Here is a 57,493-nt window from a genome sequence, read left to right on the forward strand (position 1 = left end):
GCGCCGGGGGGTCCCGCCGTTCGCCGGGAACGTGTCGCGCAGCTTGCGCACGACGGGGGGTTCGATCGTCGAGGACGCCGAACGGACGAACTCACCCATCTCGGTGAGGGTCGTCATGATCTTCTTGCTGTCGACCCCGAGCTCCTTCGCGAGCTCGTAGACGCGGACCTTGGCCACATCACTCCTGTCTCGGCCCGCCCGGACAGGGTCGGACCGTCGTCAAATGCTGAGGGCACTCATCGCTGGGTGCTCATCGGTGCGTGCTCATCGGGTAGCCATCGGCTTCCAACCCGCTTCCCATTCAGACGGTCGACGCCGGGTCTGCCGGCGCCGTTCGGTGCTCCTGGTCGATCGCCGCGAGATGCTCCGCGACCACCGCCGCGTCGAGCGGTCCCGCATGACGCAGGGCCCGCCCGAACGCGCGACGACGGGTCGCGAGCTCGAGGCATCCAGGATCGGGGTGCAGCCACGCTCCCCTGCCCGGCATCGAGCGGGCGACGTCCACGACCAGAAGGTCACGGACCACGACCACCCTCAGCAGGGACGATCGGGCGTCGGTGCTCCGACAACCCACGCACGTGCGGACCGGGCCGCGGGCATCCGCGAGCGGCCGCTGAGCGGCCGGTTCCACGGGCGAGGGATGCCGGGCTCGGCGCCCAGCCGCGACGAGTCTACCGCGCTCGGTCGACGAGCGTGCCATGGCACGCGTCACTCGGCCGGTCCGGAGGCCCCTTGCGGCGCCGGCTCGGTCTCGGCGTCGGAGCGGATGTCGATGCGCCAGCCGGTGAGCTTCGCGGCGAGGCGGGCGTTCTGCCCCTCCTTGCCGATCGCGAGCGAGAGCTGGTAGTCCGGCACGACGACGCGCGCGGCGCGCGCCTGCTCGTCGACGACCGTCACCGAGACGACGCGGGACGGGGACAGCGCGTGCGCGATCATCTCCGCCGGGTCGTCGGAGTGGTCGACGATGTCGATCTTCTCGCCGCGCAGCTCCGCCATGACCGCACGCACGCGTCCGCCCATGGGCCCGATGCACGCGCCCTTGGCGTTCACGCCGGGGACCGTCGCGCGCACGGCCATCTTCGTGCGGTGCCCCGCCTCGCGCGCCATCGCCGTGATCTCGACCGTGCCGTCGGCGATCTCGGGGACCTCGAGGGCGAACAGCTTGCGCACCAGACCGGGGTGCGAGCGCGAGAGCGTCACCTGCGGACCGCGCGGGCCGCGGGCCACCTCGAGCACGTACCCGCGGATCCGCTCCCCGTGCACGTACTCCTCACCCGGCACCTGCTCGTGCTGCGGCAGGACCGCCTCGGTGCCGCCGACGTCGACGAGAACCGTGCGCGGGTCGCGTCCCTGCTGGATCACCCCGCCGAGGACCTCGCCCTCCTTGCCGCGGAACGTGCCCAGCACCTGGTCGTCCTCGGCGTCGCGCAGCCGCTGCACGATGACCTGGCGCGCCGTCGCGGTCGCGATGCGGCCGAACCCGTCGGGCGTGTCGTCGTACTCGGGCGTGTCGACGTCGAGCGCGTGGCCCTCGTCGTCGACGGGGGGCGCCTCACGCGCCCACACCGTCACGTGCCCGGACCGCCGGTCGACCTCGACGCGGGCGCGCGGCTGCGCGTCGGGCGTGCGGTGATAGGCGGACAGCAGCGCCTGCTCGATCGCGGAGACCAGCACGTCCAGGCTGATCTCCCGCTCCCGCTCGAGCGAGCGCAGCGCCTGCATGTCGATGTCCATGTGTCAGCTCTCCCGTCCGGCGCGGTGGCCGGCCTCGTCGTCACCGGCGTCCGCGCCGGCCTCGTCGTCCACGGGGCCGAGCCCCGACAGGTCCACCTCGACGCGCGCGTCGCGCACGTCGCCCAGGGGCACCGTCCGCGGGTCGCCGACCTTCGGACGCCGCCCCTTGAGGCCGGGCGTCACGGGCACGACGACGATCGCGTCGGCCTCACGGTCCACGCCGTCCAGCCGCCCGGACAGCGTCGTGCCGTCCGCGAGCCGAACGGTGACCGAACGACCCACGGCGTGCACGAAGTGCCGGCGCTCCGTGAGCGGGCGCGACACGCCGCGGCTCGACACCTCGAGGTCGTACTCCCCCTGCACGGGGTCGGCGTCGTCGAGCGCGTCCGAGACGGCCTGCGTCGCGGCGGCCACGCGGTCGAGGTCGAGGTCGCGCTCGTCGTCCTCGGTGAGGTCGAGCACGACCTCCACGGTCGAGCGTCCTCCGCGGCGGTGGACGACGACGTCCTCGAGCAGGAGCCCCTGCGCGTGCACGACGGGCTCGAGCACCTCGCGGACCCGCTGGGCGGCGACTGCGACCACGTCCGGCCTCCTGTCGTTCGCGCGGGTCGCGTTGCCGACCCTGTGATGTTGTGGGTCCAGGGTAACGAGTCGGCGCGTGTCCGACCGCGCCGGGGCGGCCCCGGCGGTCCCCCGTGGCAGGATCGCCCGCGATGACGACGCAGCCCACGACCAGCACGCCGCACGACGACGGCTCCCGCGGGCGTGCGCGGGACACGGCCGGCGTGGCGAGGATCACGCCCGCCGGGCGCGGGCGCGGTGCCGTCCGCGCCCTCGTCGTCGCGCTCGCGACGGCTCTCGTCGCGTCCTGCGCCGCGTGCTCGGTGCGCCTCGAGTCGGCGCCCTACCCCGAGCCGTCGCCGGGGCCGGTCGAGCAGGTCCGCGCACGCACGCTCGGCGACGCCCTCGCGCTCGAGGCCGACGCGCGCGCAGCGCTCGCGACCCGTCCCGGTGCCGCGGTGGCCGACGTGCTCGACGACGTCGTCGCGTTCAGCGCGGACCACGCGAGCCAGCTCGGTCCTGCCTACGACTCGGGGCTCACGCCCTCCGCGACCGCGACGTCCTCCGCACCGACCCGGACGACGCCGTCGGACGTCCTCACCGAGCTCGCGGCCACGACGCGCGACGCCCTCGCCGACGCGGACGGGGTCGCGGACGCCGACCTCGCCAGGCTCGTGGCGTCGATCGCCGCGGCGCGCGACCAGCTCACGCGGCGCCTCGCGACGGCGACGGAGGCGAAGGTCCCCGATCTCGACGTCGTCGTCACCCCGAGCCCGGCACCGAGCGTCACGGGCAGCCCGGCACCCGAGCCCACGCCGTCGCCGGAGCAGACGGACGCCGCGCAGGCCACCTCGGCCGACGACCTCGCGCCGCTCGTCGTCGCGCACGACCAGGCCGGCTTCGCCTACGAGGTGATCGCGGCGCAGCAGTCCGGTTCGCTGCGCACCGCCGCGCGGGCCGCGGCCGCCCAGCACCGCGACGAGGCGCAGCGCTGGGCCGTCGCGGCGGGCGTCGCCGAGACCGCGCAGGACCCGCGCCGCGCGTCGTACACGCTGCCCGACGGGCTCGACAAGGGCTCCACCGCGAGGCGGCTCGCACGTGCGCTCGAGGGGGCCGTCGCGGACGCCGCCGCGACGCTCGTCGCCCGGACGCCTGCGGGCCAGCGCTCGCCCTTCGTCGACGCACTGCGCACCGCGAACGCTGCCGCGCGCACGTGGGGCGCGGCACCCGTGCCGTTCCCGGGCATGCCAGAGCGCGCCGACGGCTGAGCCGCGGCCCGCCCGTGGCAGCCACCGCGCGCCGCAGGATCACGGCAGCGCGCGCCGCGGGTCAGCGCAGCGCGTCGACCAGCTCGGCCACGCGATCGGCGACCTCGGCGACCGGCACCTGCTCGGCCGTGCCTCCGACGCGCGGACGTACCTCGACCAGCCCGTCCACGAGCCCACGCCCGACGACCACCACGAGCGGCACCCCGAGCAGCTCGGCGTCCGCGAACTTCACGCCGGGCGACACCTTGGGACGGTCGTCGTACAGCACCTCGATGCCGCGTGCGACGAGCTGCGTGGCGAGCGAGTCCGCGGCGTCGAACACCGCGTCGTCCTTGCCGGTGGCGACGAGGTGGACCTGCGCCGGCGCGACGTGCGCGGGCCAGGCCAGCCCACGCTCGTCGTGGTTGGCCTCGGCGAGCGCGGCGAGCACCCGGGTCACCCCGATGCCGTACGAGCCCATCGTGACGACCTGAGCCTTGCCGTTCTGGTCGAGCACCGTCAGGCCGAGCGCCTGCGCGTACTTGCGCCCGAGAGCGAAGATGTGGCCGATCTCGATGCCGCGTGCCAGCTCGAGCGGGCCCGAGCCGTCGGGGGCCGCGTCGCCGGCGCGCACCTCGGCGGCCTCGACCGTGCCGTCGGAAGTGAAGTCCCGGCCCGCGACGAGGTCGAACACGTGCTTGCCGGCCTCGTTCGCGCCCGTGATCCACCGCGTCCCGTCGACCACACGCGGGTCGAGCAGGTAGCGGACCGACCCCTCGGGACCGTTGGGTCCGAGCACCGACGGGCCGATGTACCCGCGGACCAGCTCGGGGTGCGCCGCGAAGTCGGCGTCCCCGGCCGGCTCCACCTCGGCGGGCGCGACCGCAGCCTCGAGGCGCTTGAGGTCCACCTCGCGGTCGCCGGGCAGGCCGACGACCAGCAGCTCGCGCTCCCCCGACGGCTGCACGAGCGCCACGACGACGTTCTTGAGCGTGTCCCCCGCGGTGTACCCACGCTCGGGGAACCGCTCGTCCGCGAGCGCGACGAGCGAGTCGATCGTCGGCGTCCCGGGTGTGTCCTCGACGTGCGCGGCGGGCGCGTCGTCGTACGGCTGCGCCGCGGGCGGGACGGTCGTCACCGCCTCCACGTTGGCCGCGTAGCCCCCAGGGCTGCGCACGAACGTGTCCTCGCCGATCGCCGTCGGGGTGAGGAACTCCTCCGAGCGGGAACCGCCCATCGCGCCGCTCGTCGCCGCGACGATGACGTACTCGAGCCCGAGCCGGTCGAAGATGCGGCGGTACGCGTCGCGCTGCGCCTGGTAAGAGGCCTCGAGGCCGGCGTCGTCGACGTCGAACGAGTACGCGTCCTTCATGACGAACTCGCGGCCACGGATGAGCCCCGCGCGTGGGCGGGCCTCGTCGCGGTACTTCGTCTGGATCTGGAACAGCGTCAGCGGCAGGTCCTTGTACGACGAGTACAGGTCCTTGACCAGGAGCGTGAACATCTCCTCGTGCGTCGGTGCGAGCAGGTAGTCGCCGCCCTTGCGGTCCTTGAGCCGGAAGATGTTGGGGCCGTACTCCGTCCAGCGACCCGTCGCCTCGTAGGGCTCCTTGGGCAGCAGCGCCGAGAAGTGGACCTCCTGGGCGCCCGCGGCGGCCATCTCCTCGCGCACGACGGCCTCGACCTTCGCGAGGACGCGCAGGCCGAGCGGGAGCCAGGTGTAGATGCCGGGCGCAGCGCGGCGGATGTACCCGGCACGCACGAGCAGCTTGTGGCTCGCGACCTCGGCGTCGGCGGGGTCCTCACGCAGCGTGCGGACGAAGAGCGTGGACATGCGCAGGAGCATGCGGGCCAGCCTAGTTGGGCCGCGAGGCTCTCCGTGCCGCGGCGGCGCCGGACGGTGCGCGCGGCGACCCGGCGCGGAATGCTCCCGGTGCGGGATGTCGGTGCCGTGCGCCACGATGGGCGCGTGCCCGAGCTGCCCGAGGTCGAGGCGCTGGCGCAGTTCCTGCGCTCGCGCACGGTCGACCACGTCGTGACCTCCGTCGCCGTCGGCGCGATCAGCGCGCTCAAGACTTTCTCCCCACCACCTGACGCGCTCGTGGGGGGCACCGTCGTCGACGTGCAGCGGCACGGCAAGTGGCTCGACCTCATGGTGGCGACGAGCACGGGCGAACCCCTGCACCTGGTGTGGCACCTGTCGCGTGCCGGCTGGGTGCGGTGGTCCGAGAAGCTGCCTGCGACCCCGGTGCGTCCGGGGCGCTCCCCCATCGCGCTGCGGGTCGGGCTCGACGACGAGGCGGGCTTCGACCTCACGGAGGCGGGGACGCGCAAGCGGCTCGCGGTGCACGTCGTCGCCGACCCCGCCGACGTGCCGCAGATCGCGTCCCTCGGCGTCGAGCCGCTGTCCGACGATTTCACCACCGAACGGCTCGCAGAGCTGCTCGCAGCACGCAACCAGCAGGTCAAGGGCCTGCTGCGCGACCAGGGCACCATCGCGGGCATCGGCAACGCGTACTCGGACGAGATCCTGCACGCCGCCCGCATGTCTCCGTTCGCGCCCACCCGCTCGTTCGACGCCGAGCGGACCGCGACGCTGCACCGCGCCGTGCGGGACGTGCTCACGGGCGCCGTCGAGGCTGCGTCGGGGCGGCCGGCGGCGGAGCTCAAGGACGCCAAGCGCCGCGGCATGCGCGTGCACGGACGCACGGGGCAGCCGTGCCCCGGGTGGGACGGGGTGCCGTGCGGCGACGTCGTGCACGAGGTGTCGTTCGCGGACTCGTCGCTCCAGTACTGCCCGACGTGCCAGACGGGCGGCAAGCCGCTCGCGGACCGCCGCATGTCGCGACTGCTGCGGTAGCGGCGGCCGAGGTCCGGTCGGGCTAGAAGAGCACGGTGGCGTACGACCCGACCTGCCGGAACCCCACCCGCCGGTACGCCGCGAGCGCGCGAGCGTTGTAGGCGTTCACGTACAGCGACACGACCGGCGCGACGTGCGCGCGGGTCTGCTCGACGACCGCGGCCATGCCCGCCTCGGAGAGTCGCTGGCCCCGCCAGGCGGGCGCGACCCACACGCCCTGCACCTGCGCGACGCCGCCCGCGACCGCGCCCAGCTCCGCCTTGAACATCACCTCGCCGGAGGTGTCGGTGCGGACGAACGACCGGCCCTGCGTGACGAGCGTGCGCACGCGCGTCTCGTAGGGACCGCCCGGGCCGCTAGCGGGCGAGTACCCGACCTCCTCGGTGAACATCCGCACGCACGCGGGGAGCACGTGGTCGAGCTCGTCGAGACCCGAGCGCCGCACGAGCGGGTCGACACCCACCGCGGGTGCGTGGTCGATCACCATCGACGGCTGGTCGTCGCGCACCTCGCGCACGCCCGGCCATGCGGCGCGCAGCCGGCGCCACACGCCGAGCACGGCGTCGGCCGGTCCGACGAGGGACGAGCAACGCCTGCCCTGCCGACGACCCAGCTCCGCGAACGCGTCGCACGCGAGGTCGAGGTCGACCCCCGGCGGGACCACGGGCACGAGGTTCGCGCCCGACCAGGCGACCGCGAGCAGCTGCCCCTCGGACGAGTAGCCCCAGACCTCGCCGCCCGCACGTCGCAGGCCGCCGGAGATCGCCTGCTCGATGCGCGTCGAGGCCAGCACGGACCCGACGGGGTCCTGCGCGCACACGTCGAGCGCGGAGCGCAGGTCGCGCTCGTCGAGAACCCGGCCCCCGGTCCGCTCGTCGAGCAGCGACGCACGACGAAGCACCATGCGCTGATTGTGCATCACGTCACACGGCGGCGCGGCCCGGGCTCGCGTGGCGGACGCGGGTCCGGCACGGCAGGACGGCGGGACAGACGAGCGGTCGCCGTCAGCCGACGCTGACGACCGGGCTGCCCTGACCGGCCTCGACGGGGTCCATCGTCTCCGCGATGCGCATGGCCTCGTCGATGAGCGTCTCCACGATCATCGACTCCGGGACGGTCTTGACGACCTCGCCCTTGACGAAGATCTGCCCCTTGCCGTTCCCGGACGCCACGCCGAGATCAGCCTCGCGCGCCTCACCGGGCCCGTTGACGACGCACCCCATGACCGCGACGCGCAGCGGCACCTCGAGCCCCTCGAGGCCCGCCGTGACCCGCTCCGCGAGCGTGTACACGTCCACCTGCGCACGGCCGCACGACGGGCACGACACGATCTCGAGCTTGCGCGGGCGCAGGTTCAACGACTGCAGGATCTGGATGCCGACCTTGACCTCCTCGACCGGAGGCGCGGACAGCGAGACGCGGATCGTGTCGCCGATGCCCTTGCTCAGCAGGGCGCCGAACGCGGTCGCCGACTTGATGGTGCCCTGGAACGCCGGGCCTGCCTCGGTGACGCCGAGGTGCAGCGGCCAGTCGCCGCGCTCCGAGAGCAGCTCGTAGGCGCGGACCATGACGACCGGGTCGTTGTGCTTGACCGAGATCTTGAAGTCGTGGAAGTCGTGCTCCTCGAACAGCGACGCCTCCCACACCGCGGACTCGACGAGCGCCTCCGGCGTGGCCTTGCCGTACTTCTCGAGGAGCCGCGGGTCGAGCGAGCCGGCGTTGACGCCGATCCGCAGGCTCACGCCCGCATCCTGAGCCGCGCGCGCGATCGCGCCCACCTGGTCGTCGAACTTGCGGATGTTGCCCGGGTTCACGCGCACCGCGGCGCAGCCGGCGTCGATCGCCGCGAAGACGTACTTGGGCTGGAAGTGGATGTCCGCGATCACGGGGATCTGCGACTTGCGCGCGATCGCCGGCAGGGCCTCGGCGTCGTCCTGGCTGGGGACCGCGACGCGCACGATGTCGCAGCCCGCGGCGGTCAGGGCCGCGATCTGCTGGAGCGTGGCGTTGATGTCGGTCGTGGGCGTCGTCGTCATCGACTGGACGCTCACCGGGGCGTCGCCGCCGACCTCGACCTTGCCGACGCGGATCTTGCGCGTCGGACGCCGCGGTGCCAGGACGGGTGCGGGTGCCTGCGGCATCCCGAGGCTGATCGGAACCGGGGTCGAGGGCACGCCGTTCGGAGCGATGGTCACCCGTCCATCATCGCACCGCGGCCACGCCCGACTGCTCCCGGACGTCCCGTGCGCACGAGATCACCACGCGATCCGACGAGCCGACGAGCCGATCGCGGCGACGTCTCAGCCGTCGATCTCGTCGCGGCGCGCGAGCACGAGGCGGTCGACGAGGTCGTCCGGCAGCGGCGAGCTCTCGTCGAACCTGATCGTGCCCTTCGACGTCGACCAGCCCGCGAGCTCGTCGCGCACGGTGTCGAGCGCTCCCGGGCTGAACGGGTAGACGCCGACGTGGGTCTTGGCGGACATCACCGACAGCAGCGGCTTGCCGTGCAGCACGAGCGCGGGCATGCCGTACCCGATGCCGTCCGTGGCGTCGGGAACGAGCGCACGTGCACGCGCGTACACGCCCTCGACGAGGCCGCGTCGCGGCTCCGGCAGGGACTCGAGGTACTCCGAGAGCTCCGACATGCGTCGAGCATCTCAGGACGCGACGTGCCCGGCGAGGGTCGTTCGGCTCAGACCTGGCCGGCTCAGATCTGGATCGGGTCCACGAGGTCGGCGTAGACCAGGAGCACGCCCACCGCACCGAGCAGCACGAAGACCGCGTAGGCGAGCGGCACGAGCTTCGCGGTGTCGAACGGCCCGGGACGCGGCAACCCGCGCAGGCGCGCCACCTGGCGACGCCCGCCCTCCCACAGCGCCGCCGCCACGTGGCCGCCGTCGAGCGGCGGCAGCGGGATGAGGTTGAAGACGAACAGCGCGATGTTCAGGGCCGCGAGCAGCTCGAGCCACGACGCGATGCGGATGCCGTCGCTCACGCCGGGTGCGGACCCGATCTCGCCGGCGAAGCGCCCGATCCCGACCACGCCCACGATGCTGTTGGCGTCGCGCGCCTCGTGCCCGAAGGTCGTACGGACCAGGCCGACGACCTTCCCGGGCAGGTTCCCGACGACCGCCGCCGTCTGCCACGTCCGCTCGGCGACGATGCCCGGGACCGCGAGCGGCGACTGGCGGACCAGCTCGCTGTCCGGCGTGACGCCCAGGAAGCCGACCGCGCTCGTCACGGGCTTGCCGTCCGCGCCGACCTTCGCGACCCCGTTCTCGTCGTACTGGGGCCGCTGCGCGACGACCGGCGTGACCGTGAGGGAGACACGCTCGCCGTCGCGGTCGACGACGACGGCGGTCTCCTGGCCGCCGCTCGCCCGGATGAGCCTCTGCAGCTGGTCCCACGACGTGATCGTCGTCCCGCCATAGCTCACCACGGTGTCTCCCGGCTCGAGACCGGCCGCCGCGCCCGGCGCGGGCTGGTCCGAGGGCTGGCACGTGCGGTCGGCGTCCGCATCCGCCGGGATGACGCACTGCGAGACCCCGGCGAGGGTCGTGCTGGTCTGCGGGGTGCCCCACACGACCGCGACGACGCCGAGCAGCACGAACGCGATCACCAGGTTCATCACCGGGCCGCCCAGCATGACGGTGAGCTTCTTCGGGGTCGAGAGGCGGTAGAACGCGCGGTGGTCCTCGCCCGGGCGGATCTCCTCGGCGCTCGCCGCACGCGCGTCGCGCGCGAGCCGGCCCATCCACGTGCGCGCAGGCGGCGTGCCGACGGCCTCGTCGGGCGCGTACATGCCGATCAGCCGCACGTAGCCGCCGAGCGGGATCGCCTTGAGGCCGTACTCGGTCTCGCCCTTGGTCCGCGACCACAGCGTGGGCCCGAAGCCGACCATGTACTGGCTCACTCGCACGCCGAAACGCTTCGCGGGCACCATGTGCCCGATCTCGTGCAGGCCGATCGACACCAGCACACCCACGACGACGATCAGCACACCGACCAGGTACGCCATCCGGTCCCTCCACCTGTCCACGAGCACGGCCGCACGGGCGGTCCGCCCACGACGTGCACATCCTGCCTCCATTGTCTGGGAGCGCGCTGACAGCGAGCCGTGCGCGACACGAGGCCGACGTGCGGCCCCGTCGCGGCGGTACGAGCCCCACGCCGCTAGCGTCGTCGCATGACGTCCCCGCGCACCCCCGGGCACGAGCCGCTCGACGGCGACACGGTCGCCGACGTGGTCGTCGTCGGTGCCGGGCTGACCGGCCTGTGGACCGCCTACTACCTGCTCGACGCGGACGCCGCGCTCGACGTCCTCCTCGTCGACCAGGACCCCCTCGCGGCGGACGACGACCGGTCCGCCGCGGCCGGCGTCGACGCCGGGGTCTGCACCACCGAGCTCGACGCCGACGGCGCGCGTGTCGCTGAGCTGTTCGGGCCGCAGGTCGCCGCCGCCGCGCGGGCCGCCGCGCGGGACGCCGTCGTCGAGATCGGAGGCGTGCTGGCGCTCGAGGAGATCGAGTGCGGGTTCACGTTCGGCGGCGCGGTCCGCATCGCGCTCGGTGCGGCGCAGGCGGCCCGGCTCGAGGCTCACGCACGCACCGCGCGCACGTGGGGCGACGAGTGGGACGTCCTGGGCCCTGACGAGCTCGCCGATCACGTCGACGTGCCCGGCGCCGCGCTCGGGGCGTGGACGCCCGACGTCGCGGTCCTCGACCCCGTGTCCCTCGCGGCCGGGCTGCGGGACGTCCTGCGCCAGCGTGGCGCTCGCATCGCTGCGTCGACCTCCGCGGTCCGCGTGTCCCCGCGAGCGGTCGTCACCGACCGAGGGACCGTGCGGGCACGCCAGGTGGTCGTCGCGACCGGTGCGGGCCGTGGGTTCGCGGTACCAGGCGTACGCGCGGAGAAGGTCTCGACGCTCGTCACGGCGCCCCTCGACGCAGCCGCGTGGGCACACGCGGGGCTCGACCGTCGCACGGCCGTCGTCGGGAGCGGGCGCCGGGGCGTGCTCGCGCGGCGCGCGGGCGACCGGCTGGTCGTCACCGCCGACACGGACCCGCGCGTCGCGGCGACGCGCCTGTTCCCGGCGCTCGTGGCTCCTGCGGCGTCGTCCCGCGACGGGTCGCCGGCCGACACCGTCCGCAGCGGGACGCTCGGACGCACAGCGGACGGCCTGCCGGTCGTGTGGCTGGACGACGACGGGATCGCGCACGCCGGCGGCTACGGCTGGGCCGGCCACGTCATGTCCAACGTCGCGGGCCGCACGCTCGCCGACCTGCTCACGCAGACCGAATCGGCGCTCACGCGCCTGCCGTGGGTGCGTCCCGCGGCCCCGGCGCGCGACCGCCTCGCGGCCGTGCGGGCCGCGGTCCTGCGGGCCGCGAGCGACCGCGCCGACGCGGAGGAGGTCGTCGGCGGCTCGCCCGGTCCGGCGGCCGCGCTCCTCGACCGGCTGCGCTGAGGCCACCGCACCGCTCGGCCACGGCTCAGCGCCGGTCGAGCACCTCGTGCGCGCGCGACCGGGCCCAGGCCTCGGCACGCAGCACGGCGTCGAGGTCGAGCTCGTCCGCGCGGGTGCCCGGGTGCTCGTCGAGCACCCTCTCGACCGTCGTCACGATGTCGAGGAAGCCGATCCGGCCCGCGAGGAATGCCGCGACGCACTCCTCGTTCGCCGCGTTGTACACCGCCGGGTGCGTCGCCGAGGCATCGACGGCCAGCCGCGCGAGACGCACCGCACCGAAAACCTCCTCGTCGAGCGGCTCGAACGTCCAGGTCGCCGCGGTGGTCCAGTCGCACGCCGGCGCGACGTCGGTGACCCGGTCGGGCCATGACAGGCCGAGCGCGATCGGCAGCCGCATGTCGGGCGGGGACGCCTGCGCGATCGTCGAGCCGTCGTGGAACTCGACCATCGAGTGGACCACCGACTGCGGGTGCACGACCACGACGATGTCGTCGGTCGGCACGTCGAACAGCAGGTGCGCCTCGATCAGCTCGAGGCCCTTGTTCATGAGGGTCGCCGAGTTGATCGTCACGACCGGCCCCATCGACCACGTCGGGTGTGCGAGCGCCTGCTCCGGGGTCGCGGCCTTGACCTCGTCGAGCGTCCGGCCGCGGAACGGTCCGCCCGACGCAGTCAGCACCAGCCGTCGCACCTCACCGCGCGAGCCTCCGCGCAGGCTCTGCGCGATCGCCGAGTGCTCGGAGTCGACCGGGACGATCTGGTCGGGCCGCCGACGTGCCGCCTGCACGAGCGCGCCGCCGACGACGAGCGACTCCTTGTTGGCGAGCGCGAGCGTGCTGCCCGCCTCGAGCGCGGCGAGCGTCGGCCCCAGCCCCACCGAGCCCGTCACACCGTTGAGCACGACGTCCGCGCCGCGGGCCGCGAGCTGCGTGGACGCATCCGGCCCAGCGAGCACCTCGACGCCGTCGAGCAGACCGCGCAGCTCGTCGGCCGCCGCCCGGTCCGCGACCGCGACGACCTCGACGTCGAGCTCACGCGCCTGCCGCGCGAGCAGCGCGACGTCACCACCGCCGGCGCCGAGACCCACGACCTCGAACCGGTCGGGGTTGCGCCGCACGACGTCGATCGCCTGGGTCCCGATCGAGCCGGTCGACCCCAGGAGCGCGACGGTGCGGATGCTGCCCTGCGCGGTCACGCGTGCCTCACTCGACGCCGAGGAGCACCTCGACCGCACGCGCGAAGAATGCGTCGACGGGCGCCTCCGCGTACGCGTGGTGGCCCTTGCGCGCGCGGAACGTCGCGCCGCGGATCTCCGACGCCGACAGCGGCGCACCCTTGTCGAAGTAGGCGACGAGACGGTGGCACAGCTCGTCGACGTCGGCGGGCTCGTAGCCCTGGTCGCGACCCTCCGGGGGTGCGAACCGGTCGCCGTCGGGGCGACCGAGCCGGCCGTACAGCGTGCGCGCCTGCTCACCCAGCTGCGTGAGCCACGCGGGCTGGCCGTGCTCCGCGACGAACTCGGCACGCGCGCGGGCGACGAACGCCTGCTCGAGGCGGTCCAGTGCGGCGTCGACCGCGGCGGTGACGTAGCCGCCGCGCACCATGTCGAACGCGACCGAGCGCACGTCCTTGGCGGCGAGCGCCGCGGCCGGGCCCTGCTCGTACACGGACCGCGCGTGGGCGAAGAACTCGTCGACCTCGTCCGGGTCGTAGCCGCTGCGCAGCCCCGTCACCGTACGGAACATGCCGTCGCTCACTCGTCCTCCTCCGCGGCCAGCTGGCCGCACGCACCGTCGATCTCGCTGCCACGGGTGTCCCGCACCGTGGTGGGGATGCCGTGCGCCCGCAAGCGTGCCACGAACTCCGCCTCGACCGCGGGATCGCTCGCTGTCCACCGCGAGTTGGGCACGGGGTTGAGCGGGATGGGGTTGCAGTGCACCCAGCCGCGCCCGCGTGCGTTGAGCTTCTCCCCCAGCAGGTCGGCGCGCCACGCGTGGTCGTTCACGTCGCGGATGAGCGCGTACTCGATCGACACCCGTCGGCCGGTGACCTCGAAGTAGTGGTAGGCGGCGTCGAGCGCCTCGTCGACGTCCCAGCGCGTGTTGACCGGCACCAGCTCGCTGCGCAGCTCGTCGTCCGGCGCGTGCAGCGACAGCGCGAGCGTCACCGGGATGCCCTCGTCGGCCAGCTTGCGCATGGCGGGCACCATGCCCACGGTCGAGACCGTCACGTTGCGCGCGGACATGCCCAGGCCGTCAGGGGCTGGCGCGACGAGCGTGCGGACGGTGCCCATGATCGCCTTGTAGTTGGCGAGCGGCTCACCCATGCCCATGAACACGACGTTCGTCAGTCGCGCCGGGCCCCCGGGGACCTCACCGGCGGCGAGCGAGCGCGCCGCCTCCCGGACCTGCTCGACGATCTCGGCGGTCGACAGGTTGCGCGTCAGGCCCATCTGACCGGTCGCGCAGAACGCGCACGCGAGCCCGCAGCCGGCCTGGCTCGAGATGCACAGCGTGGTGCGGTTCGCGTACCGCATGAGCACCGACTCGACCTTCGCGCCGTCGAAGAGGTGCCACAGCGTCTTGACGGTCGTGCCGCCGTCCGCGGTCATCGTCCGCGCACGCTCGAGCAGCGGCGGGAACAGGTTCGCCGTCAGGACGTCGCGCGACGCCTTGGGCAGGTCCGTCATGGTCGACGGGTCCGACGACAGGTGCGTGAAGTAGTGCGTCGCGAGCTGCTTGGCGCGGAAGGGCTTCTCCCCCAGCTCCGTCACCGCGGCCACGCGCTCGGCGGGCGTGAGGTCGACGAAGTGCTTCGGCGGCTTGCCTCGCGGCCCGCGCGTCGGGGACGACAGGTCGAGGCGGACGGGCGTCCCGGTCACGGGGCACCTCCTTGCATGGGGGTCGGCTTCGACGCTACGCCGGGGGCTGCAGCAGCGTCAGGATGAGGTAGACGGCGGGTGCCGTGAGCAGCAGCGAGTCGAGGCGGTCGAGGATCCCGCCGTGGCCGGGCACCAGCGTGCCCATGTCCTTGAGCTCGAGGTCGCGCTTGAGCATCGACTCGCACAGGTCGCCGAGCGTCGCGGTCACCACGGTCGCCAGGCCGAGGAACACGCCCGTGAGCGGCTCGCCGTGGAACGCGACCTGCATCCCGACGACGCCCACGACGCAGGCGAGGACCACGGAGCCGACGAGCCCTTCCCAGGACTTCTTCGGGCTCACCGACGGCGCGAGCGGGTGGCGTCCGACGAGCACGCCGACGGCATAGCCGCCGGTGTCGGACGCGACGACGAGCAGGATGAACAGCAGCACCCTCGCGGGGCCGTCGTCGGCGGCGAGCATGAGCATCACGAAGCCCGCGAGGAACGGCAGGTACGCCGCGGCGAACGCGCCCGCGGTGGCGTCGCGCAGCGCACGTGGGCCGCTGCCGTCCAGGACGCGCCAGATGACGACGCCCCCGACGGTCAGCATGAACGCGACGAACAGGGCCTCGGGACCGGACGTGAACGCCGAGACCAGGATGCCGACGGCACCGACGAGCAGCGGGAGCAGCGGGAGGTGGATGGCGCGGCGCGTGAACGCCTGGGCCAGCTCCCACAGCGCTGCGCACACCACGAGCACGGCGAGGCCCGCGAAGACCTCCTTGACGATGAACAGCGAGAGCACGACGACGACGAGCAGGCCGACGCCGACGGCGGTCGCGACCGGCAGGTCGCGACCCGTCCGGGACGTGCGGGGTGCGGCGAGCTCCGTCATCAGACCTCGAGCAGCTCGCTCTCCTTGGACGCGAGGAGGCTGTCGACCAGGTCGACGTGCTTCTTCGTCAGCGCCTCGAGCTCCTTCTCGGCACGCGTCACCTCGTCCTCGCCCGCCTCGCCGTCCTTGACGATGCGGTCGAGCTCCTCCTTGGCGCGGCGGCGCACGCTGCGCACCGAGATGCGGGCGTCCTCGGCCTTCGCCTTGGCGAGCTTCACGAAGTCGCGGCGGCGCTCCTCGGTCAGCGTGGGCAGCACGACGCGGATGACGTTGCCGTCGTTCGTCGGGTTCACGCCGAGGTCGGAGTCGCGCAGGGACTTCTCGATCGCCGCGGTCGCCGACTTGTCGAACGGCGAGACGAGGATGGTGCGCGCCTCGGTCACGTTGAACGACGCGAGCTGCTGCAGCGGCGTCGGGCTGCCGTAGTAGTCGACGAACACCTTCGCGAACATCGCCGCGTTGGCGCGCCCGGTGCGGATCGCCGCGAAGTCGTCCTTGGCGACCTCGACAGCCTTGTCCATCTTCTCCTCGGCCTCGAGGAGGGTCTCGTCGATCACGGCTTGCTCCGTCCCGTTCGTCGTGCCGCGCCCGGTCGGGCGCTCATGGTCGTGGTGGTGCGAAGGTCGTGGGGCTCGTCAGCTCGCGGTGACCAGCGTGCCGATCTTCTCACCTCGAAGGACGCGCGTGACGTTGCCCTCCTCCTCGAGGCCGAACACGCGCATCACCACGTCGTTGTCCCGGCACAGCGACATCGCGGTCGCGTCCATCACGGCCAGGCCCTCGACGAGCGCCTCCGTGTAGGTGAGGTGCTCGAGACGCTTCGCGTCGGGGTCCTTGCGGGGGTCCGCGGTGTAGACCGCGTCGACCCCGTTCTTGCCCATGAGCACCTCCTGGCAGTGCGTCTCCAGGGCACGCTGCACGCTCACGGTGTCGGTCGAGAAGTACGGCATGCCCGCACCGGCGCCGAAGATCACGACGCGCCCCTTCTCGAGGTGACGGATCGCGCGCAGCGGGATGTACGGCTCGGCGACCTGACCCATCGTGATGGCGGTCTGCACACGCGTGTCCACGCCGGCCTGCTCGAGGAAGTCCTGCAGCGCGAGGCAGTTCATGACCGTGCCGAGCATGCCCATGTAGTCCGCACGGGCCCGGTCGAGACCCGACTGGGAGAGCTGCGCACCGCGGAAGAAGTTGCCGCCGCCGACGACGATCGCGACCTGCACGCCCTCCCTGACGGCGAGCGCGATCTCCCCGGCCACGCGACGCACGACGTCGACCGCGAGACCCACGTCGCCGCCGCCGAACGTCTCGCCCGAGAGCTTGAGCAGGACGCGTCGCGCCGGGGCGCCCGTCCCGTCGACAACGGGATTCTGGCTCACGCGATCCTCCAGGGAGCTCGTACGGTCGGTGCGTCGTGCTGGTGGTGCGCCGGTGGCCCCGGCCCTCACGGACCGGGGCCACCGGGACGGTGCTGGGGTCAGGCTCCCACGCGGAAGCGCACGAAGCCCGTCAGCGTGCCGCCGGCCTCGGTGAGCACCTGGCCGACCGACTTCTTCGGGTCCTTCGCGAACGCCTGGTCGAGCAGCACGTTCTCCTTGAAGAAGCCGTTGAGGCGGCCCTCGACGATCTTCGGGAGCGCGGCCTCGGGCTTGCCCTCGTTGCGCGCGGTCTCCTCGGCGATCTTGCGCTCGTTCTCGACCGTCTCGGCCGAGACCTCGTCACGCGTGAGGAACAGCGGCGAGTAGGCCGCGATGTGCGTCGCGATGTCGCGCGCCACGCCGGCACCCGCCGCGTCGGTCGCCACGAGGACGCCGACCTGCGGGGGCAGGTCCTTGTTGACCTTGTGCAGGTAGACCTCGACGTGCTCGCCGGCCACGCGGGCCAGGCGGCGCACGACGACGCGCTCGCCGAGCGTGGCGGCCGTCTCGTCGACGATGTTCTGCACCGTGGTGCCCTCGTACTCCGCCGACGTCAGCGCGTCCGCGTCGCGGGCGCCGGTCTCGACGGCGGCCGCGAGCACGCGGTCCGCGAGCGAGATGAAGTTCTGGCTCTTCGCGACGAAGTCGGTCTCCGAGTTGACCTCGACGAGCACGCCCGTCTGCCCCTCGCCGTCGGCCGTCGGGCCGACGTGCGCCGCGACGAGGCCGTCGGAGGCCGCGCGGCCCTCACGCTTGCCGACGCCCTTGAGGCCCTTGACGCGGATGATCTCGAGCGCCTTGTCGGCGTCGCCCTCCGCCTCCTCGAGCGCCTTCTTGACGTCGAGCATGCCCGCGCCGGTCTTCTCGCGCAGGTCCTTGATGTCCTGGAGCGAGTAGTTCGCCATGTCGTGTGTCCCGTTCTCCGTCACGGCGGGCTCGCGCCCGCACGCCGGTGGTCGTTGCGGAAGTCGTGCTGGCGGCGGGCCTGTCGGGCCCACCGGTGCGCTGCGGGTGGGGCCGCGTGCGGCCCCACCCTGTGAGCGTCAGGCCTGGGCGTCGCCCTCGGCAGCCTCGGCGGGCGCCTCGGTCTCGGCGACCTCGGTCTGCGCGGCCTCGGGGGCAGCCTGCTCGGCGACCTCCTGCGCGATCTCGGTCTCGGCGACGGCGACCTCGGCGGCGGCCTCCGGTGCGACCTTCGCGTCGGCCAGGTCTGCCTCGGCGCCGGCGAGGAGCTCACGCTCCCACTCGGCGAGCGGCTCGGCGTCGGCCTCGGCGCCCTCGGCGGCCGCGGTGCGACCCGAGTGGCGCTTGAGCAGGCCGTCGGCGGCGGCGTCCGCGATCACGCGGGTGAGCAGCTGGACCGCGCGGATCGCGTCGTCGTTGCCCGGGATCGGGTAGTCGACGACGTCCGGGTCGCAGTTGGTGTCGAGGATCGCGACGACGGGGATGCCGAGCTTGCGCGCCTCGTCGACCGCCAGGTGCTCCTTGTTCGTGTCGACGATCCACACGGCCGAGGGGATCTTGGCCATGTCGCGGATGCCGCCGAGCGTCTTGCTCAGCTTGTCCTTCTCGCGACGCAGGACCAGGAGCTCCTTCTTCGTCAGGCCGGAGCCGGCGACGTCGTCGAAGTCGATCTGCTCGAGCTCCTTGAGGCGCTGCAGGCGCTTGTGGACCGTCGAGAAGTTGGTCAGCATGCCGCCGAGCCAGCGCTGGTTGACGTAGGGCATGCCCACGCGCGCGGCCTGCTCGGCCACGGGCTCCTGCGCCTGCTTCTTGGTGCCGACGAAGAGGATCGAGCCACCGTGCGCGACGGTCTGGCTGACGAAGTCGTAGGCGCGGTCGATGTAGGACAGCGACTGCTGCAGGTCGACGATGTAGATGCCGTTGCGCTCGGTGAAGATGAAGCGCTTCATCTTGGGGTTCCAGCGGCGGGTCTGGTGCCCGAAGTGGACACCGCTCTCGAGCAGCTGGCGCATGGTCACGACGGCCATGGCACATCCTTCCGGCGCGCACCGCGAGGCGCGCACGTCTGTGCGGGCCCGGCGAGCGGGACCGCGGTTCGGTTGTCGGCCCCGACGGGAGTCGGCGCCCCTGGCGCCATGTCGTCGGACGCGCCGGGCGAGGCCCGGACCGTTGCGATGACGACCCCGGTCCGGAGCCTGGACGCTGGGGACCAGCGGCAGGACGGGCGGGTGATGACGCGCGAAGTCGACCGGCACGGACCGGTCGCAGCGAGGAGTCTACCCCGGCGCGCGGGGCTGCGGGACACGCCGCTCGCGCGAGCACCCGCACCGTCGGCATGCCTGCCGCGGTGCGCGCGGCGCGACGCCGACACCTCGCCCCAGGGCGCTCCGCCGCACTGCGCCGCGAACCGTCCACAGGCACGCACCGGACGGGACGCGTCCACAGCCGTCCACCGGTCGCCCGCCGGCTGCGCATGCACCACGAGAGCCTGCCGCCATGGCACACCACACCCCGCGCCGCACGCCGCGGCGACCTCTCGCGCCCCGTCGCCCGATGCGCCGCCGCACGCGCGCCGCGCACCTCGCCCTCGTCGTGCTGATCGCCGCGGGTCTCGCGGGGCCCGCGCTCGCGGTCGCGGACGACGAACCCTCGTCGCCCGGCACGACGAGCCGCTACCGGCTGCCCGTCGAGGGGCCGGGTCGCGTGCTCGACGACTTCGACCCTCCCCGCACGCCGTGGGCCGCAGGGCACCGCGGGGTCGATCTCGCCGCGGCGCCCGGCTCGGACGTCCGTGCCCCGGGGGCGGGGACCGTCACGTTCGTCGGCAGCGTCGCCGGACGGCCCGTCCTGACCGTCGCGCACGCCGACGGCCTGCGCTCGAGCCTCGAGCCGGTCGTCGCAGACGTCGCGCGAGGCGACCGCGTCGCGGCGGGGGACGTCGTCGGCGTCGTCGCGCCGACGGGCGGGCACTGCGGTGGTTCCTGCGTGCACTGGGGCGTGCGCGAGGGGCCGTTCGACCCGCCGCACTACGTGGACCCGCTCGTCCTGGTCGGGCGCGCGGCGCCGATCGTGCTCCTGCCCGACGCGACGATCGACTGGCCGTGACCGGTCGACGTCGACCGAGCTCCGCGTCCCGAGCAGCGGGCCCGCGCCGCACCGTCAGGATCGCGCCGTGGAGCTCGCGGCGTCAGGCGCGCTCGGCCTCGACCATCCGCGCACGCAGACGCTGCATCGCGGCCGTGTGCATCTGGGAGATCCGCGACTCGGTCACGCCGAGCACCCGTCCGATCTCCGCGAGCGTCATGTTCTCGTAGTAGTAGAGGACGACGACGGTGCGCTCACGCTCACCGAGTTGCTCGATCGCTCGCGAGAGCAGGAACGTCGTCTCTGCGGCGTCGACCGCACCGGCGGGGTCGACCGCGCGCTCGTCACCGAGCGTGTCCCCCAGGCTGACGCCACCGACACGCTCCTCGCCGCCCAGCAGCTCGTCGAGCGCGACGACGTTCGACGACGACACGTGCGTGTGCACGGCCCGCAGCTCGGCGAGCGAGATCTGCAGGTGGCGTGCCATCTCCGCCTCGGTGGGCGCGCGGTGGAGGCGGGCCTCGAGCTCGGCGTGCGCGCGCTCGACGGTCCGCGCCTTGGTCCGCACCGAGCGCGGGACCCAGTCCATGGCTCGCAGCTCGTCGATGATCGCGCCGCGGATGCGCGCGCTCGCGTACGACTCGAAGCGCACCGAGCGGTCGGTCTCGTACTTCTCGATCGCGTCGATGAGCCCGAACATCCCGTACGAGACGAGGTCCGCGTGCTCGACGGTGCTCGGCAGCCGCATGCCCACCCGGCCGGCGACCGCGGCGACCAGGGGCGCGTAGTGCAGGATGAGCCGCTCGCGCGCCTGGGCGCACGACTTCTCCTTGAGGTCGGACCACAGCAGCGCGACCATCGCCGAGAGCTCGTCGGCCATCGGCGCCCGCTGCGTCGGGACCTCGTCGAGCAGCGCGGTCGCCTGCGCCCGGTCCTCGCGGGCCGCGACGAGCGAACCGTTCTCGAGCGCCTCGTCGACCGCCTCCGCGAGCGCGCCGTCGACCGTGACGACGTCGTCGACGGGCGCGGCGGGGACGGTGCGCGGCTGCGGGACGACACCGGCGGGCGCCGCGTGCCCGGCGACGTGCTCGAGCCAGCTCGCGACGACGTCGACGTGTGTGGTGGTCATGGTGCTCTCCGGGGGGACGGATCTGGCGAGGGGCTGTGCAGCAGGGGACAGTGCGGGGGTCACGCGCGTGGATGGGCGAGCGAGTACGCCGAGCGGAGCCGCTCGGCGGTGACGTGCGTGTAGCGCTGGGTCGTCGACAGGCTCGAGTGGCCGAGGAGCTCCTGCACGCTGCGCAGGTCGGAGCCGCCCTCGAGGAGGTGCGTCGCCGCGCTGTGGCGCAGGCCGTGGGGCGCGAGGTCGTCGACGCCCGCCGCGGCTGCGGCCGTGTGCACGACCTCGCGCACGAGGCGCTGGTCGAGACGACCACCGCGAGCGCCGAGGAACAGCGCGTCGGGCGACGTCGGGCGCGCCAGCGCGGGACGAGCGGTGGTGATCCACGCGTCGAGCGCGTCCGCCGCAGGCCGGCCGAAGGGCACCGTGCGCTGCTTGTCGCCCTTGCCGACGACGCGGACGGTGTGCTCGGCGAGGTCGACGTCGCGCAGGTCGCACGCGCACAGCTCGCCGACGCGCACGCCGGTCGCGTACAGGAGCTCGAGCACCGCCCAGTCGCGCACGCGGACCGCGTCGCCGTCGGTCGCGTTCTCGCGAGCGGTGTCGACGAGGTCGTTCGCGGCCGTCGCCCGCAGCACCGTGGGCAGCGTTCGGCCGACCTTGGCCGCGGTGAGACGGGCCGACGGGTCGCTCGCGACGCGCCCGGTGCGGGCGGCCCACGCGAAGAACGTGTGCGCGGCGGCGGCGCGGCGCGCGAGCGTCGCGCGGCTGCGGTGCGCCGACGCCTGCGACGCGAGCCAGGCCCGCAGCGTGCGCAGGTCGACGGCGTCGAGCGTGCGAGCGCCGTGCCGGGCCGCGAAGGACAGCAGCGCCTCGACGTCACCCAGATAGGCGCGGTCCGTGTGCGCCGACAGGCCGCGCTGCAGGCGCAGGAATGCGGAGAAGTCGTGGAGAAGCTGCGCCCGGTCGGGCGCCTTCTCGGTGATCTCCGTCGCACTCATGGGGCATACGGTGACGCGAAACACAGCCTCAGGACAAGCACAGGATTCACCTGCCCGGCCTAATGCCCGGGGAATCCCCCCGGAATGTCCGATTGGCCCACCAGAAACCTGTAGCCCGTGCCACTTTTTCACCCGGTCGGGCGTACAGATCCGCGACCTTAGCCCGTTCGTGACGATCGTCACGAGCCCGCTCGGCGGCCTCACGGGGTCCACACTGCGGGCTCTCAGGTGCCGAGGCGCCGTGCGCTGCCTCCCGAGCGCCCCGGGAGCGGGGACCTGGACCGCTCGGCGCCCCCGGACCGCTCAGCGCACCCCGAGCCGCCAGCCGTCCTGCGACCTCTGCGCGTGCCCGGAGAGCTCGAGCAGGCCGAGCGCACCGTGCGCAGCGCGCAGGTCCACCCCCGCGAGCGCCGCGACGCGTTCGACCGTCGCCGGACGGTGGCGCGCGAGCGCGTCGAGCACACGGCGCGCACCCGGGTCGAGCTCGTCCTGCGCGTGGACGTCGCCGGTCTCCACGACCGCGCTCGCGCCGACGGGCCCGACGAGCTCGACGACCTCGTCCGCGTCGGTCACGCACACCGCCACCCCTTCGCGCAGGAGCCGGTGGCAACCTGCCGACGCCACGGACGTGACCGGGCCGGGCACGGCACCGACGGGCCGCAGCAGACGCGCGGCGTGGTTGGCGGTGCTGATCGCGCCGGACCGCCACGCCGCCTCCACGACGACGGTCGCCCGCGAGGACGCTGCGATGAGCCGGTTGCGCTGGAGGAACCGGCTCTTCGTCGGCAGGCTGCCCGGCGGTACCTCGGACACGATCGCGCCGCCGCCGGCGACGACCGCCTCGAAGAGTCGCGCGTTGCCGGCGGGGTACGCCCGGTCCACTCCCCCAGCGAGCAGCACGAGCGTCGGGCAGGCCGTTCCGCCGGGCGTCGCGCCCGACAGCGCCCCACGATGCGCCGCCGCGTCGATCCCGTACGCGCCGCCGGACACCGTGATCACGCCCGCCTGCGCGAGCCCGACCGCGAGGTCGTGCGCGACGCGCTCGCCGTACGTGGTGCTGGCGCGGGCGCCCACGACCGCTACCGAGCGCGCGGCGAGCCCGCGCACCGGCCCACCGCGGACCCACAGCGCGAACGGTGCCGCGTCGCCCAGCTCGTCGAGCTGCTCCGGCCACTCGTCGTCACCCGGGACGACGAGCCGGATGCCCTCGCGCACGTGTTCCCCGACGCGCCGGGAGCGGGCGTCGGCGAGCCTCAGACGCCAACGCTCGACCGCCCGCGAGAGCCGCGCGAGCGACGCCCCCGACGGTCCGACGACGGCATCCGTCGTCGCCCGCCATGCCGCCGCCACGCCGCGATCCGCAGCGATCGAGACGAGCTCCAGCGCGTCGTGCGCACCGAGCGCGCCGACGAGTGCGCCCGCGACGGGGTCTCCCGGCTCCGCGAGCGCGCTCCAGGCCGCACGCGCCGAGCGCTCGGTCGGCGACACCCGCGGGGCCACCTCGTCGGTCGCCCTCCCGGCTGCCCGGTCCCCTGACCCGTCGACCATCCGGTCCACCGTCTCGTCGGCGACCGGCCCGCTCCGCGACGCGCTCATGCGCCCTGCCCCCGGGTGCGCAGCAGCAGCGCGCGTCCCACGTCGGACCTGTCGGGCGCCGCGCGGCCCGACAGGTCGGCCAACGTCCACGCCACGCGTAGGACGCGGTCGACGCCCCGAAGGCTCAACGTGCCGCGGTCGACGGCTCGATCCAGGTCGGCGACGAGCGCGCGCCCGGGCCCGAGCCGCTCGCGCAGCCACGTGCCCGGCACCTGGGCACCGGACGTCCAGGGCGTTCCCGCGAGTCGCTCGGCGGCGGCCGAGCGAGCCTGCGCGACACGCGCGGCGACGAGCGAGGTCGGCTCGCCGGCGGGCTCCCCCGCGCGCGCCGGGTGCAGCTCCACCTGGAGGTCGACCCGGTCGAGGAGCGGACCCTCGAGCTTGCCGAAGTAGCGTCGCCGCTGCTCGCTGCGGCACGTGCAGCCCAGACCCTTGCCGACGGCCCGCCCGCACGGGCACGGGTTGGCGGCCAGCACGAGCTGGAAGCGTGCCGGGTACCTCGCGGTGCCCTGCGCGCGATGCAGCACGAGCTCGCCGTGCTCGAGCGGCTGGCGCAGCGTCTGCAGCACCGCGGTCGAGAACTCCGGGGCCTCGTCCAGGAACAGGACGCCCCGGTGCGCGCGGGACGCGGCGCCGGGCCGCGGCGTTCCGGAGCCGCCTCCGACGACGCTCGCGGGGGTCGCGGTGTGGTGCGGGTCCTCGAAGGGCGGCCTGCGGACCAGGCCGTCACCGGGGTCGAACGTGCCCGCGACCGAGTGCACCGCGGTCACCTCGACCGCGGCCGCCTCGTCGAGGTCCGGCAGCAACCCGGGCAGCCGCGCCGCGAGCATCGTCTTGCCCGTCCCCGGTGGCCCCACCATCAGGAGGTGGTGCCCGCCCGCCGCGGCGACCTCGAGGCACTCACGCGCCTCGTGCTGCCCCACCACGTCGACGAGGTCGAGGCCCGCGGCGGCCGAGCGCACGGGCGGCTCCTCCGCCGGGACCGGCTCCACGGGCACCACGTCGATCTCGGCCCCGTACGACGCGGCCACCTCGGCGAGCGACCCCGCGCCACGGACACGGGCACCCGGCACGAGGCTCGCCTCCGGGACGTTCGCCGCCGGCACGACGATCCGCGGGTGCCCTGCGGCCACCGCGGCGGCCACCGCGGGCAGGACGCCACGGACCGGCCGCAGGCGCCCGTCGAGCCCGAGCTCACCGAGATGGACCACGCCGTCCGCCACGCCTGCCGGTATCACCTCGGCGCCTGCCAGGACCGCGACGGCGATCGCCAGGTCGAACCCCGGCCCCGACTTCGGCAACGATGCCGGCGACAGGTTCACGGTGATCCGGCGGTTCGGCCAGGTCAGCCGGGACGACGCGACCGCCGCACGGACACGGTCGCGCGCCTCGGCGAGCGAGGCGTCGGGCAGCCCGACCAGCGTGAACGCCGGCAGCGACGGCGCGAGGTGCGCCTCGACCTCGACGACGTGCCCCCTCAGCCCGACGAGCGCGACGCCGAGCGTGCGCCCGAGCGTCACTCAGACCACCCCCACGAGATGCTCGACGACCGCGGCACCGGACCGTGGCAGCAGCACCGCGACGACGTCCACCCTGACCGACGCAGCACGCACGTCGTGCGCGGCGAGCCACAGCGCCGCCAGGCGACGCACGCGGGCGAGCTTGGTGCGCGTCACGGCCTCCGCGGGGTACCCGTACGACGTCGAGCGACGCGTCTTGACCTCGACCACGACCAGCTCGTCGCCGTCCAGCGCGACGAGGTCCACCTCGCCCTCGCGGCATCGCCAGTTGCGGTCCAGCACCCGCCACCCGCGCGCCTCGACGTGCGCCGCGGCGACGTCCTCCCCGTGCCGTCCGACGGCGTCCTTCGCTCTCATGCCCCGACGGTCGCGCGGACGACGCGGCCCGCGTCGGCGAGCGACGACCCATCGGTGGACGACGGGCGAGCGCGCGTGCCTGTGGTCGGTTCGGCAGAACGGCCGGAGATCGCCCCGTGCGCGCAGCTCAGTCCAGCTCAACCCAGGTCAGCGCAGATCAACCCAGGTCAGCGCGGGAAACCCGCCCCGCCGCCGAGGTCCAGCTCCGCCTTGGCGAGCTCCTCGACGTTGACGTCCTTGAACGTCACGACCCGCACCGACTTCACGAAGCGCGCCGAGCGGTAGACGTCCCAGACCCACGCATCGGCGAGCGCGAGCTCGAAGTACACCTCGCCCGCCGCCGAACGCACCTGCAGGTCCACCTGGTTCGCCAGGTAGAACCTCCGCTCGGTCTCGACGACGTACGAGAAGAGCCCGACCACGTCGCGGTACTCGCGGTACAGCGCGAGCTCCATGTCGGTCTCGTAGTTCTCCAGGTCCTCCGCGCTCACGCGCCCATCATCTCCTACGCCTCGCCAGGAACGCGCACGTCGACGTCGCCCACGCCGGTGACACCCGGCAGGCGCCACGAGCGGCGGTGCAGCACGCACGGGCCGTGCTCGGCCAGCGCGGCCAGGTGGTCGGGCGACGAGTAGCCCTTGTTCTCGTCCCAGCGGTACAGGGGGTGCTCGGTAGCGAGCTGCGCCATGAGCGCGTCGCGCTCGCACTTGGCCAGCACGCTCGCCGCTGCGACGGTCGCGCACGTGCGGTCCGCCTTGACGCGCACGTGCACGCGCGGGGTCCCGAACGCCGGCACGGGAGGCTCGTCGTCGAACAGGTCTCCCTGCGCGGGCGGGGTCAGCCAGTCGTGCGACCCGTCGAGCAGCACCGTGTCGACCGGCCCGACGACCTGCGCGACCACGGTGAGCGCACGCGTGCCGGCGAGCCGCAGCGCCGCGATGATGCCGATCGCGTCGATCTCGGCCGCGCTCGCGTGCCCGACCGCTCGCGCGACGCCCCACCTGCCGAGCGCAGGAAGCAGCGCGGTGCGGGCGAGCGGCGTGAGGAGCTTGGAGTCCGCGACCCCCTTGGGCGCGGACCGCGTGGACGCGTCGACGACGACGACTCCGACGCTCACGGGCCCCGCGAGGGACCCGCGCCCGACCTCGTCCATGCCGGCGACGAGCACGGCACCCTCGCGCAGGAGCCCGCGCTCGTGCCGCAGGTGCGGCCCGGGCCTCGTCGGACGCCGCACGCCGCGGGCGTCACCGACGCGAGCGGGGACGGACGGGGCCTCGAGCGTGCTCACGACGCGTCGGGGACCTGCGCGAACGTCGCGCCCGGGTTGCGCAGCACGGTCCAGTGGTCGGCGGGCCACACGATGACGAACGCGACGCCGACCACGTTCTTGACCGGCACGGAGCCGCCGCCGGGCTCGCCCTGGTGCCAGCGTGAGTCGGCGGAGTGCTGCCGGTTGTCCCCCATGACCCACAGGCTGTCCGCGGGCACCGTGATGTCGAACGCCGACTCGCTCGGCTCGGAGCCCGGCTTGAGGTACGGCTCGTCGAGCGCGACGCCGTTCACGGTCACGGGCTTGCCCGGGCCGGCGCACGCCACGTGGTCGCCGGGGAGGCCGATGACGCGCTTGACGAGGTGCTCGCCCGCGTCGTTCGGGTAGAGACCGACCCACGTCAGGAGGTCGTGCAGCACGGTCCCCGCCGCGGACGTCGGCTCCTCCGGCTCGTCGCTGAGCCAGTGGTTCGGGTCCTTGAACACCACGATGTCGCCGCGGTGCAGGTCGAACGGACCGGGAGCCAGCTTGTTGACCAGGATGCGGTCGTTCTTGATGAGCGTGTCGTTCATCGAGCCGCTCGGGATGAAGAACGCCTGCACCAGGAAGGTCTTCACGACGAGCGACAGCACGAGCGCGCTGACGAGGATGATCACCGTCTCGCGCAGGAACGACAGAGCGCCGCTGCGCGCGGGGCGGCCGCGCTGCGGGTCGGCGGCGTGGCGAGGTGCGTGCCCGGCGCCTCGGTCGCCCGTCACGTCCTTGGCCACCAGGTCGTGCTGGTCGAGCTCGTCGGCATCCGTCACCCGGACACTCTCGCACGAGCCGGGCGCGGACGTGCGCACGGCCGTCGTGCGAGACACGGGTTCACAGGTTCGGTCCTCGACACCGCCGGGGACGCCGAGAGGGGCGGCCACCGCACGGGTGACCGCCCCTCTCGTCGTGCCGAGTGCCTCAGGCCTGCTTGGCCGGCACCGCGTCGCGCTTCTCCTTGATCTTCGCCTTCTTGCCGCGAAGACCGCGCAGGTAGTAGAGCTTGGCGCGGCGCACGTCACCGCGGGTCACGACCTCGATCGACTCCAGCGACGGGGAGTGCACGGGGAACGTGCGCTCGACACCCACCTGGAAGCTGATCTTGCGGACGGTGAACGTCTCGCGGACGCCGCTGCCCTGGCGGGCGATGACGACGCCCTGGAACGCCTGGACGCGCGAGCGGTTGCCCTCGACGACCTTGACGTTGACCTTCAGGGTGTCGCCCGGGCGGAAGTCCGGGACGTCGCTGCGCAGCGACGCTGCGTCGATGTGGTCCAGCGTGTGCATGTTGGTTCGCTTCCCCGCCCTGCCACAGGTCAGTGACGCGCTCGAGGGCGTGCTGCGCACGTGCGCCGCCGTCCCGATGGTCTGGTTGCTGAGGTGCGTCCGGGCGGACCCGGTCGGTCGTGATCCGTCTCCCCTGTGGCAGAGACGCGACCTGCGCGCACCAGCGGACAAGTCTGCCACAGCGGCGTGGCGAGCCGGTAATCGCGCGTGCGTCACCGGGCGACGAGCGCACCGTCCACGACGACCCAGCCGAGCTCTTCGAGCACCGCGAGGTCGGTGCGGTCGAGAGCGTCCGGGTCGAGTGCCGCGATCATGTCCGGGCGGCGCAGCACGGTCCGGCGCAAGGCCTCGTCGCGCCGCCAGCGCTCGACGCGCCCGTGGTGGCCGGACAGCAGCACGTCGGGGACGTCGTGCCCGCGCCACGACGGCGGCTTGGTGTAGACGGGGTACTCGAGCAGCCCCGCCTCGCCGTGCGACTCCTCGACGAGTGAGTGCGGGTTCCCGACGACACCGGGCAGCAGCCGCGCGACCGCCTCGACGAGCACGAGCGCTGCGACCTCGCCCCCGTTGAGCACGTAGTCGCCGAGCGAGAACTCGCTCACGCGCACGCGCTCGTCGGCGCCGTAGTGCTCGGCGACACGCGCGTCGATGCCCTCGTACCGGCCGCACGCGACGACGAGGTGCTGCTCCGCAGCGAGCGCCTCCGCGGTGCGCTGGGTCAACGGTTCGCCTGACGGCGTGGGGACGAGCAGCCGGGCCGGGCGCTCGCGCTCGTCGGCGCCGAGCACGTCGTCGATCGCGGCACCCCACACGTCGGGACGCATGACCATGCCGGCACCGCCGCCGAACGGGGTGTCGTCGACCGTGCGGTGGCGGTCCGTGGTCCAGTCGCGCAGGTCGTGCACGCGCAGGTCGAGGATGCCCGCCGTGCGGGCCTTGCCGACGAGCGAGAGGTCCAGCGGCGCGAGGTACGCCGGGAAGATCGACAGGACGTCGATGCGCATCGTCACGCCTCGTCGTCGCCGTCGTGATCGCCGTCGTGGTCGCCGTCGTGGTCCTCGGCACGGTCCGACGAGCCGCCCGTCTCGGGCGAGACCACGAGGTTCGCCGCGTCGGACGCGAGCAGGCCGCCCGGCGGGTCCAGCACCACGCGGCCGCCCGCGACGTCCACGACCGGCACGATCGCTCTCACGAAGGGCACGAGCGAGCGCTGCCCGCCCGGCTCACGCACCACCAGCACGTCGTGCGCCGGCAGGTGCTGCAGCCCGACGACCTCGCCGAGCAGACGGCCGTCGACGTGCTCCGCCCGCAGGCCCGTGAGCTCGTGCGGGTACCACGCGTCCTCGTCGTCGCCCCCGGGGTCCGCGGCGGCGTCGACGAGGATCGACGTCCCGCGCAGCTCCTCGGCGCGCGTGCGGTCGTGCACCTCGCGGAACTGCACGTACCAGCGGCCCTGCGCCACGCGCGTCGCCGCGACCGTGAGCGGTCCGGCGGAGGCGGGCTCGGTCGTGAGGACCGTGCCGACGGCGAGCCGGTCGTCGGGCGCATCCGTGCGCAGGTCGAGCGCGACCTCCCCGCGCAGGCCGTGGGCACGGCCGACGACGGCGACGGTGAGCAGCATGCGTCCTCCCGGACGAGTGGGTGTCGGTTCGATGTCGGATCGGGACCAGGGCGGGTGCTCCGGCACGGCAGCACGAAGGCCCGACCCCAGGGTAGGGGCCGGGCCTCCGGACCGTTGTTGCTGCCTGCCGACGGCCGGGCCGGCGTCAGCGGCGGTCGACGTCCACGACGTCCACGCGCACCGAGCCGTCGACCGAGAGCGCACCGACGACGGTGCGCAGGGCCTTGGCGGTGCGACCGCTGCGGCCGATGACGCGACCGAGGTCGTCCGGGTGGACCCGGACCTCGAGCAGCTCGCCGCGACGCAGCGAGGAGGAGCTCACGCGCACGTCGTCCGGGTGGTCGACGATGCCGCGCACCAGGTGCTCGAGCGCGTCGGCGAGCATCAGGCCTGCTCGTCCTCGGCGGGGGCCTCGACCTCGGCCTCGGCGGCCTCGGCTGCGGGCTCCTCGGCGGCGGCCTTCTTCTCCGACGCCTTCGCCTTGACCTTCTCGGCGTCCGCGTGCGCGGCGTCGATCGCGGCCTTCGGGTCGACCTTCTCGCCCTTGACGCGCAGCGTTCCCTCGGCGCCCGGGAGGCCCTTGAACTTCTGCCAGTCGCCGGTGACCTTGAGGATGGCGAGCACCTGCTCGGTCGGCTGCGCGCCGACGCCGAGCCAGTACTGCGCACGGTCCGACTTGACCTCGATGAACGAGGGCTCCTCGGTGGGGTGGTACTTGCCGATCTCCTCGATCACGCGACCGTCGCGCTTGGTGCGCGAGTCGGCGACGACGATGCGGTAGTACGGAGCGCGGATCTTGCCCAGGCGCTTGAGGCGGATCTTGGTGGCCACGGTGTGGTCTTCTCCTGATGTCTGCTGGGGTGCCGTGCCGGTCCCGCCCGTGGGGTTGGGGGGCGCCGGTGAGGCGAAGGACGCGACCGAAGCAGGTAGAGGGGCTGCTGGGGTCGAGTACAGCGGACCATCATGCCAGACGACGAGCGTCGCTCCCAACCTGGTCGGGCGCCGTCGGGCGCCGGTCGGGCGCAGGTCGGGCGCAGGTCCGGTGCTGCTCCGCGCACCGCTGCAGCGGGCTCAGGCCACCCGCGCGCCCCGGAGCACCACGGCGCGGGGCGCGCGCAGGGTCTCGATGTCGGTGCGCGGGTCGTCGTCGTAGACGACCACGTCCGCGCTGGCGCCCTCCTCGATCGACGGCTCGCCGAGCCATGCGCGCGTGCGCCAGCTCGCGGCCGCCACGACGTCGCGCGCCGGGATGCCGGCGCGCACCATCTCGGCCGCCTCGTCGGCGATTCGCCCGTGCCCGATGGTGCCGCCCGCGTCGGTCCCCACGAGCACCCGGACGCCCGCGTCGTGCAGGTCCCGCACGTGCTCGTACCGGCGCTCCCCCATCGCCCGCATGCGCGACGCGAACCGCGCGAACCGCGAGCCCTGCTCGGCGATCGCCGCGAACTGGGCGACCTGCAGCAGCGTCGCCGTGACCGGGATGCCCGCAATCGCGATGCGCTCGACCTGCGCGGGCGTCGCGCCCGTGGCGTGCTCGAGGCAGTCGATCCCCGCGTCGAGCAGGTCGTCGACCGACTCGGTCGCGAACGTGTGGGCGGTGACGCGGGCGCCCTCGTCGTGCGCCGCCGTGACCGCCGCGCGCAGCACGTCCCGCGGCCACAGGGGCGTCAGGTCCGCGTCCGCACCGAGGTCGCGGTCGATCCAGTCCGCGACGAGCTTGACCCAGCCGTCGCCGCGCAGCGCCTCCTCGCGCACCGCGCGCGGCAGGTCCTGCGGCGACGCGAGCTCGCGGCCGTAGTGGCGCAGGTACCGCTTGGGCAGCGCGAGGTGATGGCCGGAACGGATCAGCCGCGGCAGGTCGGCGCGGCTGTGCACCCACGACGTGTCGGCGGGCGACCCGGCGTCGCGAACGAGGAGCACACCGGAGCCACGGTCGGCGAGCGCCTGCTGCTCGGCCGTCGCGCGGTCCACGGCACCGTCGGAGGCGAGCCCGATGTGGCAGTGCACGTCCACGAGCCCCGGCAGGACGACCCCGTCGATCGTCGTCGTCGGGACTGACGGCCGCGTGAACGTGAGCCGTCCGCCGACGACCCACACCTCGCCGACCTCGTGCCCGTCGCCCAGGACGACGGTTCCGCGCAGGTGCAGGTCCATGGTGCGCGCCGGTCAGCGGCCGCCGAGGAGCTTGTCGAAGTTCGGCGGGAGCTCGATCTGCGAGGGGTCGACCTCGGCGCGCTGGGCGTTGCCGAGGCCGAAGGCGGAGCCGGTGGGTGCGCTCGCGGCCGGGGCCGACGCCGCACGCTCCTGCTGAGCACGCAGCGCGGGGTTCCCCGAGCGGCCCTTGGCCTTGCGCGCGGGTGCCTGCGTGCGGCCGCGCGACTTCTTGCCGCCCATGCCCGGCAGGTTCCCCATGCCCGGCATCCCGCCGGGCATGCCGCCACCCTTGGCCATCTGCTTCATCATCTTCTGCGCGCCGTCGAACCGGTCGAGCAGCTGGTTGACGTCCGTCGGGGTCGTCCCCGAACCGGCGGCGATGCGGGCGCGGCGCGACCCGTTGATGATCTTGGGGTTGTTCCGCTCGGCGGGCGTCATCGAGCGGATGATCGCCTCGACGCGGTCCACCTCGCGCTCGTCGAAGTTGTCGAGCGCCTCGCGCATCTGCGCCATGCCGGGCAGCATGCCGAACATCTTCTTCAGCGAGCCCATCTTGCGCAGCTGCTGCATCTGCACCAGGAAGTCGTCGAGCGTGAACCCCTCGCCGCTGACGAGCTTGCCCGCCATCTTCTCGGCCTGCTCGGCGTCCCACGCCTTCTCGGCCTGCTCGATGAGAGAGAGGACGTCGCCCATGTCGAGGATGCGCGACGCCATGCGGTCCGGGTGGAAGACCTCGAAGTCCGTGAGCTTCTCGCCCGTGCTCGCGAACATGATCGGACGGCCGGTGACGGACGCGACCGACAGCGCGGCACCACCGCGCGCGTCGCCGTCGAGCTTCGACAGCACCACGCCCGTGAAACCGACCCCGTCGGCGAACGCCTGCGCGGTCGCGACCGCGTCCTGGCCGATCATCGCGTCGATGACGAACAGGATCTCGTCGGGCTGCACGGCGTCGCGGATGTCGGCGGCCTGCGCCATGAGCTCGGCGTCGACGCCGAGGCGACCGGCGGTGTCGACGATGAGCACGTCGTGCTGCTTGGCGATCGCGGTCTCGCGCCCCGCACGCGCCACCGCCACGGGGTCGGCTCCGGCGGGGAGCACGTCGTCGTGGCCCTGGTTGCCCGGGTGCGGCGCGAACACCGGCACGCCCGCGCGCTGGCCCACCACCTCGAGCTGAGTGACCGCGTTGGGGCGCTGCAGGTCCGCGGCGACGAGCAGCGGCGTGTGCCCCTCGGCCTTGAGGTGCAGCGCGAGCTTGCCCGCAAGCGTCGTCTTGCCCGCACCCTGCAGACCAGCGAGCAGGATCACCGTGGGCGGGTTCTTGGCGAACGTCAGCTGACGCGTCTGCCCGCCGAGGATGGAGACGAGCTCCTCGTTGACGATCTTGACGACCTGCTGCGCCGGGTTGAGCGCCTGCGACACCTCGGCCGAGAGCGCGCGCTCGCGCACCGCTCCCGTGAACGAACGGACCACGGGGACGGCGACGTCGGCGTCGAGCAGGGCGCGGCGGATCTCGCGCACGGTGGCGTCGATGTCCGTCTCGGACAGCCGCCCCTTGGTGCGCAGGTTCTTGAACGTCGCTGTGAGGCGGTCGGACAGGCTGGCGAACACGTCGTCCTCGCGGTTCGAGGGGTCAGGGACGGTCCAGGGTACCCGCCAGGACCTGCCGGGCCCGCCCGACGAGGTCGTCGACGAGCGCGCCGCGCCACGCGCTCCACGCGGCCGGACCGGCGGCGACCGCGTCGGCCTCGGTGAGCACGCGCAGCGCGAGCAGCAGGTCCTCGCGGTGGTCGACGGCGTCGAGCAGCCGCGCGACCGTCGACGGGTCGTCGGGATCGGCCGTCGTCGCCAGGTCCGCGAGCGTGAGGTGCTCGCGCACGAGGCGGCTGACGTCGCGAACGACGTCGTCCCCGAAACCCATCCGGGCGACGATGGGCCCCGCGAGGCGTGCGCCCTCCACGCTGTGGTCCCCCGCGCCCGCGCGCTTGCCGATGTCGTGCAGGATCGCCGCGAGCAGCAGCGTGTCGCCGCCGTCGCCCAGCTTGTGCTGCGACGCGTTGGCGGCCGTCTCGACGAGGTGCCGGTCGACCGTGTGCCGGTGCACGGGCGAACGCTGTGGCCTGTTCCGCACGGCGGCCCACTCGGGGATCCAGGTGGTCACGACGCCCGCGAGGTCGAGCGCCTCCCAGATGGGTGTCTGCGCGTGCCCGGACCCGAGCAGCTGCAGCAGGTAGGTGCGCGCCTGGCGCGGCCACGGCTCGGGCAGCGGCGGCGTGGCCGTGAGGTTCGCGACCGAGATCGGTGACAGCGTCAGCCCGGTGCGGGCCGCCGTCGCCGCGGCGCGCAGCGCGAGCAGCGGGTCGTGCGCGGGCTGCGCGTCGACCGCGAGGACGATCTCGCCGTCGTGCTCGACGAGCCCCTCGGCTATCGCCCGTAGCCGGGGCGGGGTGCGCCGGCCGCGGACGAACACCGGGCCGCGGGCCGGCCGCTGCAGCGCCTGGCGGGCGTTGCGCACGGTCGTGTCGAGCGCGTAGGAGATGACGCGCCCGGACTCCGCGATGCTCGCGAGCAGGTCGTCGCGGTCGTCGAAGCCGACGAGCGCCGCGACCTCGTCCTGGTCAGCGAGCAGCAGGCGGTTGGTGTGCCGGCGCGTCGTCACCTGCACCGCGTCACGCACGTCGAGGAGGTGCGCGTAGGCGCGGTCCACCGCACCGTGCGGCCGGTCGGTGAGCCACGACGCCGACAGGGCGCTGAGCACCACCGCGTCGCGGATGCCGCCGCGGGCCTCCTTGAGCTCGGGCTCGATGAGGTACGCGAGCTCGCCGTGCCGCTCGGCCCGCTCGCGCGTCGAGGCCAGCAGCTCGGGCAGCCTTCGTCGGGCCGCCGCCCGCCAGTCCTCGAGCAGCGCCGAGCGGCCGCGTGCGACGACGACCGCGTCCCCCGCGACCGGCTGCAGGTCGAGCAGCCCGACGGCCGCGGGCAGGTCCTTCGACGCCACCTGCCGGCACTGCGCGAGCGAGCGCACCGAGTGGTCGAGGTCCAGTCCCGCGTCCCAGATCGGGTACCAGAGCCGCTGCGCGAGCGCCGACAGCTCGTCGGCCGAGTGCCCGCGGCCCTCGTGCACCAGCAGCAGGTCGAGGTCGGACACCGGGCTCGCGTCACCGCGACCCACGCTCCCCACGGCGCCGAGCGCGACGCCCGTGACGTCCTGCCCCGCCGTCGCGTCCTCCCACAGCTCGGCGAGCCTGCGCACCACGAGCTGTGCGACGGCCGCGCGACGCGCGGTCCCGTCCGTGCCCGGCCCGATGAGCCCTGCGGCGAGGTCGAGCCGTTCGGCACGCAGGTCCCGCACCCCACGAGCGGGGTGCGGGACCTGCGGCTGCTCGTCCCCGGCCGCGCCCCCCACGGGCGACCGGTCGTCCGTCATCTGCTCATCAGCTCACAGCGCGTCGTCGCCGTGCTCACCGGTGCGGACGCGGACCACGTCCTCGACCGGCACGACCCAGACCTTGCCGTCGCCGATCTTGCCGGTCTGCGCCGCCTTGACGACGACCTCGACCACGGTGGCCGCGTCCTCGTCACCGACGAGCACGTCGATCTTGACCTTCGGCACCAGGTCCACCGTGTACTCCGCGCCGCGGTAGACCTCGGTGTGCCCCTTCTGCCGGCCGTAGCCGCTGGACTCGCTGACCGTCAGGCCGCGGACGCCCGCCGCCTCGAGGGCCGACTTCACGTCGTCCAGCCGGTGCGGCTGGATGACCGCCGTCACGAGCTTCGTCATCACTTCACCTCCGTCACGACACGGGAACCAGCGCCCAGCGTCTCGTATGCGGTCTCGCTGTGCAGCGCGAGGTCGACGCCGCCGACCTCGGCCTCCTCGGTGACGCGCCAACCCATGAAGGCCTTGAGCGCGAGCCCGACGACCGCCGTGATGATCCCCGAGAACACCACCGCGAAGAGCGCCACGAGGAACTGGACGACAAGCTGCTTGACCCCGCCGCCGTAGAACAGGCCGGTCCCCGTCGAGAACAGACCGATCAGGACGGTTCCCACGAACCCGCCGACGAGGTGCACGCCCACGACGTCGAGCGAGTCGTCGTACCCGAGCTTGTACTTCAGGCCCACCGCCAGCGCGCAGAGCACGCCCGCGATCGCGCCCAGGAAGATCGAGCCGACCGGGCTGAGCGCGCCCGCAGCGGGGGTGATCGCGACAAGGCCCGCGACGACACCCGAGGCCGCACCGAGCGAGGTCGGGTGCCCGTCACGGATCTTCTCGGTCACGAGCCAGCCGAGCATCGCCGCGCACGTCGCCACCGTCGTGTTGACCCATGCGAGACCGGCGAGCTCGTTCGACGCACCGGCCGAACCGGCGTTGAAGCCGAACCAGCCGAACCACAGGAGCGCGGCACCGAGCATGACGAACGGCAGGTTGTGGGGTCGCATCGGCTCCTTTCCGAAGCCCTTGCGCTTGCCGATGATCAGCGCGAGGACGAGGCCTGCCACGCCGGCGTTGATGTGGACGACGGTTCCGCCCGCGAAGTCGATCGGGGCTACCGTGGCCGCCCCGTCGGTGGTCCCGAACAGCTTGGCCGCGAGCCCGTCCTCGGACCCGGACAGGAACCCGCCGCCCCAGACCATGTGCGCGAGCGGGAAGTACGACAGGGTCACCCAGATGGCCGTGAAGACGAGCCAGGTGGAGAACTTGGTGCGATCCGCGATGGCGCCCGAGATGAGGGCGACCGTGATGATCGCGAACGTCGCCTGGAACCCGACGCCGACGAGAGCCGGGACGCCGGAGCCGGCCAGGATGCCGTCAGCGTCCTTGAGTCCCTCGAGGCCGAACCAGTCGAACGGGTTGCCGAAGATGCCGCCGACGTCGGAACCGAACGACATCGAGTAGCCCCACAGCACGTACACGATGCCGACGACGCCGAGCGCCCCGAAGCTCATCATCATCATGTTGAGCACGGACTTGCCGCGCACCATGCCGCCGTAGAAGAACGCCAGCGCGGGCGTCATCAGCAGCACGAGTGACGCGGACGCCAGCATCCACGCTGTGTTTCCGGTGTCCAGCGTGAAGTCCATAGAGATCGCCTCTCCCCTCGCCAGCCGGGCGGCCGGTCGCGGACAACGTTCGGGGAGAAGCGTTTCGCCGGGGCGCTGGCCCCGTTACTCGCGTGTGACAAGGAGGCGCTGCACGTAAACGTTTGGTTTCGGACCGGACGCTCGTCCGGTTCGCCCACCCCGCACCCGTCGCACTTCGCGCGCGCTCAGCCGCCCAACAGCCCGTCGACGAACTGCTCCGGGTCGAACGGCGCGAGGTCGTCGGGACCCTCGCCGAGCCCGACGAGCTTGACCGGCACGCCCAGCTCGCGCTGCACCGCGACGACGATCCCGCCCTTCGCGGTCCCGTCGAGCTTGGTGAGCACGATCCCCGTGACACCGGCGACCTCGCCGAACACGCGCGCCTGGTTCAGCCCGTTCTGACCGGTCGTCGCGTCGAGCACGAGCAGCACCTCGGACAGCGGGGCCTCGCGCGTGATGACGCGCGTGATCTTGCCGAGCTCGTCCATGAGGCCGGCCTTGTTCTGCAGGCGGCCCGCGGTGTCGACGACGACGACGTCGACGCCGGCCGTCTTGCCCGTGCGCACGGCGTCGAACGCGACCGCGGCGGGGTCGGCGCCGTCGCGGTCGGAGCGCACGGTCGGCACACCGACGCGCGAGCCCCACGTCTGCAGCTGGTCGGCCGCCGCGGCACGGAACGTGTCCGCGGCACCGAGCACCACGGAGCGGTCCTCCGCGACCAGCACGCGCGTGAGCTTGCCGATCGTCGTCGTCTTGCCCGTCCCGTTGACGCCGACGACCAGCACGACCGCAGGCGTGATCGAGCCGTCCTCGGCGACGGTCGGCGTCGTGGACAGCGAACGGTCGAGCGACGGGTCGACGAGCGCGACGAGCTGCTCGCGCAGCAGCGCCCGCACCTGCGCGGGGTCCTTCACGCCCTCGACCCGCACGCGCGTGCGCAGCGCGTCGATGAGCTCGGTCGTCGGACCGGCGCCGATGTCGGCGAGGAGCAGCGTCTCCTCGAGCTCGTCCCAGTCGTCCTCGGTCAGGTGGTCGCGGGACAGCACCGCGAGGAGGCGTGCGCCGAGCGGCGAGCCCGAGGCGGCGAGGCGACCCCGCAGACGTGCGAAGCGGCCCGCGACCGGCGCGGGGACGTCGAGCACCTCGGGTGCCTCGGCGGCGTCGGGCTCCGTGACCACGTCCACGTCGCCGGCCGTGTCGTCGGCCGCAGGCGGCGCCGTGCCCGGCGGGACGTCCAGGGTCGCCGTGGCCGTGGCCGGTCCGGACGCCTCGGCAGAACCCGACGAGGCGTCGTCAGCCGCCGAGGACGTGCCCGCCGACGCGCTGCCCGGCTGGTCGGCGTCCGTCCCCCCGTCGGACCGGCCGCGCCGCCGGAAGAAGACCGTGCCGAGCGCGATGACGAGGGCCACCGGGACACCGGCGGCGACGAGAGTGGTCCAGGCGTCGTGGTTCACGCGGACAGTCTGTCAGCAGGTCACGAGTCGGGCAGACCGGCCGGCGCGGCACGGAGCCGTCGACAAGACCACGGCCGTCAGGAGCGGTGCAGCCCCGGGATCGCGCGCGCCGCGCGCTCACGGGCACGGTGCAGGCCCTCGCTGAGCTCCTCGACGTGCAGGTACGCGTCGCCGTCGTCGGCCGTGCTGCGCAGCATGTCGACGAGCGAGACGTCCACCGGCTCGGCCTCGGCGGCCGCGACCGCAGCGGCGTCGGGATCCTTGCGGGCCGCCCAGCCGGCGCGGAACGCCTGCCACGGGCTCTCGTCGACGGCCCGCGGCGTCGACATGACGCTCGCGAGCAGCAGCACACCCGCCGCGACGAGCAGCGCGACCACGACCCCGACCAAGATGACCACGGCACCAGTCTGTGCGCCGCACCGGCTGGTCCGCCCGGCGCACGCGCACCCGGACCCGGAACGCCACACAATCTCCACACGACGGTCGCCCGTCGGTCGTCGGGCCGCCCGAGCCGTGCGCCGCGCGCTCAGACCGCGACGTCCTCGCGCATCCGCTGGCTGATGACAGTGGTCACGCCGTCGCCGCGCATCGTGACGCCGTAGAGCGCGTCGGCGATCTCCATCGTGCGCTTCTGGTGCGTCACGACGATGAGCTGGGAGTCCTCCTGCAGCTCGCGGAAGATCTCGAGCAGGCGGCCGAGGTTGGCGTCGTCGAGCGCGGCCTCGACCTCGTCCATCACGTAGAACGGCGACGGCCGCGCCTTGAAGATCGCGACCAGCAGCGCGACGGCCGTGAGCGAGCGCTCGCCGCCCGACAGCAGCGAGAGCCGCTTGACCTTCTTGCCCGCGGGCCGCGCCTCGACCTCGATGCCCGTCGTGAGCATGTCGTCCGGGTCGGTGAGCACGAGGCGCCCCTCGCCGCCGGGGAACAGGCGCGGGAAGACCGTGTCGAACGCCGCGGCGGTGTCGCGGTAGGCCTCCGCGAACACCTGCTCGACCCGCTCGTCGATCTCCTTGACGATCTCGAGCAGGTCGGCGCGCGACTTCTTGAGGTCGGCGAGCTGCTCGGTGAGGAACTTGTGCCGCTCCTCGAGCGCCGCGAACTCCTCGAGCGCGAGCGGGTTGACGCGGCCGAGGAGAGAGAGCGCGCGCTCGGCGGCGCGCAGCCGCTTCTCCTGCTGCTCGCGCACGTAGGGCACGTGCGTGGGCGCCTCGGGATCGGGCTCCGTGCCGGGCGCGACGACGACCGGCACGTCCTGGTGCGGGCCGAACTCGTCGACGAGCACCGCGGGGTCGAGCCCCAGCTCCTCGACCGAGCGGTCCTGCAGCGCCTCGATGCGCAACCGCTGCTGCGTGCGCGCGACCTCGTCACGGTGCGCGACGTCGGTCAGGCGGGACAGCTCGGCAGCCTTCTCGTCGACGCCGGCGCGCGTCGTCGCGATGAGCCGGTCGCGTTCGGCGCGCGCCGCCTCGGCGGCGTCCCGCTCGTCGGAGGCCCGACGCAGCGAGCGGTCGAGCGCGACGAGCGCGCGCTCCGCCCCGGCCTGCACCGCGCGTGCGACGGCCGCCTGGCGGGTCCGCGCCCGCTCGCGCTCGAGAGCCCGCTCGCGGGCGACGCGCTCGGCCTGCGCGGCACGCTCGAGCGACTCGGCCCGGCCGGCGAGCGCACGCGCACGCTCCTCCACCGTGCGCAGCGTCAGGCGCGCCTCGGTCTCGCGCTGGCGGGCTCCCGTGGCCGCCTCCGCCAGGCGGTCGCGGCGCAGCGCGCCCTCCGAGATCGACGCCTCGCTCTCGGCGGGCTCGACCTCGGCGGCGGCGAGCCGCTCGGTGAGCTCGGCGAGGTCCTCGGAGTCCTGCTCGAGCGTGCGCGAGGCGGCCTCGAGCGACGCCTCGACGCGCTCGGCCTCGGCACGCGCGGCGCGCGCGGTCGAGCCGAGGTGGCCCAGCTGCTCGGCGACCGCGGCGAGCGCGGCGTCCGACTCGTTGAGGCGCTCGAGCGTGGCCTCGTACGCGTCCTTGGCCTGGGCGAGACCCGTCGTCGCGGTCGCGAGCTCGAACCGCAGGCGCTCTCCTGCCGCCGTGGCCTGCGCGGCTCCCCCGCGCGCCTGGTCTAGCGCGGCCTGCAGGTGCAGCGCGCTCGGCGCGGTCGCGGAACCGCCCGACGCCCGGTGCCGGGACAGCACGTCACCCGTGCGGGTCGCGACGACGAGGTCGGGGTGCGCCGCGAGCACCGCACGAGCCTGCGCGAGGTCGTCGACCACGACGACGTCCGCGAGCAGCGCGTGCACGGCGGCCCGGACGTTCTCCGGGGCGCGCACCAGGTCGACGGCACGCTCGGCGCCCTCGACCCGCGGTGCGCTCTCCTGCGCCGGGCCGGCAGCGCCGCCGACGACGAGCGTCGCGCGGCCCGCGTCCTCGGTGCGCAGGTGCCGGATCGCGTCGACCGCGGCCTCGACGGAGTCGACCGCGACCGCGTCGGCCCATGCCCCGAGCGCTGCGACGACGGCCTCCTCGTCGCGCGCGTCGACGTCGAGCAGCGCGGCGAGCGAGCCGATCGTGCCGCCCAGGCCGTCGGCGGCGAGCAGCGCACCGGCACCGTCCTTGCGCGTCAGGCTGAGCTCGAGCGTCTCGGCGCGGGACTCGAGCGCCGCCCGCTCGCGATCGGCGGCCTGCAGCCGCTCGGTGAGGTCGGCGACGAGCGCCTCGGCCTGCTCGAGCGCGTCGGCGGCCGCCTCGTGCTCGGCGTCCAGGCCCTCCTCGCCCTGCTCGACGCCCGCGACCTGCGTCTCGAGCGCGGCGAACTGCGTCGTCGCCTCGCTCCCGCGTGCCTGCGCTGCCGCCAACGTCTCGCGCAGGCGCCCGATCTCGGCCTGCGTCGCCTCGACGCGGCTGCGCCGGGCAGCGACCTGGCCCGCAAGGCGCGCGACGCCCTCGCGCCGGTCCGCGGCACCACGCAGCGCGGTCGCGAGCTCCTTCTCCGCGGCCGCGGCGTCCTGCTCGGCGGTCGTGCGCGCGGTGACGGCCCCTTCGAGCCCGGCCCGTGCGACGTCCACCTCGGCTGCGAGCTCCGCCTCCGCGGTACGCACGCGCTCGGCCTGGGCGGCGAGGTCGTCGGGGTCCGCGCCGGTCGAGCGCTCGGGGCCGGCCGCCCCCAGCAGCCGCGCACGGTCGGCCGCGAGCGAGGACGTGCCTCGCAGGCGCTCGCGCAACGACGAGAGGCGGTACCAGACCTCGCTCGCCTCGCTGAGCTGTGGCGCCGCCTCGGCGGCCTCGCGCTCGAGCGTCGCGAGGTGCGCGCGAGCCTGCGCCAGCGCCGCCTCGACCGCGGTGCGCTGAGCGGTCAGCGCGGTCTCGTCGGCGATCTCCTGCTCGAGCGTCGACGTGAGCTGCGCGAGGTCGTCGGCCAGCAGCCGGGCGCGCGCGTCGCGCAGGTCCGACTGGACCACGGCCGCCTTGCGCGCGACCTCCGCCTGGCGTCCGAGCGGCCCCAGCTGGCGGCGGATCTCGGAGGTCAGGTCGTTCAGACGCGTGAGGTTGGCCTGCATCGCGTCGAGCTTGCGCAGCGCCTTCTCCTTGCGCTTGCGGTGCTTCAGGACGCCCGCGGCCTCCTCGATGAAGCCGCGGCGCTCCTCAGGCGTCGCGCGCAGCACGGCGTCGAGCTGCCCCTGCCCGACGATGACGTGCATCTCGCGGCCGAGGCCCGAGTCGGACAGCAGGTCCTGGATGTCGAGCAGCCGGCAGCCCTGGCCGTTGATGGCGTACTCGGACCCGCCGTTGCGGAACAGCGTGCGCGAGATCGTGACCTCGGTGTACTCGATCGGCAGCGCACCGTCGGTGTTGTCGATCGTGAGCGCGACCTCGGCACGGCCGAGCGGCGGGCGGCCGGACGTGCCGGCGAAGATGACGTCCTCCATCTTGCCGCCGCGCAGCGACTTGGCTCCCTGCTCGCCCATGACCCACGCGAGCGCGTCGACGACGTTGGACTTGCCCGAGCCGTTGGGCCCGACGACGCAGGTGACACCCGGCTCGAAGCTCAGCGTCGTCGCCGAGGCGAACGACTTGAACCCGCGCAGGGTGAGGGTCTTGAGGTGCACGGGGGCAGCCTAGGACCTAGTTCGTCACAGGCCGGGGAACCAGAGCCCGATCTCGCGGGCCGCCGACTCGGGCGAGTCCGAGCCGTGCACGAGGTTCTGGATGACCTTGAGTCCCCAGTCGCGTGCGAGGTCGCCGCGGATCGTGCCCGGTGCGGCCACCGTCGGGTCGGTCGCGCCCGCGAGCGAGCGGAAGCCCTCGATCGCGCGCTGGCCCTCGACGACGGCGGCGACGACGGGGCCCGAGCCCATGAACTCGATCAGCGGGGCGAGGAACGGCTTGCCCGCGTGCTCCTCGTAGTGCTCGGCGAGCCGCTCGTCGGACGCCTGGCGCAGCTCGAGCGCGACGAGCGTGTAGCCCTTGGCCTCGATCCGGCGCACGATCTCGCCGACGAGGCCGCGGCGCACGCCGTCGGGCTTGACCAGGACGAGGGTGCGCTGCGGTGCGGGTGCGTCGGTGCTCATGGCGAAGACCCTAACGGCCCGTGCACGGTCTCCGGGACGGCCGCCGTGCTCGCCGGGTCGCGGTCAGGGACCGACCTCGCCCGGGTGCGCGGCGTCGTACTCCGCACGCTCGCGGTCGATCCGTCCGCCGAGCCGCAGCGCGCTGACCCAGAGCCCCACGAACACGAGGGCGACGATCACGCCGATGTCCCGCGAGACCTTCGGCAGCAGGAGCGCGGCGGCCACGAGCCACCCCTGCGCGACCCACCCGGCGGCGTACCCGCCGGGGCGCGAGACCATGCCCGACAGGATGATCAGCACGAGCGCGAGCCCGCCCCCGATCCCCCACACCCAGCCGGGCGAGGCGACGCGCAGGCCGTACGCCACGAGCGTCGCGAACAGCACGCACAGCGCCTCCAGGACGAGGATCGTCTGGGTGAACTGGGGCTTCGCGGGGCGCTTGCGGCGCACGGCCGACGCGTCGTGGGTCACCGGTCCAGGCTACCGGCGGCGACGTCGTGGCCCGGATCGCGGGCGGCGTCGTCGGACGACCCTTCGACCCGGTGTCCGACCGGTCCGTGCTGCGTGGGCACGGTGTCGACGGTGACCGCGTCGAGCTCGACCTGGTCCGCGTCGACGTGTGCCGTCAGCTCGTCGACGACGACCGTGCCGTCGGCGCCCGTGCCGTCGGCGGCCAGTGCCTCACCGCGCGCCACCATGCCGGCGACGCCCGAGAGCTTGACCTCGCGCAGGAACAGCGCGAGGACGAAGCCGACGAGGATGAGCGGCACGAAGTACCAGAACGACGGCGCGAGGGTCCCGGCGAACGCGTCGATGACCCCGCTCTTGTAGGGCTCGGGCAGGTTCTGCACGATCTCGGGCGTGAGCGACCCGGTCACGTCACCGGAACCCGCGGGCGCGTCCTTGAAGACGTCCATGAGCTTCGTGGTGAGGGCCGTGGTGAAGATCGTGCTGAACACCGCGGTGCCGACCGCCGCGCCGATCTCGCGGAAGAAGTTGTTCGCGGAGGTGGCGGTGCCGATCTCGTGCGGGTCGACCGCGTTCTGCACGGCGAGCACGATGGTCTGCATCACGAGGCCCATGCCGGCGCCGAGCACGAAGATCATCGCGCCGAACAGCCACATCGACATGTCACCCGTGATCTGCGTGAGCCACGCGAGTCCGCCCGCGGTGACGAGCAGGCCGATCACCGGGAACATCTTGTAGCGACCGGTCTTGGTGATCGCGATGCCGGAACCGATCGCGGTGAGCATGACGCCGACCATCATCGGCAGCATGAGGAAGCCGGACTCGGTGACGCCGGCACCGGTCGACATCTGCAGGAACGTGGGCAGGAACGCGAGGGCCGCGAACATGCCCATGCCGAGGATGAAGCCGATGACGGTCGCGATCGTGAACGTCCGGTTCTTGAACAGGCGCAGCGGCAGCAGCGGCTCGCTCGCGCGCAGCTCGACCAGGATGAACAGCGCGATCGCCAGCACCGTGCCACCGACGAGCGCGAGCAGGCCGGTGTTGCCCCAGTCGTAGCCCTTGTTGCCGGTCCACGAGGTCCAGCTCGTCGCGAGCACGAGGCCCGAGGTGCCGACGACCATCAGGAAGATGCCGGCGACGTCGATCTTCTTGCCCGAGCGGTGCGACGGGAGCTTGAGCGTGAACCACGCGGTGGCGAACGCGGCGACGCCGATCGGGATGTTGATCCAGAAGCACCAGCGCCAGTCGGCGTGCTGCGTGAACAGGCCGCCCAGCAGCGGTCCGACGACGGCGGCGATGCCGAACAGCGCGCCCATCGGGCCCATGTACTTGCCGCGGTCCTTGGCGGGCACGATGTCCGCGATGATCGCCTGCGACAGGATCATCAGCCCGCCGCCGCCCAGGCCCTGCACGCCGCGCCAGAACACCAGCTCGCCGAACGACTGGGCGAAGCCCGCGCCCGCGGACGCGAGCGTGAACAGGCCGATCGCGACGAGGAACGGCCAGCGCCGCCCCCACAGGTCGCCGAACTTGCCGTAGAGGGGCATGACGATGGCGATCGCCAGGATGTAGGCGGTCACCACCCAGCCCTGGTGGGCGACGCCGTCGAGCTCGCCGACGATCGTGGGCATCGCGGTGCCGACGATCGACTGGTCGAGCGACGACAGGAACATGCTCGCCATGAGCGCACCGAAGATGAGCCAGACGGTGCGGGGGGTGAGCACGACGAGCGGCTTGTCGGCCGTCGTGCTCGGTGCTGCGGTAGCCATGCGGGGGTCCTCTGGTCTCGTGCGGGGGTACGGGCGGGGAATGTCGGTGGGGGGCTGCGCTGTCAGTCGACGACGACGGCGCGGAGCTCCGCGACGACGTGCGTGAGGTGCTCGTGAGCCGTCCCGGCACCGCCGGCGGCGTCCCAGCGCAGGAACGTCGCGTGGGTCAGGTGCATCGCCAGGACCGCGACCGTCTGCGGGTCGCGCTCCGGGTCGGGACCGAGCCGGCGCTCGACGAGGTCGACGAGCTGGCCCTTGTGCTGGTCCACCCACGTCATGTGCCGGGCGAGCAGCCGGGGTTCCTTCGAGGCCAGCTCGAGCACCGCGTGCATGCGCTCGCGCCCGAGCGGCGGCTCGAGCAGGACGCCCTCGAGCACCGCCGCGAGGTCGTCGAGCAGGTGACCCGTCGGGCCGCCGGCGACGAACTCGTCGACCGCGGGCCCCTGCATCGACCACGGGACGTGGCCGAGCACTGCGTCGTCCTTCGTCTCGAAGTAGTTGAAGAATGTCCGGGGCGAGACGCCCGCGGCCGCGCAGATCGCCTCGACCGTGACGGCCTCGAGGCCGTCACGCTCGACGAGCCGGTGCGTCGCGTCGATGAGCGCCAGCCTGCGGGCTCGCTTCTTGCGCTCGCGCAGCCCGAGGGGTTCGGGCGCGTCGACGGTCGTCTCGGTCACCCGAGAACATTACATCCACTGCAACTTTGCAGACGATGCATATTTGCGTGTCGTGCCTCACACCCCGCCGTCACCGACGGCGCCGCCGCACGACGCGTCAGAGCTCCCCGAACCCCCGCTCGACCTCGGCCACGAACGCCGCGACCGCGCGCTGCGCCTCCGGACCGCGCCCCTCGACGTGCAGCTCGGTCCCCTGCGTCGCACCCAGCTTCATGAGCGCGAGCACGCTCGCGGCGTTCACGCCGTTGACGGTGACCTTCGCGTCGTAGCCCGCGAGCATGCGCGACATCTGGGCCGCGGGGCGCGCGTGCAGGCCCATCGGGTTGAGCAGCGTCCGCGTCGCGCGCACCACGCCGTCGGCGTCGACGCCGTCGACGATCGCGCCCGCCGACGCCGCACCGTCCGGCGCGGCACCGCCGTCGCCACCGAAGCCCGCACCGTCGGAGCCTGCACCGCCCGAACCGGCACCGTCGTCGAGCGTGTACATGCCGCCCGCCGAGTGCGCGGCCGCGAGCACCGCCTCGAGGTCGGCCCCGCCGTGCGCGGTGACGGCCGCGGCCACGGCACCCTCGACGAACGGCGCGTCGGCGATGCGAGCCCGCGCCGCGACGTCGTCGTCGACTGCGTCCAGCACGGACTCCGCCGTCATCGCCGCGGAGCCGAGGTCGACGACCAGCACCACGCCACGACCGCCCTCGGCCGCGGTCGTGACGGCCTGCTCGACGCCGTCGAAGTCCGTGCCGAGCCGACCGTCGGCGGTGCCGCCGACCCCGATCATCAGGACGCCGGGAGCCATCTGCGCCGCGAGCTCGACCGCACCGGCGGCCAGGGCACGCGAGTGGGAGACGAGCACGAGCGCGACGCGGGCGGCGTCGCCCTGGCCGCCCGCGACGACCGGGCCGGTCGCGGCGCTCACGACGCCGCTGCCGCGGCCTGCTCGAGCAGCAGCTGCGTCGAGCGCGAACCCGGGTCGAGGTGGCCCTGCGAGCGCTCGCCCAGGTAGCTCGCGCGGCCCTTCGTCGCGACGAGCGGGACCGTCGACTCGGCACCCGAGGCCGCCGCCGTGGCCGCCGCCGCGAGCACCTGCGCGGGCGACGCCCCGCCGGACGCCGCGGCCGCGGCCGCCTCGGCGGCGGGGGTCCATGCGTCGACCATCGTCTTCTCCCCCACGCCGGCCTTGCCGCGCGCGACGATGCCCTCCAGCGCGGCCTCGATCATCGCGACGACGCCGGCGCTGTCGAGCTCGGCGACGCCCGTCGCCTTCGCGGCCCGCAGGTACGCGGTGCCGTAGAGCGGGCCGGCGGCGCCTCCGACGGTCGACATGAGCGTCGTCGCGACGAGCTTGAGGACGTCGCCGACCGTCGCCGGCGGCTCGTCGAGCGCGTCGAGCTTGACCACCACGGCGCGGAAGCCGCGGTCGAGGTTCTCGCCGTGGTCACCGTCCCCGATCTGCCGGTCCAGCTCGACGAGCTCGTCGCGGTGCTCCGCGACGACCTCGGCGCTGCGCCGCACCCAGTCCAGCGCCCACGCCACGTCCACGCTCATGCAAGGTTCCCTTCGCCACGCCGTCCGATGGTGCCCCGCTGCCAGCCCGTCCCGACCTGCTCCGCGCGCTCCCGGTCGTCACCACCGCAGCGCGGTGGTGTGCACGGGCGCGTCCCACAGCTCGGTGAGCTCGTCGTCCAGCCTCAGCACCGTCACCGAGCAGCCCTGCATCTCGAGCGACGTGACGTAGTTGCCGACGAGCGAACGGGTCACGTTCACGCCGCGCTCCTCGAGCAGCGCGCGGGCCCGACGATAGACGACGTACAGCTCGCTCGCAGGAGTGCCCCCCATGCCGTTGACGAACAGGAGCACGTCTTCGCCGCCGGAGAGCCCCAGGTCGTCGGCCACGGGCGTGAGCAGCATCTCCGTGATGTCGTCGGCGCTCGCGAGCGGGATGCGGCGACGGCCGGGCTCGCCGTGGATCCCGATCCCGATCTCGATCTCGTCCTCGGGCAGGTCGAAGCTGGGCTTGCCCGCGTGCGGGACGGTGCACGCCGTGAGGGCGACACCCATCGAGCGCACGTTGGCGTTGGTGCGCTCCGCCACCGCGACCACGGCGTCCAGGTCGTCGCCGCGCTCGGCCGCGGCCCCGGCGATCTTCTCGACGCACACGGTGCCTGCGACGCCGCGACGACCTGCGGTGTACAACGAGTCCTCGACCGCGACGTCGTCGTTCGTCACGACCGTGCGGACCGTGACCCCCTCGGCGTCCGCGAGCTCGGCGGCGGTCTCGAAGTTCAGCACGTCGCCCGTGTAGTTCTTGACGATCGCGAGCACGCCCTTGCCGCCGTCGGCGGCCTGGAGCGCGGGTGCGATCTGGTCGGGCGTCGGAGACGTGAAGACCGCGCCCGGGACGGCCGCGTCGAGCATGCCGGCGCCCACGAAGCCGGCGTGCAACGGCTCGTGCCCGCTGCCGCCGCCGGAGACGAGCCCCACCTTGCCCGGCACGGCCCCGCCCGCGCGCGTGACGAAGTCGGGGTCCAGGTGCACCTCGACGACGTCCGGGTGCGCGGCGCCGAACCCTTGCAGGGACTCGGTGACGACGGTGCGCGGGTCGTTGATCAGCTTCTTCACGTCGACCATCCCTCCGGCGGGCTCCGTCACCCGCCTACGGTGCGTCCTCGGTCCCCCAGCTCCTCCACCCAAACGCCCCGCTCACGGGGCGTCAAGGCGAGCGCGTGCAGACCGGTTGCACATTCGTGCAGGAAGTAGTCGGCACGCCTCTCCACCGTGGCACCACGGGTCGTCTCAGGCGCGACCGAGCAGGACCCGCGCCTCCGCCACCAGGACGATCGAGCCGGTCACGAGGACCGCCGCACCGCGCTCGACCTCGCTCTCCGCGAGCCCGGCGGCCAGGTCCACCGCGTCGTCGAGGCGCTCCGCGACGTGCACCCGGTCCTCGCCGAACACGTCGACCGCGATCTCGGCCAGCTCGTCCGCCGGCAGCGCACGCGCGGACGACGCAGCGGTCACGACGACCTCCGCGAGCACCGGCTCGAGCACCGACAGGATCCCCTCGGGGTCCTTGTCCGTCATGACCCCGACCACGCCGACGACACGCTGGAACGCGAACGCCTCGTCGAGCGACCCGACGAGCGCCTCGACGCCGGCCGGGTTGTGCGCCCCGTCGACGATCACGGTCGGGCTCGTCCGGACGATCTCGAGCCGCCCGGGCGAGTCGACGTCGGCGAACGCGGCCTCGACCACACCGCCGTCGAGCGCAGCGCCGCCCGTGAGGAGCGCCTCGACCGCGGTCAGCGCGAGCAGTGCGTTGTGCGCCTGGAACTGGCCGTGCAGCGGGAGGAACACGTCCGTGTAGACGCCGCCCAGCCCGCGCAGCGTGAGGAGCTGACCGCCGACCGCGACCGCACGGTCCACGACCGCGACATCGACGTCCTCACGCACGACGCGCGCGCGCCGCTCCGCGGCGGCCGCGAGCACGACGCCCTCGACGTCCTCCTCCTGGTGCGCCAGGACGAGCGTCGCGCCCTCCTTGACGATGCCCGACTTGTTCTCGGCGATCTCGAGCAGCGAGTCGCCCAGGTAGCGCTCGTGGTCCATCGCGATCGGCGTGATCACCGCGACGTCGCCGTCCGCGACGTTCGTCGAGTCCCACGTGCCGCCCAGGCCGACCTCGATCACGGCCACGTCGACCGGCGCGTCCGCGAACGCCGCGAACGCCATCACGGTGAACACCTCGAAGAAGGACAGCCGCGGCCCGCCCGCCGCCTGCGACTCGGCGTCGACCATGTGCACGTACGGCGCGACGTCCTGCCAGACCTCGACGAACCGCTCGTCGCTGATCGGCTCCCCGTCGACCGCGATGCGCTCGGTGACGCGCGTCAGGTGCGGGCTCGTGAACCGGCCCGTGCGCAGCCCGTGCTCGCGCAGCAGCCGCTCGACCATGCGGCTCGTCGACGTCTTGCCGTTCGTGCCCGTGAGGTGCACGACGCGGTAGGCCTTCTGCGGGTCGCCCAGCAGCTCGCACACGCGGCGCACGCGGTCGAGCGTCGGGTCGATGTCGTGCTCGGGTGCGCGGGCCAGTATCCCCGCGTAGACCTCGTCGGCCGCCTCGCGCGCGGCACGCTCCGCCTCGCGGCGCACGTGCTCGCGCCCGCTCGAGTGCCCGCCGTGCTCGTTCCCGCTCACGCCTCGTACCCTCCTGCCTCGACGGCCACGACCTGGACGCCGACCTCGGGCGACGTCGTCGGGTCGACCGTGACGGCGACCGCGAGCGTCTCCCGCGCGATCGTGTCCTCGTGCGCGCGCACCGCCGCGACGTGCTCGGTCGGCACGTCGAGCGTGAGCACGACCCGGTCGCCGACCTGCAGGCCCGCGGCCTTGCGCGCGTCCTGCACGGCCCGGATGACGTCGCGTGCGTAGCCCTCGGCGCGCAGCTCGTCGTCGAGCCCGATGTCGAGCACGACGAACCCGCTGCCGGGGAGCACCGCGGCGGCGACCTCGTCGCCCTCGCGGTCCTCGACGACGGTCACGAGCTTGTACTCCGCGGGCTCGAGAGCGACGTCGCCGTCGGGCGTACGCACGACGACCGTCGCGTCGACCTGCTCCCAGTCGCCGGCCTTCGCGGCACGGATCACGCCCTGCACGCCACGCCCCAGGCGGGGGCCGGCGGCGCGCGCGTTGACGTCGAGACGGGTCGAGACCCCGAACTCCGAGGCCGCCGCGTCGTCGATCGAGTGCAGCGACACCGAGCGCACGTTGACCTCGGCCGCGACCAGCCCGGTGAACGCCTGCGCGAGCTCGGGGTGCGGGATCGCCACGCGCAGCTCGCGCAGCGGCTGGCGCACCCGCAGGTTCTCCGCCTTGCGCAGGCCCAGCGTGACCGACACGATCTCGCGCACGCGGTCCATCGCGGCGACGAGCTCGGCGTCGGTGAAGTCCCCCGGGGCCGGGGCCGTGAGGACGTCGTCCGGAGTCGGCCAGTCCTCGAGGTGCACGCTGCGGCCACCGGTCAGGCCACGCCAGATCTCCTCCGTGACGAGCGGCGCGAGCGGCGCCATCAGTCGCGTGAGCACCTCGAGCGCCGTCCACAGCGTGTCGAACGCCGCCTGGTCCTCGTCCCAGAAGCGCTGGCGCTGCGTGCGCACGTACCAGTTGGTCAGGACGTCGAGGTGCTCGCGCACGGCCTCGCACGCGGCCGAGATGTCGTACGCGTCGAGGTGTGCGGTGACGTCGACGACGAGGTCGCGCGTGCGCGCCAGGACGTAGCGGTCCATCGTCGTGAGGTCCGCCGCACGCGCCTCGTCGACCCGCCGCGCCCGCAGGCCCGCGCCGTCACGCGCGCTGCCCGCGTACAGCGTGAAGAAGTAGTACGTCGACCACAACGGCAGCAGCACCTGCCGCACCCCGTCGCGGATCCCCTCCTCGGTGACCACGAGGTTGCCGCCGCGCAGGATCGAGCTCGACATGAGCGACCAGCGCACCGCGTCGGAGCCGTACAGGTCCCACATCTCGCCCGGGTCGGGGAAGTTGCGCAGCGACTTGCTCGCCTTGCGGCCGTCGTCGCCCAGGACGATCCCGTGGCACATGACGTTGCGGAACGCCGGCCGGTCGAAGATCGCGGTGGCCAGCACGTGCATGACGTAGAACCAGCCACGCGTCTGCCCGATGTACTCCACGACGAAGTCGCCCGGGTAGTGGTGCTCGAACCAGTCCTCGTTCTCGAACGGGTAGTGCACCTGCGCGAACGGCATCGAGCCCGAGTCGAACCACACGTCGAACACGTCGGGGATGCGTCGCATCGTGCTCGCACCCGTCGGGTCGTCCGGGTTGGGGCGCGTCAGGTCGTCGATGAACGGGCGGTGCAGGTCGGGCTCGCCCGCGTCGTTGCGCGGGAGGCGGCCGAAGTCGCGCTCGAGCTCGGCGAGCGAGCCGTACACGTCGGTGCGCGGGTGGCTCGGGTCGTCGGACACCCACACCGGGATCGGCGTGCCCCAGTACCGGTTGCGGCTCACGGACCAGTCGCGCGCGCCCGAGAGCCACTTGCCGAACTGGCCGTCCTTGATGTGCTCCGGCGTCCAGGAGATCTCCTGGTTGAGCTCGACCATGCGGTCGCGGAACTCGGTGACGCGCACGAACCAGCTGGTCACCGCCTTGTAGATCAGCGGGTTCCGGCAGCGCCAGCAGTGCGGGTAGGAGTGCTCGTACGTCTCGTGCCGCACGACGACCGCGCGGCGCTCGGCCGGCGTCCGCTCGAGCGGGCCGGTGCCCGCCTTGAGATCGGCGATGACCTGCTTGTTCGCCTCGAACACCTGCTGGCCCACGTAGTCCGGGACCTCGGTGGTGAACCGACCGCGCGCGTCGACCGGCACGACGGGCGCGATGCCCGCGGCGTCGCACGTCGTCATGTCGTCCTCGCCGAACGCCGGCGCGAGGTGCACCAGGCCCGAGCCGTCGTCGGTGGTCACGAAGTCCGCGGCCAGGACGCGGTGGGCGCCCGCGTGCCCGACGAAGTAGTCGAACGGCGGCGTGTACGAGCGGCCGACGAGGTCCGCGCCCGGCAGCGTCCCGACGACGACGGCCTCGCCCAGCTCGCGTGCGTAGGCGGCGACGCGGGCGGACGCGAGCACCAGCCGCTCACCCGGGTGCGCCTGGCCGAACGACGAGTCCGGTGCGGGCTCGACCACCGAGTACTCGATGTCCGGCCCCACCGCGATCGCGAGGTTGCTCGGGAGCGTCCACGGCGTCGTCGTCCAGATCAGCGCGAGCTCGCCGGTCTCGAGGCGTACGCCGACGGTGAGGGCCGGGTCCTGGCGGCTCGCGTAGACGTCGTCGTCCATGCGCAGCTCGTGGTTGGACAGCGGGGTCTCGTCGACCCAGCAGTACGGCAGCACGCGGTAGCCCTCGTACGCCAGCCCCTTGTCCCACAGCTGCTTGAACGCCCAGATCGTCGACTCCATGAAGGTCACGTCGAGCGTCTTGTAGTCGTTGTCGAAGTCCACCCAGCGCGCCTGGCGCGTGACGTACTCGCGCCACTCGCCCGTGTACCGCAGCACGGACTCGCGGCACGCCTGGTTGAACTTGTCGATGCCCAGCTCCTCGATCTGCGCCTTGTCGGTGATCCCGAGGATGCGCTGCGCCTCCAGCTCCGCCGGCAGGCCGTGCGTGTCCCACCCGAAGCGGCGCTCGACGCGACGACCACGCATCGTCTGGTAGCGCGGGACGACGTCCTTGGCGTAGCCGGTGAGGAGGTGGCCGTAGTGCGGCAGGCCGTTCGCGAACGGCGGGCCGTCGTAGAAGACGTACTCGTTCGCGCCGTCCACGCCCGCGTCGCGCTGGTCGATCGACGCCTGGAACGTGCCGTCGCTCTCCCAGTGCGCCAGGACGTCGCGCTCGAGCGCGGGGAGGTCCGGCGAGGCGGGCACCGCCTGGTCGCGGTGCAGCGGGTAACCCTGGGCCACGGTGGGTCTCCTGGAGGTCGAGATCGGTCGCGTGCGGCTGCGAGGACGATCACCCCGTCGCCGGGGCCACCGCGGTACCACCTCGCTTGCCGGCTCCCCCGCGCCCGGTCCCCCGGGTCGCGCGGTCGTCGACCACTCGTGACGGCTGTGACGGGCCTGCCCGTCCGGTTCTACTGGGGCCGCGGACGGCCTGTTCTTCCGGAGGCTCGCCGGTGATGGCCGGGTCGACGCCTGTGCGACCAGGGTAGCCGACCCGGTGCGCGAGGATGCATGCGTGCGACCTCTCGTCCTCCTCGACCTCGACGGCACCCTCATCGACTCGGCGCCCGGCATCATGTCCTCGCTGCGGCACGCGTTCGCGGACCTCGCGCTCCCGGTCCCGGACGACGCCACGCTGCGCACGTTCGTCGGACCGCCCATCCACGACTCGATGCGCGCGCACGGCGTGCCGGAGGACCGCGTCGAGGACGTCGTGCGGCGCTACCGCGAGGTCTTCGCGGCGGGCGGGATGTACGACGCACGCGTGTACGAGGGCATCCCGGACGCTCTCGCGATCTTGAGAGGAGCGGGCCGCTCGCTGCTCGTCGCGACCTCGAAGCCCCACGTGTACGCGGTGCCGCTCGTGCGGCACTTCGGGCTCGAGGGGCTCGTCGACGGCGTGTTCGGCGCGCCGCTCGACGAGTCCGGCACCAAGGCGACCGTGATCGCCGAGGCCCTCGCGTCGTGCGGCTCGGTCGGCGACGCGTTCGACCCCGCACGCGCGGTGATGGTCGGGGACCGTGAGCACGACGTGCACGGTGCGGCTGCGCACGGCATCCGATGCGTGGGTGCGGCGTGGGGCTATGCGCCGTCGGGCGAGCTCGAGGAGGCCGGTGCGGTCACGGTCGCAGGCACGCCGACGGAGCTGCCGACGGTCGTCGCGGCGCTGCTGAGGGGCGTGTGACCTGCGTCAGCGCGGGACGACCGGGTCCTGCGCCGACCACGGGAACGTGATCCACCGGTCCGTCGCGCGCCACGTGTAGTCGGGCGCCACCACGGACCGCGGCTTCGTGTACAGCACCGCGGTACGGGCCTCCTCGCAGTGCTCGCCGACCAGGCGCCGCACGAGCGCGAGCGTCTCGCCGGTGTCCGCGACGTCGTCGGCGACGAGCGCGCGCAACCCCCGCAGGGCGTCGGTGTCGAGCAGCGGCGGGAGGACGACCGGGTCGTCGAGGCGCTCGTCGACGCCCGTGTAGAACTCGACGTTGAGCGTGCCGACCGCCTTGGTCCCGAGCGCGTACGCGAGCGCACCCCCGAGCGGGAGCCCGCCGCGCGCGACCGCGACGACCACGTCCGGCACCCAGCCCGAGTCCACCACCTGCTGCGCGAGCTCACGCACCGCGATCCCGAACCCGCCGTACGTGAGCACCTCACGGTCGCTCGGCAGAACCTGGCCCTCGGCCGTCTCGCTCGTCACGCGCTGCACGCTACGCCTGCACCGTTGCGGGCGCGTCGCGCTGCAGCGCGTTCGTCTTGACGTTGACGCGACGTCAACTCCTAACGTGGTCGGCATGGAGGCATCGATCCAGGAGGTCGCCCGCGCGACGGGCGCGACGAGCCGCACCCTGCGGCACTACGACGCCGTCGGGCTGCTCGCACCGAGCCGCACGGACGCGTCGGGACGACGCTGGTACGACGACGGCGCGCTCACACGGCTCCAGCGGATCCTGCTGCTGCGGGGCCTCGGGCTCGGGCTGCGCGAGATCCGGCGCTCGCTGGACGACGAGCCCGACGACGTCGCGGCCCTGCGCCGTCATCTCGACGCGCTGCGGAGCCAGCAGCGTCGGCTCGAGCGGCAGGTCGCCGCGGTCGAGCACACGATCGAAGCACGAGAGCGAGGAGCGAGCACGATGACCGAGAAGATGTTCGACGGGTTCGACCACACCGAGCACCGCGACGAGGTGGTCGAGCGGTGGGGGCAGGTCGCGTACGACACGTCGGACGCGTGGTGGCGTTCGATGTCGTCCGACGAGCGCGAAGCGTGGAAGGCGCAGACCGCGGCACTCGCACAGGAGTGGGCAGAGGCCGCCGTCGCGGGGCACGACCCGGCGGGCGACCTCGCGCAGGACCTGGCACGGCGGCACGTCGACTGGCTCGCGTCGGTCCCGGGGACCCCCGGGCACGGCGAGGCACCGGTGCGCGCCTACGTCGAGGGGCTCGCAGACCTGTACGTCGCCGACGAACGGTTCGCCGCGAGCTACGGCGGGCCCGAGCGGGCGGCGTTCGTGCGCGACGCGCTGCACCTGTACGCCGCGCGGCACCTGTAGCGGCACCTGTAGCGGCACCTGCAGCGGTCAGACCGCCGCGACGGCTCAGCCTGTCGCGCCGAGCGTCGCCTGCCAGTCCGCGTGCAGGGCCGCGAAGCGCCCGCCCTGCTCGACGAGCGCGGCCGGGCTGCCGTCCTCGACCACACGGCCCGCGTCGACGACGAGCACGCGGTCGGCGCCCATGACGGTCGACAGCCGGTGCGCGATCACCACCGCGGTCCGGCCGGCGAGCAGGGTGCGCAGACCGCGCTGGACCTGCGCCTCGCCCGGCACGTCGAGCGAGCTCGTCGCCTCGTCGAGGATGAGCAGGGCCGGGTCGGCGAGGAACGCGCGCGCGAACGACACGAGCTGGCGCTGCCCGGCGGACAGCCGCACGCCGCGCTTGTCGACCTCGGTGTCGTACCCCGCCGGGAACGACTCCACGAGGTCGTGCACGCCGACGGCCCGAGCCGCCCGCTCGATCTCGTCGGCCGAGGCCCCCGGGCGACCCAGCGCGATGTTGGCCCCGATCGTCCCGGAGAACAGGTACGCCTCCTGCGTGACCATGACGACCGCCCGGCGCAGGTCGGCCGGCTCGACGTCCCGCACGTCCACGCCGTCGACGAGCACGCGGCCGTGGCGCACGTCGTAGAACCGCGCGAGCAGCTTCGCGATCGTCGACTTGCCCGCTCCCGTCTCCCCCACGACCGCGACCGTCTGCCCGGCGGGGACGTGCAGGTCGAGGTGCGGCAGGACGGTCGGGCCGTCGCCGTACCCGAACTCGACGTCCTCGAACCGGACGTCGCCGCGCGGCTCGGTCAACGCGACGGGGTGGGCGGGGTCGAGCAGGCGCGGCTCGTGCGCGAGCAGCCCGGCGAGCTTCTCGAGCGCCGCGGTCGCGGACTGGAACGAGTTGTAGAACACGCCGATGTCCCGCAGCGGGCCGAAGAACCGGCGCGCATACAGCACGGACGCCACGAGGACGCCGACGTCGAGCCCGCCGTCCAGCACGCGCAGCCCCCCGACGAGCAGCACGGCCGCGACCGTCACGTTGCCGATGAGCGTCAGGCCCGAGTCGAACACCCCGTTGACCCGGATCGCCTCGGCAGTCGTGCGGCGGTACTCCTCGCTCACCTCGTCGTAGTCGCGTGCCGTCGCGCCCTCACGGCGGAACGCCTGCACCGCGCGAATGCCGGTCATCGTCTCGACGAAGCGCACGATGATGCGCGCGGCGGCCGTGCGGCTCAGGCGGTACTGCGCCTGCGCACGCACCTGGAACCAGCGCGTGAGCACCATCCCGGGCACGAGCGCGACCAGCAGGACCACGCCGCTGCGCCAGTCGAGCGCAGCGAGCCCGATCGCGGTGAACGCCATCGTCAGCACGCCCGCGGCGAGCGTCGTCACGCCGCCGTCGAGCAGCTCGCGCACCGCGTCCAGGTCCGACGTCTGGCGCGAGATGATCCGGCCCGAGGTGTATCGCTCGTGGAACTCGAGGTCGAGGCGCTGCGTGTGCCGGAACACACGGGCACGCAGGTCGAGCAGGATCGCCTGGCTCACGCGCGCCGACGCCCGCACGGTCGCCGCGGCGAGCACGCCGCCGACGACCGCCGTGAGCAGGTACGCGGCCGCCGCGACCACCACGGGCGTCGCGTCGCCCGCGTGCAGGCGAGGCAGGCCGGTGT

At 73.6% G+C, this 57,493-nt stretch carries 55 protein-coding genes (1 of these 55 cut by a window edge); 6 read left to right on the plus strand and 49 right to left on the minus strand.

All coding sequences use genetic code 11. From position 1 onward, the window contains the following. From AW16_RS18055 to AW16_RS0107465, 4 genes are all read right to left on the minus strand, one after another. Positions 1 to 177: translation initiation factor IF-2 N-terminal domain-containing protein (locus AW16_RS18055; protein ID WP_156044102.1), on the minus strand; the 177-nt coding region annotated here is incomplete at its 3' end. 124 nt (positions 178 to 301) lie between these two features. Then, positions 302 to 700, minus strand: a complete 399-nt coding sequence (locus AW16_RS17010; RefSeq protein ID WP_081861528.1) for a YlxR family protein — start codon at positions 698 to 700, stop codon at positions 302 to 304. Between the two features lie 8 nt (positions 701 to 708). Further along, positions 709 to 1,734, minus strand: coding sequence for a transcription termination factor NusA (gene nusA / locus AW16_RS0107460; protein ID WP_029289327.1), 1,026 nt, complete (start codon positions 1,732 to 1,734; stop codon positions 709 to 711). A gap of 3 nt (positions 1,735 to 1,737) precedes the next feature. Next, the gene (locus AW16_RS0107465) at positions 1,738 to 2,316 is read right to left on the minus strand and encodes a ribosome assembly cofactor RimP (protein WP_029289328.1); all 579 of its coding nucleotides are present in this window, start codon (positions 2,314 to 2,316) and stop codon (positions 1,738 to 1,740) included. 131 nt (positions 2,317 to 2,447) lie between these two features. On the opposite strand from AW16_RS0107465, the gene AW16_RS17660 reads away from it, so the two are divergent. Next, positions 2,448 to 3,563: a DUF4439 domain-containing protein gene (locus AW16_RS17660; protein ID WP_051681763.1), complete on the plus strand. Its 1,116-nt coding sequence runs from the start codon at positions 2,448 to 2,450 to the stop codon at positions 3,561 to 3,563. 61 nt (positions 3,564 to 3,624) lie between these two features. Here the strand turns inward: AW16_RS17660 and AW16_RS0107475 are convergent, their stop codons facing one another. Beyond that, a complete protein-coding gene (locus AW16_RS0107475) occupies positions 3,625 to 5,388 on the minus strand; it encodes a proline--tRNA ligase (RefSeq protein ID WP_029289330.1) in 1,764 nt (587 codons plus the stop codon). 123 nt (positions 5,389 to 5,511) lie between these two features. On the opposite strand from AW16_RS0107475, the gene AW16_RS0107480 reads away from it, so the two are divergent. Further along, positions 5,512 to 6,402: an Fpg/Nei family DNA glycosylase gene (locus AW16_RS0107480; protein WP_029289331.1), complete on the plus strand. Its 891-nt coding sequence runs from the start codon at positions 5,512 to 5,514 to the stop codon at positions 6,400 to 6,402. Positions 6,403 to 6,424: 22 nt separating this feature from the next. Here AW16_RS0107480 and AW16_RS0107485 read toward each other — a convergent pair whose 3' ends face one another. The 4 genes from AW16_RS0107485 to AW16_RS0107500 form a co-directional block, all read right to left on the minus strand. Further along, positions 6,425 to 7,306, minus strand: a complete 882-nt coding sequence (locus tag AW16_RS0107485) for a DUF4081 domain-containing GNAT family N-acetyltransferase (RefSeq protein ID WP_029289332.1) — start codon at positions 7,304 to 7,306, stop codon at positions 6,425 to 6,427. A 100-nt stretch (positions 7,307 to 7,406) separates the two neighbouring features. After that, a complete protein-coding gene (gene ispG / locus AW16_RS0107490; RefSeq protein ID WP_029289333.1) occupies positions 7,407 to 8,543 on the minus strand; it encodes a flavodoxin-dependent (E)-4-hydroxy-3-methylbut-2-enyl-diphosphate synthase in 1,137 nt (378 codons plus the stop codon). 159 nt (positions 8,544 to 8,702) lie between these two features. Further along, entirely contained in the window at positions 8,703 to 9,047 is a 345-nt protein-coding gene (locus tag AW16_RS0107495) for an iron chaperone (RefSeq protein WP_029289334.1), read from the minus strand. A gap of 62 nt (positions 9,048 to 9,109) precedes the next feature. Beyond that, a complete protein-coding gene (locus tag AW16_RS0107500; RefSeq protein ID WP_029289335.1) occupies positions 9,110 to 10,420 on the minus strand; it encodes an RIP metalloprotease in 1,311 nt (436 codons plus the stop codon). 168 nt (positions 10,421 to 10,588) lie between these two features. On the opposite strand from AW16_RS0107500, the gene AW16_RS0107505 reads away from it, so the two are divergent. Further along, positions 10,589 to 11,869, plus strand: coding sequence for an FAD-binding oxidoreductase (locus AW16_RS0107505; protein ID WP_051681764.1), 1,281 nt, complete (start codon positions 10,589 to 10,591; stop codon positions 11,867 to 11,869). A 25-nt stretch (positions 11,870 to 11,894) separates the two neighbouring features. On the opposite strand, the gene dxr is transcribed toward AW16_RS0107505, so the two are convergent. The 8 genes from dxr to rpsB form a co-directional block, all read right to left on the minus strand. Further along, positions 11,895 to 13,064, minus strand: a complete 1,170-nt coding sequence (gene dxr, locus AW16_RS0107510; protein ID WP_029289337.1) for a 1-deoxy-D-xylulose-5-phosphate reductoisomerase — start codon at positions 13,062 to 13,064, stop codon at positions 11,895 to 11,897. A gap of 7 nt (positions 13,065 to 13,071) precedes the next feature. Continuing rightward, on the minus strand, positions 13,072 to 13,626 hold the full coding sequence (locus AW16_RS0107515) for a DivIVA domain-containing protein (protein ID WP_029289338.1): 555 nt from the start codon (positions 13,624 to 13,626) through the stop codon (positions 13,072 to 13,074). Then, positions 13,623 to 14,750, minus strand: a complete 1,128-nt coding sequence (rlmN, locus tag AW16_RS0107520) for a 23S rRNA (adenine(2503)-C(2))-methyltransferase RlmN (RefSeq protein WP_029289339.1) — start codon at positions 14,748 to 14,750, stop codon at positions 13,623 to 13,625. The genes AW16_RS0107515 and rlmN overlap by 4 nt, the downstream gene beginning before the upstream one ends. Before the next feature lie 34 nt (positions 14,751 to 14,784). Then, positions 14,785 to 15,624, minus strand: coding sequence for a phosphatidate cytidylyltransferase (locus AW16_RS0107525; protein WP_029289340.1), 840 nt, complete (start codon positions 15,622 to 15,624; stop codon positions 14,785 to 14,787). Then, on the minus strand, positions 15,624 to 16,181 hold the full coding sequence (gene frr / locus AW16_RS0107530; protein WP_029289341.1) for a ribosome recycling factor: 558 nt from the start codon (positions 16,179 to 16,181) through the stop codon (positions 15,624 to 15,626). The genes AW16_RS0107525 and frr overlap by 1 nt, the downstream gene beginning before the upstream one ends. Before the next feature lie 78 nt (positions 16,182 to 16,259). After that, positions 16,260 to 17,003 (minus strand): UMP kinase, encoded by a 744-nt coding sequence (gene pyrH, locus AW16_RS0107535; protein ID WP_029289342.1) that lies wholly within the window; start codon positions 17,001 to 17,003, stop codon positions 16,260 to 16,262. A gap of 98 nt (positions 17,004 to 17,101) precedes the next feature. Beyond that, positions 17,102 to 17,947, minus strand: a complete 846-nt coding sequence (gene tsf, locus AW16_RS0107540; RefSeq protein WP_029289343.1) for a translation elongation factor Ts — start codon at positions 17,945 to 17,947, stop codon at positions 17,102 to 17,104. A 138-nt stretch (positions 17,948 to 18,085) separates the two neighbouring features. Further along, on the minus strand, positions 18,086 to 19,033 hold the full coding sequence (gene rpsB, locus AW16_RS0107545) for a 30S ribosomal protein S2 (protein WP_029289344.1): 948 nt from the start codon (positions 19,031 to 19,033) through the stop codon (positions 18,086 to 18,088). Between the two features lie 469 nt (positions 19,034 to 19,502). Between rpsB and AW16_RS18060 the strand changes: the two genes are divergently transcribed. Further along, positions 19,503 to 20,111 carry a peptidoglycan DD-metalloendopeptidase family protein gene (locus tag AW16_RS18060; RefSeq protein ID WP_156044103.1) on the plus strand — a complete coding sequence of 203 codons (609 nt, stop codon included), beginning with the start codon at positions 19,503 to 19,505 and terminating at the stop codon, positions 20,109 to 20,111. A gap of 82 nt (positions 20,112 to 20,193) precedes the next feature. Here AW16_RS18060 and AW16_RS17015 read toward each other — a convergent pair whose 3' ends face one another. The 30 genes from AW16_RS17015 to ileS form a co-directional block, all read right to left on the minus strand. Beyond that, positions 20,194 to 21,219: a FliA/WhiG family RNA polymerase sigma factor gene (locus AW16_RS17015; RefSeq protein WP_034648372.1), complete on the minus strand. Its 1,026-nt coding sequence runs from the start codon at positions 21,217 to 21,219 to the stop codon at positions 20,194 to 20,196. A gap of 59 nt (positions 21,220 to 21,278) precedes the next feature. Next, positions 21,279 to 22,211, minus strand: a complete 933-nt coding sequence (locus tag AW16_RS0107560; protein ID WP_029289347.1) for a tyrosine recombinase XerC — start codon at positions 22,209 to 22,211, stop codon at positions 21,279 to 21,281. A 303-nt stretch (positions 22,212 to 22,514) separates the two neighbouring features. Beyond that, entirely contained in the window at positions 22,515 to 23,807 is a 1,293-nt protein-coding gene (gene dprA, locus AW16_RS0107565; RefSeq protein WP_081861520.1) for a DNA-processing protein DprA, read from the minus strand. Beyond that, positions 23,804 to 25,327 carry a YifB family Mg chelatase-like AAA ATPase gene (locus AW16_RS0107570; protein WP_029289349.1) on the minus strand — a complete coding sequence of 508 codons (1,524 nt, stop codon included), beginning with the start codon at positions 25,325 to 25,327 and terminating at the stop codon, positions 23,804 to 23,806. The genes dprA and AW16_RS0107570 overlap by 4 nt, the downstream gene beginning before the upstream one ends. After that, a complete protein-coding gene (locus AW16_RS0107575; RefSeq protein WP_029289350.1) occupies positions 25,328 to 25,684 on the minus strand; it encodes a YraN family protein in 357 nt (118 codons plus the stop codon). 167 nt (positions 25,685 to 25,851) lie between these two features. Then, entirely contained in the window at positions 25,852 to 26,175 is a 324-nt protein-coding gene (locus AW16_RS0107580) for a DUF2469 domain-containing protein (RefSeq protein ID WP_029289351.1), read from the minus strand. A 14-nt stretch (positions 26,176 to 26,189) separates the two neighbouring features. Further along, a complete protein-coding gene (locus AW16_RS0107585) occupies positions 26,190 to 26,972 on the minus strand; it encodes a ribonuclease HII (RefSeq protein WP_081861521.1) in 783 nt (260 codons plus the stop codon). Further along, positions 26,969 to 27,760: a signal peptidase I gene (gene lepB, locus AW16_RS0107590; protein WP_051681768.1), complete on the minus strand. Its 792-nt coding sequence runs from the start codon at positions 27,758 to 27,760 to the stop codon at positions 26,969 to 26,971. Before lepB ends, AW16_RS0107585 begins: the two co-directional genes overlap by 4 nt. Positions 27,761 to 27,908: 148 nt before the next feature. Further along, a complete protein-coding gene (rplS, locus tag AW16_RS0107595; RefSeq protein ID WP_029289354.1) occupies positions 27,909 to 28,274 on the minus strand; it encodes a 50S ribosomal protein L19 in 366 nt (121 codons plus the stop codon). A 212-nt stretch (positions 28,275 to 28,486) separates the two neighbouring features. Beyond that, the gene (gene trmD, locus AW16_RS0107600; protein ID WP_029289355.1) at positions 28,487 to 29,278 is read right to left on the minus strand and encodes a tRNA (guanosine(37)-N1)-methyltransferase TrmD; all 792 of its coding nucleotides are present in this window, start codon (positions 29,276 to 29,278) and stop codon (positions 28,487 to 28,489) included. A 2-nt stretch (positions 29,279 to 29,280) separates the two neighbouring features. Continuing rightward, positions 29,281 to 29,895 (minus strand): ribosome maturation factor RimM, encoded by a 615-nt coding sequence (gene rimM / locus AW16_RS0107605; RefSeq protein WP_051681765.1) that lies wholly within the window; start codon positions 29,893 to 29,895, stop codon positions 29,281 to 29,283. Positions 29,896 to 30,040: 145 nt separating this feature from the next. After that, a complete protein-coding gene (locus tag AW16_RS0107610) occupies positions 30,041 to 30,280 on the minus strand; it encodes an RNA-binding protein (RefSeq protein WP_029289357.1) in 240 nt (79 codons plus the stop codon). After that, the gene (gene rpsP / locus AW16_RS0107615) at positions 30,280 to 30,726 is read right to left on the minus strand and encodes a 30S ribosomal protein S16 (RefSeq protein ID WP_029289358.1); all 447 of its coding nucleotides are present in this window, start codon (positions 30,724 to 30,726) and stop codon (positions 30,280 to 30,282) included. The genes AW16_RS0107610 and rpsP overlap by 1 nt, the downstream gene beginning before the upstream one ends. A 240-nt stretch (positions 30,727 to 30,966) precedes the next feature. Continuing rightward, the gene (locus AW16_RS0107620) at positions 30,967 to 32,049 is read right to left on the minus strand and encodes an amidohydrolase family protein (RefSeq protein WP_029289359.1); all 1,083 of its coding nucleotides are present in this window, start codon (positions 32,047 to 32,049) and stop codon (positions 30,967 to 30,969) included. A gap of 12 nt (positions 32,050 to 32,061) precedes the next feature. Then, positions 32,062 to 33,660 carry a signal recognition particle protein gene (gene ffh / locus AW16_RS0107625; RefSeq protein ID WP_029289360.1) on the minus strand — a complete coding sequence of 533 codons (1,599 nt, stop codon included), beginning with the start codon at positions 33,658 to 33,660 and terminating at the stop codon, positions 32,062 to 32,064. 22 nt (positions 33,661 to 33,682) lie between these two features. Continuing rightward, positions 33,683 to 35,476, minus strand: coding sequence for a [protein-PII] uridylyltransferase (locus AW16_RS0107630; RefSeq protein WP_029289361.1), 1,794 nt, complete (start codon positions 35,474 to 35,476; stop codon positions 33,683 to 33,685). 12 nt (positions 35,477 to 35,488) lie between these two features. Further along, positions 35,489 to 35,830 carry a P-II family nitrogen regulator gene (locus tag AW16_RS0107635; RefSeq protein WP_029289363.1) on the minus strand — a complete coding sequence of 114 codons (342 nt, stop codon included), beginning with the start codon at positions 35,828 to 35,830 and terminating at the stop codon, positions 35,489 to 35,491. Then, complete coding sequence (locus AW16_RS0107640; RefSeq protein ID WP_029289365.1) at positions 35,830 to 37,134, minus strand: ammonium transporter; 1,305 nt, start codon at positions 37,132 to 37,134, stop codon at positions 35,830 to 35,832. Before AW16_RS0107640 ends, AW16_RS0107635 begins: the two co-directional genes overlap by 1 nt. Positions 37,135 to 37,319: 185 nt before the next feature. Further along, complete coding sequence (ftsY, locus tag AW16_RS0107645) at positions 37,320 to 38,588, minus strand: signal recognition particle-docking protein FtsY (protein ID WP_029289367.1); 1,269 nt, start codon at positions 38,586 to 38,588, stop codon at positions 37,320 to 37,322. A gap of 77 nt (positions 38,589 to 38,665) precedes the next feature. After that, entirely contained in the window at positions 38,666 to 38,986 is a 321-nt protein-coding gene (locus AW16_RS0107650; RefSeq protein ID WP_029289368.1) for a hypothetical protein, read from the minus strand. Between the two features lie 128 nt (positions 38,987 to 39,114). Then, entirely contained in the window at positions 39,115 to 42,681 is a 3,567-nt protein-coding gene (gene smc, locus AW16_RS0107655; protein ID WP_029289370.1) for a chromosome segregation protein SMC, read from the minus strand. 24 nt (positions 42,682 to 42,705) lie between these two features. Then, positions 42,706 to 43,143: a nucleoside-diphosphate kinase gene (gene ndk, locus AW16_RS0107660; protein ID WP_029289372.1), complete on the minus strand. Its 438-nt coding sequence runs from the start codon at positions 43,141 to 43,143 to the stop codon at positions 42,706 to 42,708. 63 nt (positions 43,144 to 43,206) lie between these two features. Then, entirely contained in the window at positions 43,207 to 43,614 is a 408-nt protein-coding gene (locus AW16_RS0107665; protein WP_029289374.1) for a DUF4233 domain-containing protein, read from the minus strand. Continuing rightward, positions 43,611 to 45,383, minus strand: a complete 1,773-nt coding sequence (locus AW16_RS0107670; RefSeq protein WP_081861523.1) for an MDR family MFS transporter — start codon at positions 45,381 to 45,383, stop codon at positions 43,611 to 43,613. The genes AW16_RS0107665 and AW16_RS0107670 overlap by 4 nt, the downstream gene beginning before the upstream one ends. A 62-nt stretch (positions 45,384 to 45,445) precedes the next feature. Next, positions 45,446 to 46,060 (minus strand): TetR/AcrR family transcriptional regulator, encoded by a 615-nt coding sequence (locus AW16_RS0107675; RefSeq protein ID WP_029289377.1) that lies wholly within the window; start codon positions 46,058 to 46,060, stop codon positions 45,446 to 45,448. Between the two features lie 97 nt (positions 46,061 to 46,157). Continuing rightward, positions 46,158 to 46,976, minus strand: coding sequence for a dihydroxyacetone kinase phosphoryl donor subunit DhaM (gene dhaM, locus AW16_RS0107680; RefSeq protein ID WP_051681766.1), 819 nt, complete (start codon positions 46,974 to 46,976; stop codon positions 46,158 to 46,160). Further along, positions 46,973 to 47,605 carry a dihydroxyacetone kinase subunit DhaL gene (gene dhaL, locus AW16_RS0107685; RefSeq protein ID WP_029289381.1) on the minus strand — a complete coding sequence of 211 codons (633 nt, stop codon included), beginning with the start codon at positions 47,603 to 47,605 and terminating at the stop codon, positions 46,973 to 46,975. The genes dhaM and dhaL overlap by 4 nt, the downstream gene beginning before the upstream one ends. Before the next feature lie 78 nt (positions 47,606 to 47,683). Beyond that, entirely contained in the window at positions 47,684 to 48,679 is a 996-nt protein-coding gene (gene dhaK / locus AW16_RS0107690; protein ID WP_029289383.1) for a dihydroxyacetone kinase subunit DhaK, read from the minus strand. A gap of 174 nt (positions 48,680 to 48,853) precedes the next feature. Continuing rightward, complete coding sequence (locus AW16_RS0107695; protein WP_029289385.1) at positions 48,854 to 50,254, minus strand: folylpolyglutamate synthase/dihydrofolate synthase family protein; 1,401 nt, start codon at positions 50,252 to 50,254, stop codon at positions 48,854 to 48,856. Next, positions 50,251 to 53,526: an isoleucine--tRNA ligase gene (gene ileS / locus AW16_RS0107700; RefSeq protein ID WP_081861524.1), complete on the minus strand. Its 3,276-nt coding sequence runs from the start codon at positions 53,524 to 53,526 to the stop codon at positions 50,251 to 50,253. The genes AW16_RS0107695 and ileS overlap by 4 nt, the downstream gene beginning before the upstream one ends. 274 nt (positions 53,527 to 53,800) lie before the next feature. On the opposite strand from ileS, the gene AW16_RS0107705 reads away from it, so the two are divergent. Then, positions 53,801 to 54,469 (plus strand): HAD hydrolase-like protein, encoded by a 669-nt coding sequence (locus AW16_RS0107705; RefSeq protein ID WP_034648375.1) that lies wholly within the window; start codon positions 53,801 to 53,803, stop codon positions 54,467 to 54,469. A gap of 6 nt (positions 54,470 to 54,475) precedes the next feature. Here AW16_RS0107705 and AW16_RS0107710 read toward each other — a convergent pair whose 3' ends face one another. Then, positions 54,476 to 54,982, minus strand: coding sequence for a phosphoribosyltransferase (locus AW16_RS0107710; RefSeq protein ID WP_231495977.1), 507 nt, complete (start codon positions 54,980 to 54,982; stop codon positions 54,476 to 54,478). A gap of 94 nt (positions 54,983 to 55,076) precedes the next feature. On the opposite strand from AW16_RS0107710, the gene AW16_RS0107715 reads away from it, so the two are divergent. Beyond that, entirely contained in the window at positions 55,077 to 55,832 is a 756-nt protein-coding gene (locus AW16_RS0107715; protein ID WP_029289391.1) for a MerR family transcriptional regulator, read from the plus strand. Positions 55,833 to 55,877: 45 nt separating this feature from the next. Here AW16_RS0107715 and AW16_RS0107720 read toward each other — a convergent pair whose 3' ends face one another. Beyond that, positions 55,878 to 57,493, minus strand: the 3' portion of a protein-coding gene (locus AW16_RS0107720) for an ABC transporter ATP-binding protein (RefSeq protein ID WP_034648382.1). 196 nt of this gene lie beyond the right edge of the window; only the last 1,616 of its 1,812 coding nucleotides appear in the window; its start codon lies beyond the right edge, outside the window — the gene reads right to left on this strand; the stop codon is at positions 55,878 to 55,880.

Origin of the sequence: Cellulomonas sp. HZM (assembly GCF_000708885.1) — a bacterium.
GTDB lineage: Bacteria > Actinomycetota > Actinomycetes > Actinomycetales > Cellulomonadaceae > Cellulomonas.

Excerpts from the sequence above, each read along its gene's own strand:
- AW16_RS17015 (WP_034648372.1), bottom strand. The coding sequence starts at position 21,219 with ATGACCACCACACACGTCGACGTCGTCGCGAGCTGGCTCGAGCACGTC.
- dprA (WP_081861520.1), bottom strand. The coding sequence starts at position 23,807 with ATGAGCGCGTCGCGGAGCGGGCCGGTCGCCGACGAGACGGTGGACCGG.
- nusA (WP_029289327.1), bottom strand. The coding sequence starts at position 1,734 with ATGGACATCGACATGCAGGCGCTGCGCTCGCTCGAGCGGGAGCGGGAG.
- AW16_RS0107495 (WP_029289334.1), bottom strand. The coding sequence starts at position 9,047 with ATGTCGGAGCTCTCGGAGTACCTCGAGTCCCTGCCGGAGCCGCGACGC.
- rimM (WP_051681765.1), bottom strand. The coding sequence starts at position 29,895 with ATGCTGCTCACCGTCGCCGTCGTCGGCCGTGCCCACGGCCTGCGCGGG.
- rplS (WP_029289354.1), bottom strand. The coding sequence starts at position 28,274 with ATGCACACGCTGGACCACATCGACGCAGCGTCGCTGCGCAGCGACGTC.
- AW16_RS0107560 (WP_029289347.1), bottom strand. The coding sequence starts at position 22,211 with ATGAGTGCGACGGAGATCACCGAGAAGGCGCCCGACCGGGCGCAGCTT.
- dhaL (WP_029289381.1), bottom strand. The coding sequence starts at position 47,605 with ATGAGCGTGGACGTGGCGTGGGCGCTGGACTGGGTGCGGCGCAGCGCC.
- tsf (WP_029289343.1), bottom strand. The coding sequence starts at position 17,947 with ATGGCGAACTACTCGCTCCAGGACATCAAGGACCTGCGCGAGAAGACC.
- AW16_RS18060 (WP_156044103.1), top strand. The coding sequence starts at position 19,503 with ATGGCACACCACACCCCGCGCCGCACGCCGCGGCGACCTCTCGCGCCC.
- AW16_RS0107670 (WP_081861523.1), bottom strand. The coding sequence starts at position 45,383 with ATGGCTACCGCAGCACCGAGCACGACGGCCGACAAGCCGCTCGTCGTG.
- ndk (WP_029289372.1), bottom strand. The coding sequence starts at position 43,143 with ATGAGCACCGACGCACCCGCACCGCAGCGCACCCTCGTCCTGGTCAAG.
- AW16_RS0107630 (WP_029289361.1), bottom strand. The coding sequence starts at position 35,476 with ATGACGGACGACCGGTCGCCCGTGGGGGGCGCGGCCGGGGACGAGCAG.
- AW16_RS17660 (WP_051681763.1), top strand. The coding sequence starts at position 2,448 with ATGACGACGCAGCCCACGACCAGCACGCCGCACGACGACGGCTCCCGC.
- AW16_RS17010 (WP_081861528.1), bottom strand. The coding sequence starts at position 700 with ATGGCACGCTCGTCGACCGAGCGCGGTAGACTCGTCGCGGCTGGGCGC.
- AW16_RS0107505 (WP_051681764.1), top strand. The coding sequence starts at position 10,589 with ATGACGTCCCCGCGCACCCCCGGGCACGAGCCGCTCGACGGCGACACG.
- AW16_RS0107475 (WP_029289330.1), bottom strand. The coding sequence starts at position 5,388 with ATGCTCCTGCGCATGTCCACGCTCTTCGTCCGCACGCTGCGTGAGGAC.
- AW16_RS0107485 (WP_029289332.1), bottom strand. The coding sequence starts at position 7,306 with ATGGTGCTTCGTCGTGCGTCGCTGCTCGACGAGCGGACCGGGGGCCGG.
- AW16_RS0107610 (WP_029289357.1), bottom strand. The coding sequence starts at position 30,280 with ATGCTCGCCGACGCGCTCGAGCACCTGGTGCGCGGCATCGTCGACCAC.
- AW16_RS0107500 (WP_029289335.1), bottom strand. The coding sequence starts at position 10,420 with ATGGCGTACCTGGTCGGTGTGCTGATCGTCGTCGTGGGTGTGCTGGTG.
- AW16_RS0107525 (WP_029289340.1), bottom strand. The coding sequence starts at position 15,624 with ATGACGGAGCTCGCCGCACCCCGCACGTCCCGGACGGGTCGCGACCTG.
- AW16_RS0107640 (WP_029289365.1), bottom strand. The coding sequence starts at position 37,134 with ATGGACTTCACGCTGGACACCGGAAACACAGCGTGGATGCTGGCGTCC.
- AW16_RS0107575 (WP_029289350.1), bottom strand. The coding sequence starts at position 25,684 with ATGAGAGCGAAGGACGCCGTCGGACGGCACGGGGAGGACGTCGCCGCG.
- ispG (WP_029289333.1), bottom strand. The coding sequence starts at position 8,543 with ATGCCGCAGGCACCCGCACCCGTCCTGGCACCGCGGCGTCCGACGCGC.
- AW16_RS0107635 (WP_029289363.1), bottom strand. The coding sequence starts at position 35,830 with ATGACGAAGCTCGTGACGGCGGTCATCCAGCCGCACCGGCTGGACGAC.
- rpsB (WP_029289344.1), bottom strand. The coding sequence starts at position 19,033 with ATGGCCGTCGTGACCATGCGCCAGCTGCTCGAGAGCGGTGTCCACTTC.
- trmD (WP_029289355.1), bottom strand. The coding sequence starts at position 29,278 with ATGCGCATCGACGTCCTGTCGATCTTCCCGGCGTACCTCGCGCCGCTG.
- AW16_RS0107715 (WP_029289391.1), top strand. The coding sequence starts at position 55,077 with ATGGAGGCATCGATCCAGGAGGTCGCCCGCGCGACGGGCGCGACGAGC.
- AW16_RS0107620 (WP_029289359.1), bottom strand. The coding sequence starts at position 32,049 with ATGGACCTGCACCTGCGCGGAACCGTCGTCCTGGGCGACGGGCACGAG.